This window comes from Streptomyces sp. NBC_00878 (assembly GCF_026341515.1).
Taxonomy (GTDB): domain Bacteria; phylum Actinomycetota; class Actinomycetes; order Streptomycetales; family Streptomycetaceae; genus Streptomyces.
The window spans coordinates 10,088,175-10,145,709 of sequence record NZ_JAPEOK010000001.1; the positions used below are offsets into that span (position 1 = coordinate 10,088,175).

At 69.7% G+C, this 57,535-nt stretch carries 50 protein-coding genes and 1 pseudogene (2 of these 51 only partly in view); 36 read left to right on the forward strand and 15 right to left on the reverse strand.

The window, feature by feature from the left end; all coding sequences use genetic code 11:
- Positions 1-760 carry the final stretch of a BTAD domain-containing putative transcriptional regulator gene (locus OHA11_RS43990; protein ID WP_266506625.1) on the forward strand. It extends 2,387 nt beyond the left edge of the window, so the window shows 760 of its 3,147 coding nt (coding positions 2,388-3,147); its start codon lies off the left edge, out of view; it ends in the stop codon at positions 758-760.
- Between the two features lie 93 nt (positions 761-853).
- Here the strand turns inward: OHA11_RS43990 and OHA11_RS43995 are convergent, their stop codons facing one another.
- Both OHA11_RS43995 and OHA11_RS44000 read right to left on the reverse strand, forming a co-directional pair.
- A complete protein-coding gene (locus OHA11_RS43995; protein WP_266506627.1) occupies positions 854-1,558 on the reverse strand; it encodes a hypothetical protein in 705 nt (234 codons plus the stop codon).
- Between the two features lie 114 nt (positions 1,559-1,672).
- Positions 1,673-5,026, reverse strand: coding sequence for a BTAD domain-containing putative transcriptional regulator (locus tag OHA11_RS44000; RefSeq protein ID WP_266506629.1), 3,354 nt, complete (start codon positions 5,024-5,026; stop codon positions 1,673-1,675).
- Positions 5,027-5,102: 76 nt separating this feature from the next.
- Between OHA11_RS44000 and OHA11_RS44005 the strand changes: the two genes are divergently transcribed.
- The 17 genes from OHA11_RS44005 (at position 5,103) to OHA11_RS44085 (ending at position 22,560) form a co-directional block, all read left to right on the forward strand.
- Positions 5,103-6,035, forward strand: a complete 933-nt coding sequence (locus tag OHA11_RS44005) for a catalase family peroxidase (protein ID WP_266506631.1) — start codon at positions 5,103-5,105, stop codon at positions 6,033-6,035.
- Positions 6,036-6,244: 209 nt separating this feature from the next.
- Entirely contained in the window at positions 6,245-7,162 is a 918-nt protein-coding gene (locus OHA11_RS44010) for an SGNH/GDSL hydrolase family protein (protein WP_266506633.1), read from the forward strand.
- Positions 7,163-7,348: 186 nt separating this feature from the next.
- The gene (locus OHA11_RS44015) at positions 7,349-8,248 is read left to right on the forward strand and encodes a hypothetical protein (protein ID WP_266506635.1); all 900 of its coding nucleotides are present in this window, start codon (positions 7,349-7,351) and stop codon (positions 8,246-8,248) included.
- Positions 8,249-8,337: 89 nt separating this feature from the next.
- Positions 8,338-9,867 (forward strand): GMC family oxidoreductase, encoded by a 1,530-nt coding sequence (locus OHA11_RS44020; protein ID WP_266506637.1) that lies wholly within the window; start codon positions 8,338-8,340, stop codon positions 9,865-9,867.
- 688 nt (positions 9,868-10,555) lie between these two features.
- Positions 10,556-11,680: a sugar ABC transporter substrate-binding protein gene (locus OHA11_RS44025; protein WP_266506639.1), complete on the forward strand. Its 1,125-nt coding sequence runs from the start codon at positions 10,556-10,558 to the stop codon at positions 11,678-11,680.
- Positions 11,677-12,459 (forward strand): ATP-binding cassette domain-containing protein, encoded by a 783-nt coding sequence (locus tag OHA11_RS44030; protein ID WP_266506641.1) that lies wholly within the window; start codon positions 11,677-11,679, stop codon positions 12,457-12,459. Before OHA11_RS44025 ends, OHA11_RS44030 begins: the two co-directional genes overlap by 4 nt.
- Positions 12,456-13,703 carry a sugar ABC transporter permease gene (locus tag OHA11_RS44035; protein ID WP_266506643.1) on the forward strand — a complete coding sequence of 416 codons (1,248 nt, stop codon included), beginning with the start codon at positions 12,456-12,458 and terminating at the stop codon, positions 13,701-13,703. The genes OHA11_RS44030 and OHA11_RS44035 overlap by 4 nt, the downstream gene beginning before the upstream one ends.
- 40 nt (positions 13,704-13,743) lie before the next feature.
- Positions 13,744-14,862, forward strand: a complete 1,119-nt coding sequence (locus tag OHA11_RS44040) for a LacI family DNA-binding transcriptional regulator (RefSeq protein WP_266506645.1) — start codon at positions 13,744-13,746, stop codon at positions 14,860-14,862.
- On the forward strand, positions 14,859-15,863 hold the full coding sequence (locus OHA11_RS44045) for a sugar phosphate isomerase/epimerase (RefSeq protein WP_266506647.1): 1,005 nt from the start codon (positions 14,859-14,861) through the stop codon (positions 15,861-15,863). The genes OHA11_RS44040 and OHA11_RS44045 overlap by 4 nt, the downstream gene beginning before the upstream one ends.
- A 43-nt stretch (positions 15,864-15,906) precedes the next feature.
- Positions 15,907-16,353: an aldehyde dehydrogenase family protein gene (locus tag OHA11_RS44050; protein ID WP_266506649.1), complete on the forward strand. Its 447-nt coding sequence runs from the start codon at positions 15,907-15,909 to the stop codon at positions 16,351-16,353.
- A complete protein-coding gene (locus OHA11_RS44055; protein WP_266506651.1) occupies positions 16,350-17,150 on the forward strand; it encodes an HpcH/HpaI aldolase/citrate lyase family protein in 801 nt (266 codons plus the stop codon). Before OHA11_RS44050 ends, OHA11_RS44055 begins: the two co-directional genes overlap by 4 nt.
- 19 nt (positions 17,151-17,169) lie before the next feature.
- Positions 17,170-18,429: a Gfo/Idh/MocA family protein gene (locus tag OHA11_RS44060; RefSeq protein WP_266506653.1), complete on the forward strand. Its 1,260-nt coding sequence runs from the start codon at positions 17,170-17,172 to the stop codon at positions 18,427-18,429.
- Entirely contained in the window at positions 18,422-19,417 is a 996-nt protein-coding gene (locus tag OHA11_RS44065) for an NAD(P)-dependent oxidoreductase (protein WP_266506655.1), read from the forward strand. The genes OHA11_RS44060 and OHA11_RS44065 overlap by 8 nt, the downstream gene beginning before the upstream one ends.
- Positions 19,414-20,190: an SDR family oxidoreductase gene (locus tag OHA11_RS44070; protein WP_266506657.1), complete on the forward strand. Its 777-nt coding sequence runs from the start codon at positions 19,414-19,416 to the stop codon at positions 20,188-20,190. The genes OHA11_RS44065 and OHA11_RS44070 overlap by 4 nt, the downstream gene beginning before the upstream one ends.
- Positions 20,191-20,205: 15 nt before the next feature.
- On the forward strand, positions 20,206-21,207 hold the full coding sequence (locus OHA11_RS44075; protein WP_266506659.1) for a Gfo/Idh/MocA family oxidoreductase: 1,002 nt from the start codon (positions 20,206-20,208) through the stop codon (positions 21,205-21,207).
- Entirely contained in the window at positions 21,204-21,422 is a 219-nt protein-coding gene (locus tag OHA11_RS44080) for a hypothetical protein (RefSeq protein ID WP_266506661.1), read from the forward strand. Before OHA11_RS44075 ends, OHA11_RS44080 begins: the two co-directional genes overlap by 4 nt.
- 1 nt (position 21,423) lies before the next feature.
- A complete protein-coding gene (locus tag OHA11_RS44085) occupies positions 21,424-22,560 on the forward strand; it encodes a sugar ABC transporter substrate-binding protein (RefSeq protein WP_266506663.1) in 1,137 nt (378 codons plus the stop codon).
- Positions 22,561-22,659: 99 nt separating this feature from the next.
- Here OHA11_RS44085 and OHA11_RS44090 read toward each other — a convergent pair whose 3' ends face one another.
- From OHA11_RS44090 to OHA11_RS44105, 4 genes are all read right to left on the reverse strand, one after another.
- The gene (locus tag OHA11_RS44090; RefSeq protein WP_266506665.1) at positions 22,660-23,598 is read right to left on the reverse strand and encodes a serine protein kinase RIO; all 939 of its coding nucleotides are present in this window, start codon (positions 23,596-23,598) and stop codon (positions 22,660-22,662) included.
- A gap of 331 nt (positions 23,599-23,929) precedes the next feature.
- Positions 23,930-24,319, reverse strand: a complete 390-nt coding sequence (locus OHA11_RS44095; RefSeq protein WP_266506667.1) for a hypothetical protein — start codon at positions 24,317-24,319, stop codon at positions 23,930-23,932.
- 131 nt (positions 24,320-24,450) lie between these two features.
- Positions 24,451-24,825, reverse strand: coding sequence for a hypothetical protein (locus OHA11_RS44100; protein ID WP_266506669.1), 375 nt, complete (start codon positions 24,823-24,825; stop codon positions 24,451-24,453).
- Between the two features lie 205 nt (positions 24,826-25,030).
- Positions 25,031-26,065: a winged helix-turn-helix domain-containing protein gene (locus OHA11_RS44105; protein ID WP_266506671.1), complete on the reverse strand. Its 1,035-nt coding sequence runs from the start codon at positions 26,063-26,065 to the stop codon at positions 25,031-25,033.
- A gap of 147 nt (positions 26,066-26,212) precedes the next feature.
- Here OHA11_RS44105 and OHA11_RS44110 point away from each other — a divergent pair, with 147 nt between their 5' ends.
- From OHA11_RS44110 to map, 4 genes and pseudogenes are all read left to right on the forward strand, one after another.
- On the forward strand, positions 26,213-27,028 hold the full coding sequence (locus tag OHA11_RS44110; RefSeq protein ID WP_266506673.1) for an SDR family NAD(P)-dependent oxidoreductase: 816 nt from the start codon (positions 26,213-26,215) through the stop codon (positions 27,026-27,028).
- A gap of 101 nt (positions 27,029-27,129) precedes the next feature.
- A complete protein-coding gene (locus OHA11_RS44115) occupies positions 27,130-27,723 on the forward strand; it encodes a TetR/AcrR family transcriptional regulator C-terminal domain-containing protein (RefSeq protein WP_266506675.1) in 594 nt (197 codons plus the stop codon).
- Between the two features lie 25 nt (positions 27,724-27,748).
- A pseudogene (locus OHA11_RS44120) lies at positions 27,749-27,931 on the forward strand (N-acetyltransferase); the annotation flags it as partial.
- 127 nt (positions 27,932-28,058) lie between these two features.
- Positions 28,059-28,826: a type I methionyl aminopeptidase gene (gene map, locus OHA11_RS44125; RefSeq protein ID WP_266506677.1), complete on the forward strand. Its 768-nt coding sequence runs from the start codon at positions 28,059-28,061 to the stop codon at positions 28,824-28,826.
- A 26-nt stretch (positions 28,827-28,852) separates the two neighbouring features.
- Here map and OHA11_RS44130 read toward each other — a convergent pair whose 3' ends face one another.
- Both OHA11_RS44130 and OHA11_RS44135 read right to left on the reverse strand, forming a co-directional pair.
- Positions 28,853-29,638, reverse strand: coding sequence for a DUF5995 family protein (locus OHA11_RS44130; RefSeq protein ID WP_266506679.1), 786 nt, complete (start codon positions 29,636-29,638; stop codon positions 28,853-28,855).
- 232 nt (positions 29,639-29,870) lie between these two features.
- Positions 29,871-30,986, reverse strand: a complete 1,116-nt coding sequence (locus tag OHA11_RS44135) for a Gfo/Idh/MocA family protein (RefSeq protein WP_266506681.1) — start codon at positions 30,984-30,986, stop codon at positions 29,871-29,873.
- 117 nt (positions 30,987-31,103) lie between these two features.
- On the opposite strand from OHA11_RS44135, the gene OHA11_RS44140 reads away from it, so the two are divergent.
- From OHA11_RS44140 to OHA11_RS44180, 9 genes are all read left to right on the forward strand, one after another.
- Positions 31,104-31,457 (forward strand): helix-turn-helix transcriptional regulator, encoded by a 354-nt coding sequence (locus tag OHA11_RS44140; protein ID WP_266506683.1) that lies wholly within the window; start codon positions 31,104-31,106, stop codon positions 31,455-31,457.
- Between the two features lie 87 nt (positions 31,458-31,544).
- Positions 31,545-32,540: a LacI family DNA-binding transcriptional regulator gene (locus OHA11_RS44145; protein WP_266506685.1), complete on the forward strand. Its 996-nt coding sequence runs from the start codon at positions 31,545-31,547 to the stop codon at positions 32,538-32,540.
- A gap of 428 nt (positions 32,541-32,968) precedes the next feature.
- Entirely contained in the window at positions 32,969-34,498 is a 1,530-nt protein-coding gene (locus OHA11_RS44150; RefSeq protein WP_266506687.1) for an ABC transporter substrate-binding protein, read from the forward strand.
- A 102-nt stretch (positions 34,499-34,600) separates the two neighbouring features.
- Positions 34,601-35,542, forward strand: a complete 942-nt coding sequence (locus OHA11_RS44155) for an ABC transporter permease (protein WP_266506689.1) — start codon at positions 34,601-34,603, stop codon at positions 35,540-35,542.
- Positions 35,539-37,410 (forward strand): dipeptide/oligopeptide/nickel ABC transporter permease/ATP-binding protein, encoded by a 1,872-nt coding sequence (locus tag OHA11_RS44160; protein ID WP_266506691.1) that lies wholly within the window; start codon positions 35,539-35,541, stop codon positions 37,408-37,410. The genes OHA11_RS44155 and OHA11_RS44160 overlap by 4 nt, the downstream gene beginning before the upstream one ends.
- Positions 37,407-38,393 carry an ATP-binding cassette domain-containing protein gene (locus OHA11_RS44165; protein WP_266506693.1) on the forward strand — a complete coding sequence of 329 codons (987 nt, stop codon included), beginning with the start codon at positions 37,407-37,409 and terminating at the stop codon, positions 38,391-38,393. Before OHA11_RS44160 ends, OHA11_RS44165 begins: the two co-directional genes overlap by 4 nt.
- The gene (locus OHA11_RS44170; RefSeq protein ID WP_266506695.1) at positions 38,390-39,961 is read left to right on the forward strand and encodes a glycoside hydrolase family 43 protein; all 1,572 of its coding nucleotides are present in this window, start codon (positions 38,390-38,392) and stop codon (positions 39,959-39,961) included. Before OHA11_RS44165 ends, OHA11_RS44170 begins: the two co-directional genes overlap by 4 nt.
- A 57-nt stretch (positions 39,962-40,018) precedes the next feature.
- Positions 40,019-42,199: a beta-galactosidase gene (locus OHA11_RS44175; RefSeq protein WP_266506697.1), complete on the forward strand. Its 2,181-nt coding sequence runs from the start codon at positions 40,019-40,021 to the stop codon at positions 42,197-42,199.
- Positions 42,196-44,748 (forward strand): beta-glucosidase, encoded by a 2,553-nt coding sequence (locus OHA11_RS44180; RefSeq protein ID WP_266506699.1) that lies wholly within the window; start codon positions 42,196-42,198, stop codon positions 44,746-44,748. Before OHA11_RS44175 ends, OHA11_RS44180 begins: the two co-directional genes overlap by 4 nt.
- A 168-nt stretch (positions 44,749-44,916) precedes the next feature.
- Here OHA11_RS44180 and OHA11_RS44185 read toward each other — a convergent pair whose 3' ends face one another.
- The 5 genes from OHA11_RS44185 to OHA11_RS44205 all read right to left on the reverse strand — a co-directional run bounded on the left by OHA11_RS44185 (position 44,917) and on the right by OHA11_RS44205 (position 50,958).
- Complete coding sequence (locus OHA11_RS44185; RefSeq protein WP_266506701.1) at positions 44,917-45,984, reverse strand: GNAT family N-acetyltransferase; 1,068 nt, start codon at positions 45,982-45,984, stop codon at positions 44,917-44,919.
- A gap of 164 nt (positions 45,985-46,148) precedes the next feature.
- Positions 46,149-46,916 carry an NPP1 family protein gene (locus tag OHA11_RS44190; RefSeq protein WP_266506703.1) on the reverse strand — a complete coding sequence of 256 codons (768 nt, stop codon included), beginning with the start codon at positions 46,914-46,916 and terminating at the stop codon, positions 46,149-46,151.
- Between the two features lie 26 nt (positions 46,917-46,942).
- Complete coding sequence (locus tag OHA11_RS44195; protein WP_266506705.1) at positions 46,943-48,058, reverse strand: glycoside hydrolase family 19 protein; 1,116 nt, start codon at positions 48,056-48,058, stop codon at positions 46,943-46,945.
- 283 nt (positions 48,059-48,341) lie between these two features.
- Positions 48,342-50,480 (reverse strand): RICIN domain-containing protein, encoded by a 2,139-nt coding sequence (locus OHA11_RS44200; protein WP_266507858.1) that lies wholly within the window; start codon positions 50,478-50,480, stop codon positions 48,342-48,344.
- Positions 50,481-50,658: 178 nt separating this feature from the next.
- Entirely contained in the window at positions 50,659-50,958 is a 300-nt protein-coding gene (locus OHA11_RS44205) for a hypothetical protein (RefSeq protein ID WP_266506707.1), read from the reverse strand.
- A gap of 363 nt (positions 50,959-51,321) precedes the next feature.
- Here OHA11_RS44205 and OHA11_RS44210 point away from each other — a divergent pair, with 363 nt between their 5' ends.
- The gene (locus OHA11_RS44210; protein WP_266506709.1) at positions 51,322-51,897 is read left to right on the forward strand and encodes an RNA polymerase sigma factor; all 576 of its coding nucleotides are present in this window, start codon (positions 51,322-51,324) and stop codon (positions 51,895-51,897) included.
- On the forward strand, positions 51,894-52,541 hold the full coding sequence (locus tag OHA11_RS44215; RefSeq protein ID WP_266506711.1) for a hypothetical protein: 648 nt from the start codon (positions 51,894-51,896) through the stop codon (positions 52,539-52,541). Before OHA11_RS44210 ends, OHA11_RS44215 begins: the two co-directional genes overlap by 4 nt.
- 164 nt (positions 52,542-52,705) lie before the next feature.
- On the opposite strand, the gene OHA11_RS44220 is transcribed toward OHA11_RS44215, so the two are convergent.
- Together OHA11_RS44220 and OHA11_RS44225 are read right to left on the reverse strand one after the other, a co-directional pair.
- Positions 52,706-54,535 carry a cell wall metabolism sensor histidine kinase WalK gene (locus tag OHA11_RS44220; RefSeq protein ID WP_266506714.1) on the reverse strand — a complete coding sequence of 610 codons (1,830 nt, stop codon included), beginning with the start codon at positions 54,533-54,535 and terminating at the stop codon, positions 52,706-52,708.
- Complete coding sequence (locus OHA11_RS44225; protein WP_266507859.1) at positions 54,528-55,220, reverse strand: response regulator transcription factor; 693 nt, start codon at positions 55,218-55,220, stop codon at positions 54,528-54,530. The genes OHA11_RS44220 and OHA11_RS44225 overlap by 8 nt, the downstream gene beginning before the upstream one ends.
- 127 nt (positions 55,221-55,347) lie before the next feature.
- On the opposite strand from OHA11_RS44225, the gene OHA11_RS44230 reads away from it, so the two are divergent.
- The 3 genes in view from OHA11_RS44230 to OHA11_RS44240 are tightly spaced (each overlapping or abutting the next) and all read left to right on the forward strand, a layout consistent with a single transcriptional unit that may run on beyond the window.
- A complete protein-coding gene (locus OHA11_RS44230; protein ID WP_266506716.1) occupies positions 55,348-55,974 on the forward strand; it encodes a hypothetical protein in 627 nt (208 codons plus the stop codon).
- Positions 55,961-57,118: a peptidoglycan-binding protein gene (locus OHA11_RS44235; protein ID WP_266506718.1), complete on the forward strand. Its 1,158-nt coding sequence runs from the start codon at positions 55,961-55,963 to the stop codon at positions 57,116-57,118. Before OHA11_RS44230 ends, OHA11_RS44235 begins: the two co-directional genes overlap by 14 nt.
- Positions 57,115-57,535, forward strand: partial view of an ABC transporter ATP-binding protein gene (locus OHA11_RS44240; RefSeq protein WP_266506720.1) — the 5' end (the start) only. It continues 443 nt past the right edge of the window; the window shows 421 of its 864 coding nt (coding positions 1-421); the start codon lies at positions 57,115-57,117; its stop codon lies off the right edge, out of view. Before OHA11_RS44235 ends, OHA11_RS44240 begins: the two co-directional genes overlap by 4 nt.

Genomic DNA, 57,535 nt, shown 5'->3' on the forward strand with positions numbered 1-57,535 from the left:
CTTCCAGGTGAACTGGTCGACCCACTGCCTCCAGCACGGGGACGTCGAAGGTGCCCGCAGCCATGGACTGGCCGCCGTCGCGGCAGCGCGCGCCGCCTCCGACGACTTCGCGCGAGCGTTCTCCCTCATTCCCAGCGGCGACGCGGAGGAGAGCGGCGGCCTCCGCGACCGTGCCCGCGAGCACTGGACCGAAGCGGCACGCATTTTTCAGCACATCGGCGCGCGTGCTCTCTACGCGTACACCGCACTGAGGATCACGTGTCTGGACATCGCGGAAGGAGCGTTCGGTACGGCCGGGGAACGGCTGTCGGAGCTGGTTCGGCTCGCGGACGAACTGAGCGCGGACGATCTCCGAGCCGCGACAGCCATCCTGCGCGCGGTGCTCGCGGTCCACGGCGGTCGCCTCTCCGACGCCCGGACGATCTTCAGCGGTGTCTGGAACAGCCCCATGGCGCCGCTCGACCGCAGAGCGGTCTCCGCCGTCGGCCTGGCGGTCGTGGCGACGTTCGGCGGGTCCGTTCCCCCGGCGTCCGACGACGCCCGGGTGTGGCTGGACCGCGCGCATCAGGCCCACGACCGGGTGCTCGAACCGCTGGCCCGCCGTGCGGTGGGCGTTCTGCTGGACAGGCTGGACGCCAGTCACCGGCCCGGTCCGGGCGACGAGACCGGGGCGGACCGGGTCCACGAATGGCTCTCCGGCAACTCTTTCGTCATGGGCTGCTTCAGCGGAGTGCTGAACGGCCCGGGCCGGCACCGGTGATCCGCGGGCGCCGACCGGGGCTGTGAACCCCTTCATGGGTTCGCGAACGTTCTCGTGAGTCCTCGAACATTCCGGATGCCCGCGCGCATCACCTCATGCCGGTGTGAGACCGGGCCAAGCCTCCGCGGCGAACCGCTCGAAACGCGGCAACCAGGTGGAGTGATGGATCCGGGCCACGGACGCGGGGAAGGCGGAGAAGAGACGGTCCGCGTCAGCCACGGACACCCCGTCGCACAGCCACGGCAGGACGAATTCCAGCCTGCCCTGTGCCGCCTGCGCCGCCAGTACGAAGGACTCGACCCGTACCCAGTCGGCGGTGGTGAACGAGTGCTGTGCCCGCGACAGGACCTCCGTCTCCTCCCAGAGGGACAGGGCCGACATCTCGTCGTGGAACCGTCTGAAGGGGAACTGGGCGGACGACGTCAGGCCGTGGGCCCGAAGCGCCTCGGTGAGTCTTCGCCCCGCTTCCGCCTGTGCGACCGCGAGTGACTCGTATCGGGTTTCCATCGATGCGACGACGGAGTCGAACTCCGTCCCCTTCGACAGCAGAAGACTCCAGAACACCTCGCTCATGGCTCGGTGATGTCCGGTCATGACATCGGTGAGGGTGTCCCACCACCGCACCAGTGCCTCGGCGCGGTCACCGGACACCCGCGCGCCGGAGGCGAGCAGCAGCCGAAAGCGGGCCAGCTCCCGCAGATACCGCTTGTTCATCAGCGGCGTGAACACCACGTCGGCCTGTTCCAGCGTCATGCCGACCGTGGGAGGGTGCGGAGGCGGGTCCAAGTGATCGGCCATCAGGGCTCCTTGCGCGGGAACGGGGGCGTCATGGAGGGACCTGGTGTTCCTTCCAAGACACCCAGCCCACCTGGTGTGCCTGTCCTGCGCCTTTCCGGCCGCTGTCCACCTTCCTCAGCAGAAGGCCGCCAGCACGGACGGCGAGACCGACAGCCGCTCGTGGAGGGGATATCTCCGGGCCGGCACAGTGTGTGGCCGCTCCGTGATGTCGGCCAGAAGACAGCTGACCGCGTTCCGGGTGAGCGGCTCCATGACCTGATCGGTCAGGTGCCCGACCGCGAGAAGGATTTCGTGCGGGTCCGCGCCCTCGGCACGCTCCGTGTGCGACGGCGGCACACAGGCGGCGAGTCCAACACCCGCCACCGCCTTGCGGTTGCGAGGAGAGGTCGATGACGACCAGACCTCCCGGAAGACGGTCTCGGCCTCGTCGAAGCGCGACTGGCCGACCAGGACCACACCCCGCAGGTTGGCGACGGCGGCCCCGAGGTCGTACGAGATGAGCTCGGCAGCGACCTTCTCCACTTCGGACAGCCTCCTGTCCGCCGAGTCGATGAGCCCCTCTCCCACATCGAGGAAAGCGAGCCGCAACGCCCGGTAGGCCCACCGCGAACGAGCGCCCATGGACCGGAGGACACCACTCGCCTCGCTCCACAGCGCCCGGGCCGCTTCCCTCCTGCCGACGCTCTCCTCGGCGTCGCCGCAGGCCGTGAGGCAGACCGACAGGGTGATGGGGTCGTCGACGGCCTTGGACACCTCGATGCCGGTCAGCGCGTGCTCCCGTGCTGCATCCGCGTCTCCCGCGTGCAGGCAGTAGGTCGACCAGGCGTAGTGCAGGGCGACCCGGTCCCAGCCGAACTCCGTACCGGCGATCCCCGCGTCCGCTGCCGCGAACCGGGCCTGCCAGCCCTCCTCGGCGGCAAGCCGCGCGTGCAGGGCATCCCAGACAGGACCCACGACGGCCAGATCCGGATTGCTCGCACTCCGCCAGGTGTCCGTGTATCGCTCCTCATACTTCAGTGCCATGTCATGTCGTCCGGAGACATGGTTCAGCCAGGCCTGCCAGACGAAGACATAGCAGAGCGCCCACTCCTCCTCCGGTGTCGGCCTCCGGTGATCGACCGAGGTCCGCATGGCCGCGTCGTAGGCGTCCAGCGTGCGGGTCAGCCTGTCGATTCCCTCTTCTTCGCGGCCGAGGATGTACCAGAAGTATCCGAGAGTCGATTCGAGACGCAGCGCGTCGGTGACCCGCCCTGTGTGCGTCATGAGTTCGGAGGCGACTCTGAGATTGGCGGACTCCGCGGCGACACGGCGGGACCAGTACGCCTGCTCCGGCGACGGCATGCCCTTGTGGCCCTGTCTGACGAACCCCAGCGACCAGGCGATGAAGCGGGCCTGGGCCGGCGGCAGGTTTCCCTCCGCCTCAAGCTTCGCCAGCGCGTACTCGCGTACCGTCTCCAGCATCTGGAAACGGGTCCCGCCGGGGGTGCGCACGGTGAAGATCAGCGACTTGTCCACCAGTTGACCCAGGACGAGAAGAACGTCGGCGGCTTCCTTCGATGCGGATTCCGACTCCGACTCCGGCTCCAACGCCGGCTCCGATTCAGATTCCGAATCAGATGCTGACTGTGGCAGTCCGGCCTTCTCCGCGTCCTCGATGGAGCACCCGGCCACGCGCAGGGCGAGTTCGCCCAGTACGAGTTGCTCGGAGGTGCTGAGCAGTGTGTAGCTCCAGTCGAGAACCGCACGGAGAGTCCGGTGTCGCCGAGGTGCGGTGCGTTCTCCCTTGACCAGCAGGGCGAATCGATCGTTCAGGCGTCGGTCGATTTCCGAGACGGACAGCAATCTCACGTGTGCGGCGGCGAGTTCGACGGCCAGCGGAAGTCCGTCCAGTCGACGGCACAGTTCGATGACCTCGTGGTCCTCTGCCGCGCTCCGGTCGAACGACGGGTTGATCATCGAGGCCCGGAGAGCGAAGAGTTGTGCTGCCTCCTCCGCGGCCATCGGTTCCACCGGGAAGAGCACTTCGCCGGACGTACTCAGCGGTTCTCTGCTGGTGGCCACGATCGTGGTCGAAGGACAGGTGGCGAGTAGCTTCTTCACGAGAAGCGCGGTTTCGTCGAGGAGATGTTCGCAGTTGTCGAACGCCAGGATCGCCGTGCGTTCTTTGAGATAGGAGACGATCCGCTCAAGAGGGTTCAGCGGATGCTGGTCCGCCGTGACCGAACTCTCGGACAGGCCGAGCGCGGCGGCAAGAGCCGACAGCACACCACCCTTTCCGACGGTCACGAGGTCGATCCACCAGACGCCCGCGCCGTTGCCCGGTTGCGACAGAGCCTCCAGTGTGAGCCGAGTCTTGCCCACCCCTCCTGGGCCGACGGCCGTGACGAGACGCTGACGGCCGATTTCCTCCCGAAGGCTCCGCATCATGCCGACGCGTCCCACGAACGCACCAGGCGGAACTGTCAGGTTCCCTTCCGTCGCCCTGGGGGCCTGCGGGCTGCCGGACACCTCGCCGGGTCCCTTCAGAGCCGGATCCTGCGAAAGAATCGCCATGTGCAGCGCGCCCAGCTCGGGAGACGGGGCGAGTCCGAGCTCGGAGTCCAGGAGATTCCGACCGTTGTGGAAGACGTCGAGTGCCTCGGCCTGCCGTCCGCACCGATACAGCGCCAGCATCAGCTGACTACGCGGCCTTTCCCGCAGGGGATGCGCGGCGACCAACTGCGACAGTTCCGCGACGAGTTCCTCGGCCTTTCCCCATTCCATTCCGGCGGTGACGGCATCCTCATGGGCGGTGAGCCGGAGTTCCTCCAGCCGGGCGCGCGCCGCGTCGAAGAAAAGACCGCTCATGTCCTCTAGAGCGGGACCCCGCCACAGTGCCAGTGCGTCCCGCAGCAGTTCTTCGGCTTCCGAGTAATTCCGTTCCCTGAGTTTTTCCCGGCCGCGGCGGATGCGATCCTCGAATTCGGCGACATCGTTGCGGTCGTGTTCCGAAAGGATCAGCTGATAGCCGCCTGCCTGCGTGACCAGCCGCCCTTCTTCGCCTCGGGCGGCGAAGGAAGTACGCAGTTTTGTCATCTGCACCTGGAGGGCGTTGGCGGGATTTCTGGCCGCCCGCTCGCCCCACAGTTCATCGATGAGAGTCTCGCTCTGGACCGGACGCCCCTCGGCCAGGATCAGCCTCGCGGTGATGGCACGCCCCAGGGGACCAGAGAAATCAATCGGGGACCCGTCGGACGCGATCACTTCAAGGTGCCCGAGCAATCGAAAATGCATGTGCTTTTTTAGCACGGCCGTACGAGCTGCAGCGCCACTGCCCCGACCGAACCGGTTCCTGGGATGAGTGAACCCGGTCCGGGAGCGGCCCGTACCGGCAATGTGACGAGTCCGGTGCATGGCTCGTCCGAGGGCGGTCCGCCCATCCATGCCTTGTGTCCGTCCGCTCGTCAGCGGCGCGCCGACCTGACCCATGTCCGGCGGAGAGCATCCGCGTGACGCGGTCACCCAGGCCAAGGCTCCGTAAGTGTTTCGTCTTCGGAGGAATGACATGCCGAGCAGTTCCGCAGAGCAGACCCTGGCCGTCCAGGTGGTCGACAGCATGGAGCGTATGAGCGGGAAATACCCGGGACACCGCCGGTCCAGTGCCCGGGGGGCCTGCTTCCGGGCCATGTTCACGCCCACCGGGGCCGCGGCGGCCCTGACCACTGCCGCACATCTGCAGGAGCAGCCGGTTCCGGCCACCGTACGGTTCTCGAACTCCGAGGGAAATCCGCACACCCCCGACACCGCCGCGGTCACCCGCGGCATGGCCACCCGCTTTCACCTGCCCGACGGCGGTGACACCGACCTCATCGCCCTCACCGTCGCCCGATTCGTCGCCTCGACCCCCCAGGAGTTCCTCGAACTCACCGAGGCCCTGCGCCCCGACCCCGTCACCCAACGGCCCGACCTGGACCAGGTGTACGCGTTCGTCGAGGCCCACCCCCACCTGGCCGAGGCCGCCGCGCAGCAGCCGCCGATCCCCGTCAGCTACGCCACCGCCGCCTACTGGGCCATCCATGCCTTCATCTGGGTCGACGCGGACGGCGCCAGGCAGGCCGTGCGGTATCGCTGGGAACCGGCGGCCGGACGCATCGACCTGACCGCCCGTGATGCGGCCACCCGCACCGACCACTACCTGACCGACGAACTCCACCAGCGCCTGGAGCAGGCACCGGTGGCGTTCAACCTGCGGATCCAGCTCGCGGAACCCGACGACCCCACCCACAATCCCACCATCGTCTGGCCCGACCAGCGCAAGGAGATCACCGCCGGGCGACTGGAGATCACCGCACCCGCCGACGACCAGGATCTCCGGGACACGCCGGCCTTCAACCCCACCCGTGTCACCACCGGCATCCAGCTCTCCGACGATCCCATCCTCGCTTTCCGCGCCCACGCCTACGCCGAATCCCACCTCCGGCGCAGTCACAACCAATAGAGCTCAGCTGGAACGGGACCGTTCGCCGTTCGCCGACGCGGGCGACGCGCAGCAGCCGGGCCGCACCGATGTGTGAACCTTCTTGGTACATCCGACGTTTGATGTGACGTCAGCACATACCGCGCCCCCACCTGACAAATGTTGTCGGAGTGACTCGACGAGCGCTCCGGGGGCCCGACGAATGGATGGACTTGAACCAGCAGATTCGGATGGACTCGAACAAACAGGTCACGAGATCACCCGGCCGGCGAGGACTGGTGCGAGGCGCCATGGTGGCGTCCTGCGCGGTGGCCCTGGCCACCGCGGGGGCGGTACCGGCAAGCGCCTCGGCACCCGCATCGCGCACCGTGAACTACGTCGCGCTGGGCGACTCGTACGCTGCCGGCCCCGGTATCCCGACCCAGGTCGACACCACATGCGCGAGGTCCGACCAGAACTACCCGTCCCTCCTCGCGACAGCGAAGAGCTGGCAGCTGACCGACGTCACCTGTTCGGGGGCCACGACGACGGCCCTGGCCGGACCCCAGGGCTCGAAGCCCCCGCAGCTGGACGCGCTCGGCGCGGACACGGACGTGGTCACCCTGACCATCGGCGGCAACGACATCGGGTTCTCCAGCAACCTGGCCACCTGTGCCCGGCTGACGTCCAGCGACCCGACGGGCAACCCGTGCAAGACCTTCTTCACGAGCGGCGGCACCGACCAACTGGAGCAGCGCGTCAACGACACCGCTCCCAAGATCGCCGCGGCGGTGGACGCCATCAAGCAGAAGGCTCCGCGGGCCAAGGTCCTCGTGGTCGGCTATCCCGACCTGTTCCCGGAGGACGGTGTCGGCTGCACCAGTTCCGCGATGCCGCTGGCCGCCGGTGACTTCGCGTATCTGCGGGACACCGAGAAGAAGCTCAACGCGATGCTCGCGAGCCAGGCGTCGGCGAACGGCGCGGGCTATGTCGACACCTACACCCCGACGATCGGGCACGACATGTGCAAGCCCGCCGGGGAGCGCTGGATAGAACCCCTGGTCGCGCCGGCCCCGGCCGCGTCGGCCCACCCCAACGCCCAGGGCCAGCAGGCCATGGCCACCGCGGTGGAGCATGCCATCCACTGCGTTCCGTACCGCCGCCGCTGACCTGAACCGAAGGGGGGCGCGCCAGCTGTCCCGGTGAGAGCCCGCGCCCCCATTCCCCCCGGTCGACCGGTTGTGAATTCCTGCGAATCCTTGTGAACCCCTCCATGTGTCTGTACGTAGCCAGTGCAGTGCCTGTGGCGATGCCGCGGGCCCACGGTTCGTCGACACGTCGAATGGATGGACTCAATGATCAGATCAAGGACCGCGGTTCGACTCCCGCTCGGCGGTCTCGCCCGCTCTCTCACGAGGCGCGGGCGAGCGCTGGGCGTGGCGCTGGCCCTCGGCGCGTTACTGGCGTCGGGCACGACAATGACCTTTGCGGGTACGGCAGTTGCCGCGCCCGGTGACATCAGCTGCCCGTCCGCGGCATGTGTGCGGGTGGCGACGGGGCTCGGTGGCGCGGCTTATGCCGTTCCCGACAACGCGGGCTCGGTGTATCTGACGTACGGATCAGGCGAGTTGCGCAAGGTCGACCTGGCCACCGGAGCGGTCAGCACGGTCGCCAGCGGTCTGGGCAACCTCCGGGGAGTCGCCGTCGCGGACGGCAGCGCGTACATCACCAGCTTCGACGGCACTCTTCAGCAAGTCTCTCTCGCCACGGGCAGTCGCCGTACGCTGGCCGCCGGCCTGCGCCCGCTCTTCGGCGTCACCCGCAACGCCGACACCACCTATGTCACCGACGGCGAGGGAGCGATCATCGCCGTCCCGGACGGCGGGACACCGCGCGTGGTGGCCACGGGCATCGGCCACTCCCAGGGCATCGCGTTCGACAAGGCGGGACTCGCCTACACCGCGGACATGATGACCGGCCGCATTCTTCAGACGAACCTGGCCACCGGTACGACGCGGGCGCTGGTCAGCGAGGCCTACGAACCCACGTCGATCTCGGTCGCCGCCGACGGACTGGTCTACTTCCAGGTCGGCGACGGGGTGAAGCGCCTGAACCCCGGCACCGGGGTCCAGTCCCACGTCACCAACATCGCCGGGATCAACTCCTTCGGCTTCTCACTGACGGCGTCCGGGGACGCGTACGCCGTCGATGCCATCGGCGGCCTGTGGAAGATCGCCGGCCTGACGTCGCGATGAGCCGCTAGGCGTTCCGGCGCCGGGCAGTCCGTGAGACCCCGGTCCTCCAGTGACCGGATGAACGTGTACTTGATGACAGGAGAAGGCACATGACAGCTCTGACAAGCGACTACGTCGTCGTCGGAGGCGGCACCGCGGGCTGTGTGCTGGCCGCGCGGTTGTCGCGGGATCCGGGGACGCGTGTGGTGCTCCTCGAGGCCGGCGAGTCGAGCGGCCCGGCGGAGATGTCGTACCCGGATCCCCTGGCAGCCTTCAGCCTGTGGGGTTCCTCCGTGGACTGGGCGTACTCCACGACGGCCCAGCCCGGCACCGAGGACGCCGTGCACCCGTGGCCGCGGGGCAAGGTGCTCGGCGGGTCGAGTGCCATCAACGGCATGGTGCACCACCGCGGGCACCCCGACAGTTACGACGTCTGGGAGAAGCAGGGGGCGACGGACTGGAACTACGACTCCCTGCTGCCGTTCTTCCGGCGGAGTGAGACGGTCGAGGGACGCGACCCATACGTGCGTGGCACCGACGGCCCCATGCGCATCGAGGCGATCCCGGCCCCGAACCCGCTCGCCGAGGCGGCCTTCTGCGCCGCGGCCGAGGCCGGGCACACACCATTGGAAGACGGCAACGGCTGGGTCAGTGAGGGCGTGTCGTGGCGGGAGACGAACGTCGCCGAAGGCCGGCGGCAGAGCGCTGCCGACGCCTATCTGCTCCCTGTCCTCGCCAGGCCCAACCTCACAGTGATCACCGGGGCGCATGCTCGTCGGCTCCTGGTGGAGGGCGGGCGCTGCCGAGGGGTGGAGTACACCGTTGCCGGTGAGGTACGAACCGTTCTGGCGGACCGGGAGACCGTCCTCGCAGCCGGCGCGATCGGGTCCCCGCAGCTGCTCATGCTCTCCGGTATCGGTCCCGCGGATCACCTCCGGGAAACCGGTATCGAGGTCCTGGCCGATCTGCCGGGGGTCGGCGGCAACCTCCACGACCACGTGACCAGTTACGTCGTCCACACCTCCGACCAGCAGCCACCGAGCGGCCCGACCGCCGAGGTGCAGGTGCTCACCCGGAGCTCCGCCGGTGTGGCTCCCGATCTGCTGCTGCTCTTCGCCGGAGCGGCGCTGCGGCCCAGGTGGACGGGGGCGGACCCCGGCGGCCACTCCATCCTGTTCTCCCTCATGGACCCCAGCAGCCGGGGCACCCTGCGCCTGCGGAGTGCGGACCCCGCCGCGCCTCCGCTCATGGATCCGGCCTACCTCAGTGACGACCGCGACCTCGACCGACTCGTCGTCGGTCTGCGCCTCGCGCGCGAACTCGGCGGGACGAAGGCGCTCGCGCCGTGGCGGACGGGCGAGTCCTTCCCGGGTGCGGACGTCCAGGACGACGAATCCTGTCGCGCGTACCTGCGGAGCACGGCGAGCACCTACTTCCATCCCGTGGGGACCTGCCGGATCGGCACGGACGAACTCGCCGTGGTGGACCCGCAGCTGAGGGTGCGGTCCGTCGCGGGACTGCGCATCGCCGATGCCTCGGTCATGCCGTCCATCGCGTCGGCGCCCACGAACGCGACCGTCCTCGCCATCGCCGAACGAGCGGCTCACTTCATGACCGGCTCCCCGGGGCTTGTCCCGTAACGATCTTCGAGCCGCTGGGGGTGAAGCGGTCTGCTTCGTTGCCAGGGCCAAGGCGATGGCATCCACCGGACCAGGCTCGGCATCGCGCGCCTGCCCAACCTCACGGTCACCGGGGCAGATGCCACCACCACCCTTGCCTTCATTGAGAACCAAGGTGATGTACGACCCGGCGGGCCCGCTGGTGCGTTCGGAAAGTTGGTCCGCCGACCGCACCAGCGGGCCCGGCCGCTGATCAGCGAGGACGAGCCGGGATTCGGTGGCCTCGATCAGGCTCCGCCAGTTGCGGACCCTGGTCGGTCTCCGGGCGGAAAGGGACCGACCCGAGCCGGGGTCACCCCGGGCCGACCCCACGCCAACCCGAGCCGGGGCCACCCCGAGCCGACCCCACGCCGAGCTGAGCCCACGCCGAGCCGGGTCCAGCGGCAGGAGGAGCGCCCTCCCGGCATGTGTCCGAATCGAAACATCCGCCCCACGGCCTCCGGAGCGGGAGCGACCGCAGGGGCTACTTGTCGGTAAGTGCCAGCAGTCCTGCACTTCTTCCGCCACGCCACGCGCTGCCATGACGCTCCGTTGTGCAAACGATGTCTCGAAGCCGCCAGCTTCTTTGGCTGAAAGTATTGACCGGGCAGAAACCGCAGTGCAAAGGTTTGCGCACTCTGAAGGCCGGATTCACGAAGGAGTGCCATCCATGCGCCTTTTGTTCTGTTCGAGAAGATCCGCCGTACGTCTGGCCGCCCTGCCCGCGGCGGCCCTTCTGCTCGCCGCCTGTGGCTCCGGCGGGGACAGTGGCACCGCCGATGGCGGCAAGACCGTCTACATGCTCCTGCCCAACACCACGACCGTGCGCTTCACCACTCAGGACGGCCCCGACTTCAAGGCCGCGATGAAGAAGGCCATGCCCGATGTCAAGGTCGTCATCCAGAACGCGGAGAACGACCCGCAGAAGCAGGTCCAGCAGGTCGAGACCGCCGTCTCGGGCGGCGCGTCCGCGATCGTGCTGGTCGCCGCCGACCCCTTCATCGCCGGCGGCGCGCTCCAGAAGGCCTCCACCGCCAAGGTTCCCGTGCTGCTCTACGACCATGACGCCCGTGGTGGCGAGGCGGCGGCGCAGGTCGTCTTCAACTCGCTGTCGGTCGGCCAGAACCAGGGCAAGGACGCCGCCACGGTGCTCGCCGACGGCACGGCCGCCAAGCCCAAGGTCATCGCTCGCATCTACGGCAACCAGGGCGACTACGGCACGGGCCAGTACAAGAAGGGCCAGGACGAGTCCATCAAGCCGCTGGTGTCGGCGGGGAAGGTCAAGGTCGCCTGCGAGACCTACACGCCCAACTGGGATCCGGCCAAGGCGCAGTCCGAGATGGAGCAGTGCCTGACCAAGACCGGCAACAAGATCGACGCCGTGGTGGTGATGAACGACGGCACCGCCGGCGGTGTCATCGCCGCGCTCAAGGCCCAGGGGCTGACCGGCAAGGTACCGGTGATCGGCGGCCAGGACGCCGACCTGCAGGCGGTCCAGTACATCCTGCTCGGCTACCAGTACAGCACCGTCTACAAGCCGTTCAAGCTGCAGGCGTCCAAGGCCGCCGAACTGACGGTGCAACTGCTCAAGGACGGCAAGATCGACAAGAGCGCCATCGACGGCTATGTGGACAACGGCTTCATGAAGCCCGGCGTCCCCGCGGCCTTCCTCCCCGTACAGGACCTGCACGCCGACACCGTCGGAACGCTCGTCAAGGACGGGGTCTGGACCTGGAAGCAGATCTGCACGGGTCCCGCCGCAGCCACGGAGACCTGCAAGAAGGAAATGGGATGAGTGAGGCAACGGCCGCCGTGACCACGGCGGCCCCGCTCCTGGAACTCCGCCAGGTGGTCAAACTCTTCGGCGGCGTACATGCCCTGGAAGGGATCGACCTCACCGTCGGCCACGGCGAGATCGTCGCCGTGGTCGGCGACAACGGAGCAGGCAAGTCGACCCTGATGAAGATCATCTCCGGCCTGCAGCCCGCAGACGGAGGCGAGATCCTCTTCGACGGCAAGCCGGTCGAGCTGCGCCGCCCGGTGGATTCCACGGCGCTCGGCATCGAGACCGTCTACCAGGACCTCGCGCTCTGCGACAACCTCGACACCGTACAGAACCTCTTCCTCGGCCGGGAACAGACCGGCTCCCTGCTGCGAGGCGCGCGACTGCGCCGCGCGGACATGGAGCACCGGGCACAGGAAACCATCCGCCGACTGGGAGCGAAGATCCCCTCCCTGCGCACTCCCGTCGGCCGTCTCTCGGGCGGCCAGCGGCAGTCCATCGCCGTCTGCCGCTCCACCCTCTCCGACCCGCGGCTCGTCCTGATGGACGAACCGACGGCGGCGCTCGGCGTCGAGCAGCGGACCGGCGTGCTCGACCTGATCCGACGGCTGCGCGCCGAGCACGGTTGCGGAATCGTGCTGATCTCGCACGCCCTGCGCGATGTCCTCGATATCGCCGACCGCATTGTCGTACTGCGCCTGGGCAACAAGGTCGCCGAGTTCGACAACCGTGAGGGGACCACCAACTCGGACCAGCTCGTCGCCGCCATCACAGGAATCTCGGCACCATGACCACATCGAACAAGTCGCCCGCGGAGGCCCCTTCCTCCCCGCCGCCGCTCGTCGCGCGCGTGGAAGGCCGCCAGTCCCGCCGCCGGATGGCGCTCGAAGCCATCGCCGGACGGTACCGATTCGTGCCCGTCGTCCTCATGCTGGCCGTGATCTGGGCCTTCTTCACCGCCCAGGACAGCGCGTTCCTGGGCAACCGCAACATCACCAACCTGTTGGTGCAGATCGTTGTCACGGCGACGATCGCCCTGGGCATCGTCTTCGTCCTGCTGCTCGCCGAGATCGACCTCTCGGTCGCCGCCAACAGCGGAGCGGCTGCGGCACTCACCGCGATCCTCGTGGTCAACCATGCCTGGCCCACCTGGCTCGGCCTGCTGGTCGGGATCGCGGCCGGGGCGGCGGTCGGGCTGATCCAAGGAGCCATCGTCACCCAGTTCGGGGTGCCGTCCTTCGTCGTCACCCTGGGTGCCCAACTCATGCTGCTCGGCGGGATCCTGGTCCTGCTGCCCGGCGGCACCGGACAGGTCAGCCTCTTCGGCACCGGCATCGCCACGCTGTCCAGCACCTACCTGCCACCCGCCCTGGGGTGGGCACTCATGGCCGCGGGCATCGCCACGTTCGTCCTGCTGCGCCTGCTGTCCCTGGGGGAGTCCCGACGCCGGGGCATCAACACGAGCGTGGTGCGCGATGTCGTCGTCCCCGGCATCCTGGTCGGCGCCGCCAGCATCACGGCCGTGGCGGTGCTCAACAGCTATCTCGGGGTGCCCCTCCCCGTGGTGATCCTCTTCGCGCTGCTCGCCGTGTTCAGCTACATCACCACCCAGACCCGCTTCGGCCTCCACCTCTACGCGGTCGGCGCCAACCCGGACGCCGCCCGCCGGGCGGGCATCCCGGTGGCCCGGGCCAAGATGATCGCCTTCAGCCTGGCGGGTGCGCTGGCCGCGCTCGGCGGCATCCTCGCCGCCTCACGTCTGCTCGGCGTGTCGGCCTCCTCCGGCACGGGCACCGTGCTGCTGGAGTCCATCGCCGCGGCCGTGATCGGCGGGACCAGCCTGTTCGGCGGGCGCGGCAGTGTCTGGGACGCCCTGCTCGGCGCCCTGGTGATCGGTTCCATCTCCAACGGTCTCGACCTGATCGGTGCGGAGACCGTGGTCAAGTACGTCGCCGAGGGATCCATCCTCGTCCTCGCGGCGACTGTGGACTCGATCCTCACCCGTGGCAGTCTCTTTGCCCGAGCGGCCAAGTAGCACCCGCCGGCAGCAGAGACCGCCCTTGTAAGGAGCCCCGATGCCTTCCAGCCAGGACCAGACTTCCGGTCCGGTCGATCCGTCCCGCCGACGCCGTCCCACTCTGACGGACGTCGCCGCGATGGCCGGAGTGTCCGTATCCACGGTCAGCCGGGCGCTGGACGGCAACCCCCGCATCCCGGGGGACACCCAGCAGAAGGTCGTCGAGGCGGCGACCGCGCTGGGCTTCCGGCGCAACATCTCGGCGCGGTCCCTGCGTACCCAGTCGTCCATGCTCATCGGCGTCGTCGTCCCCGACATCGCCATCGCCTTCTACGCCATGGTGCTGAAGGCGGCGCAGAACGTGCTCGAAGCGGCCGGCTACCAGGTCGTCGTGATGAACACCGAACGTGACGCCCAGCACGAGACCGTCGCCCTGCGCACCCTTCAGGACCGCCAGGTCGACGGACTCCTGGTCGCCACCAGCGGCGGCTACGTTCCGGACCGGGGACCGGTCGTCTTCTTCGACCACGTCATCCGGGACACCGGACTGGGCTACGTCAGCCCGGACAACGCCGGAGGCATGACCACCCTCGTGGAACACCTGGCGGTCGTCCACGGCCACACCAAGATCGCTTTTCTGGGCGTGCCGCCCGGTCCGAACGACCGGAGCCAGCGCCTGGAGAACGCACCCGCCACCGAACGGCTGGAAGCCTTCCGCAACGTCATGGGCGGGCGGCGGCTGCCGGTGCCCCCGGAGTACCTGGCCTATGGCGACCACGAGTGGACCGAGGCCAGCGCGCAACAGGCGGTGGCCGGGCTCATGCGGCTGGCCGAGCCGCCGACCGCCATCATCGCGGCAGGCGACACCCTCGCCCTCGGCGCGCTCCGCCAACTGCGCGCCGACCGGCACCAGGTCGGTACGGAGATCGCCCTGGTCTCCTTCGACGACCCGGTCTCCAGCGACCTGCTCGACCCGCCGATGACCGCCCTCGGCCGGCACGACAGCGAACTCGGCGAAATCAGTGCGCGGATGCTGCTGGCCGCACTCGAGGTCCGCAAGTCCGGCGTCGCATCGACGACCGAGCACCCCACCGAGACGCGGGTGCCACTCGACCTGATCGTCCGGCGCAGCTGCGGCTGCGCACCGGAAGCGTCTGAATCGGAGCCTCCACCATGAGCCGACGCCCCGTCACGCTCTTCACCGGCCAATGGGCCGACATGCCGATCGAGGAACTCGCCCGGAAGGCAGGCAAATGGGGCTACGACGGCCTCGAACTCGCCTGCTGGGGCGACCACTTCAACGTTCGTCAAGCCGTCACCGACCCCGGGTACGTCAAGCGGCAGCGCGCACTCCTGGAGCGCCAGGGCCTCAACGTCTGGGCGATCTCCAACCACCTGACCGGCCAGGCCGTCTGCGACGTCCCCCTCGACCACCGGCACCGTGACGTGCTGCCGCCCCACGTGTGGGGCGACGGCGAGCCCGAGGGAGTACGGGCCCGGGCCGCCGCCGAGATGGCCGACACCGCACGTGCCGCCGCCGCACTCGGCGTCACCCGGGTCAACGGCTTCACCGGCTCCAGCATCTGGTACATGCTGGCCGGCTTCCCGCCCGTCTCCGCGGAGACCATCGACGCGGGCTTCGACGACTTCGTGGAGCGCTGGACCCCGATCCTGGACGTCTTCCAGGCCGAGGGCGTCGTCTTCGGCCTGGAGATCCACCCCGCGGAGATCGCCTACGACTACTGGACGACCGAACGCACGCTCGACGCCATGAAGCATCCGGCGTTCGGCATCAACTTCGACCCCAGCCATCTGCACTGGCAGCAGGTCGACCCGGTCGCCTTCCTGGAGGGCCACGGCGACCGCGTGACCCACGTCCACTGCAAGGACGCCACCCGCCGCCTCAACGGCCGCAACGGCATCATCGCCTCCCACCTCCCTTTCGGCGACCCTCGGCGCGGCTGGGACTTCCGCACCGTCGGGCGCGGTGGCATCGACTGGGAGGAGATCATGCGCGCGCTCAACCGCCTCGGCTACGACGGCCCCCTGTCCGTCGAGTGGGAGGACGTCGGCCTTGACCGGGAGACCGCCGCGCCGGAGGCGCTGCGCTTCGTTCGCTCGGTGGCGGCGGAGGCCTCCGACCTGCAGTTCGACGCCGCGTTCAGCACCTCCCGCTGAACCCTCACGTCTCATAAGCAGCGCCTAGGGATTGGTAGTTGTCATGGTGGACACGCTGATCGGCGGTACGTGGACGCCCGCGGACTCGGGCGCCGCCGAGGAAGTGACCTCGCCGTTCGACGGCGCGACAGTGGGTGTCGTACCCGTGGCCGGATCGAAGGAAGTGGAGGCCGCACTGGTGGCGGCCGAGGCGGGCGCGGCCGTCCGGCGCGCCACACCCGCCCACGAGCGGATGCGGACCCTCTTCCGCGCGGCCGAACTCGCCGACCTGAGAGCGGCGCGGACGGCACGGCTGATCAGCGCCGAGACCGGAAAGACGATCACCGAGGCAGCCGGCGAGGCGGGCCGCTCCGGCGACATCATCCGACTGGCCGCCGGCGCGGGCGTCTGTTGGGACGTCGCCCCCGCCGAGGTCGCCGAACAGCCGAACGTGGCCGCACTGCGCACCGAATATGAGGCCGGGCTCGCCGAGCGGAGGTGGTTCGGATGAACTCCTCGCCACTGGACCGCTCGCCACTGGACCACGGCCGCCTGCGCCGACGGCTGGCCGCCGGGGACGCGACCGTGGGCACGTTCGTCGGCGCCGCCGCTCCCGTCGTCGGCGAGGTCTGCGCCGCCGCCGGGGTCGACTGGCTGCTGCTCGACCTGGAGCATGGCGCGGGCGGCGAGGAGCAGGTGCGCGCCCTCGTCCCGGCCGCCGCCGCGTACGGGGTGGCGACCGTCGTGCGCGTCGAGTCCGCGGCGCGCATCCGCATCGGGCGGGTGCTCGACCTGGGCGCGGCCGGCGTGATGCTGCCTCGTCTGGACAGCGCGGACGAAGTCGCCGCCGCGCTGCGGCACCTGCGCTATCCGCCGGACGGCGACCGGGGCGTGGCCACCTATAACCGGGCCTGCCGCTTCGGACTCGACCCCGGAGCGCTGGAACGCGACGAGGATCTTCCCCTCGGTGTGGTGCAGATCGAGTCGGCCGCCGCCCTCGACGACGTAGACAAGATCGCCGCGCTGGACGGCGCCGATGTGCTCTTCGTCGGCCCCCGCGACCTCAGCCACGACCTCGGCGTCCCCGGACAGTTCACCGCGCCCCGCTACACAGCCGCACTGGACACGGTCCGCGCCGCCGCCAAGGCACACGGCAAGGCGTGCGGCCTGCTCGTGAACGACGGAACCGGGGCGGCGGCCCGGATCGCCGAAGGCTGGACCTTCGTCGCCATCGGCTCCGACTCCACGCTGCTCGCCGCAGCCGTCACCGCCCACCTCAACCAGGCACGCACCGCGTCCCGATCCTGAACCCCCCTGGAGCACAACCATGATCAACGGCAAGGACTCCGACGGCTCCGAGGACCCGGCAACGCTCGGTGTGGGCCTGATCAGCGTGGGCTGGATGGGGAGACTGCACACCCGCGCCTACCAGGCCATCCCCGTCGTCTACCCCGAACTCGGCCTGCGGCCGCGACTCGTGCACGCCGCCGACACCGCACCCGATCGAGCGGCCTACGCCCGCGACGTGCTCGGCTACGCCCGATCCTCCGCCGACTACCGCGAGGTCCTCGCCGACCCCGAGGTCGACGTGGTCTCCATCTGCGGGCCCAACCACGTGCACCGCGAGATCGCGGTCGCCGCCGCCGAGGCGGGCAAGCCGTTCTGGATCGAGAAGCCGGTCGGACGGAGCGTCACCGAGACCGCGGCGGTCGCCGCCGCCGCGCGGGCGGCCGGCGTCGAGACCTCGATCGGCTACAACTACCGTGGCGCACCGGCCGTAGAGCGCATCCGCGAACTGGTCGCAGACGGCACCCTCGGCCGGATCACCAATGTCCGCTCCGTCTTCTACTGCGGTTACGCGGCCGAGCCCAAGGGCGCGCTCTCCTGGCGCTTCCGCCGCGAGTTCGCCGGCAGCGGCGCACTCGGCGACCTGCTCAGCCATGTCGTCGACCTCGTCCAGTACGTCGTCGGACCGATCCGCGAGGCCAGCTCGCTGCTCTCCACCGTGTACACCGAGCGGCCCGTCCTGCCCATGGGCTCCGGTACGCACTTCGCCGTCATCGAGGACGGTGAGATGGCGCCGGTCGAGAACGACGACCAGGTTTCCGCGCTGGTCCGCTTCGCCGACGGCCCGTACACCACCGGCGCGGTCGGCACCCTGGAGGCCTCCCGCGTCATCGTCGGCCCGCAGTGCGGACTCGCCATCGAGGTCTACGGCACCGAGGGCTCCGCGTCCTGGAACTTCGAGCAGCTCAACGAGTTGCGGCTCTGCCTCGGGCGCGGCGGACCCAATGTCGGATACACCACGGTCCTCGCCAACGCCTCCATGGGCGACTACGCGCGGTTCCAGCCCGGACCGGCCAACAGCATGGGATTCGACGACCTCAAGGTGATCGAGGCCAAGAAGTTCCTCATCGCGCTGGCCGGCGGCGCACAGCGCAACGCGACCATTTACGACGCCCACCAGGACGCCGAGGTCCTCGCCGCCGTCGCCGCCTCGGCCGAGGACGGACTCTGGCACCCCGTCAGCCCCGTCCCGGACGCCGCCTACGGACGCCGACCACACGTCGAGGCGAGCCATGCCTGATCCCACCGTCGTCGCCCTCGGCAGGGTCGACCCCACGCAGGCACAGGGGCAACTGCGAGGAAAGGCCGCCTTCGTGGCCCACCCGGGGCCGGACGACCTGGCCGCGGCCGTCGGCGCGATCATCCGTGCCGACGCCGTGGTCGACCGGGACGCACTGGACCGGATGCCCAACCGCCGTGTGCCGGCCCGCACCGGGGCCGGCGTGGACCTGGTGGACGTGGCCGAGGCCACCGAGCGCGGCATCGCCGTGGTCGTCACCGCGGACAGCGGCTCCCAAGCGGTCGCCGAGGGCGTCCTGGGCATGGCACTGCACCTGGTCAAACGCTTCGGACCGCTGAACCGGCTGGTACGGGACGGACAGTGGGCGCGGCGCGTCGAGGCCCCCGTCGGCGACCTGCGCGGCGCGGTCATCGGCATCATCGGCTTCGGCCGCTTCGGCCGCTTCGGCCGCTTCGGGCGTATCGGCCGCACCGGGCGCCGGGTCGGCGCGCTCGCGAAGGCCTTCGGGATGCGGGTGCTCGCCCACGACCGGTTCGCCACGCCGCCGGACGCCGTCGACTGCCCCGATCTGAGCGAACCGGCCGCGCACAGCGACGTCATCACCCTGCACGTGCCGCTTTCGGACACCACCCGCCACCTCGTGGACCGCCGGCTCCTGACCGCGGTCACGCTCGGGGCGGTGCTGGTGAACCGCCGTCGTGGGGGACTGGTGGACCTCGACTCCGTACTCGATGCGCTCGCCGCGGGCCGGCTGTCCGGTGTCGGCCTGGATGTCCACGACCCCGAGCCGCCCGTCCACCACCCGCTCTTCGACCACCCCGACGTCCTGCTCACCCCGCACCTGATGGGCACGAGCATCCGCGCCGAAGCCGCGACCTACGCCGACGCGGCCCGAGGCGTCGCCGATGTGCAGGCCGGACGTCGTCCGGCCACGCTTGCCAAGCCCGAGTGGATGCCCACCGGTTGTTCCAAGGAGAGATCGAGATGACACTGCTGGACGACAAGGTCGTGCTGGTCAGCGGGGGCAGCAAGGGAGTCGGCGCCGCGGTCGTCCGAGCCGCGGCCCGGGAAGGCGCGTCGGTGCTCCTCACCGGTCGCCGTGCCGAGCCCGGCGAGGCGCTGGCCGCGGAACTCGTCGCCACGGGAGTTCAAGCCGCCTTCGTCAGGACCGATGTCAGCGACGTGGCGCAGGCGAAGGCGTCGGTGGCCGCCACGGTCAACCGATTCGGGCGGGTGGACTGCCTGGTCAACTGTGCGGGCCTGACCTCACGCGGTTCGCTGCTGGATACCACGCCGGAGCTGTTCGACGAGCACATCGCCGTCAATCTGCGCGCGCCGTTCTTCCTGATGCAGGGCGCCGTCGCCGACATGCTCTCCCGGCAGGCCCCCGGGACGATCGTCAACATTATCTCCACATCCGCGCACTGTGGTCAGCCCTTCCTGGCGCCGTACAGTGCCGCCAAGGCGGGCTTGGCCGGGCTCACCCGTAACGCCGCGCACGCACACCGCTTCGACCGCATCCGTGTCAACGGGCTGAACATCGGATGGACGGACACCGAAGGTGAGGACGCCATCCAGCGAGCCTTCCATGGCGCCGGCGACGACTGGCGCGAACAGGCCGGGAAGAACCTGCCCATGGGTCGTCTGGGCCGGGCGGACGAAATCGCCGAATTCGCCGTCTTCCTGCTCTCGGAGCGTAGCGGAGTGGTTACTGGATCCGTGATCGACTGGGACCAGAACGTGATCGGCGCCATCGACTGAAAGGACGTACGCGGCATGAAAATCGGACTGATCGGGCTGGGGCGGATCGGCGCGTTCCACGCCCAGACGCTCAGCGGCCTGCCGTCGGTGGACACTCTCGTGGTCACGGACGCCGTGCCCGGCCGTGCCGACGACATCGCGGGGAAACTCGATGCCCACGCCGTCGACTCCGTGGCCGACCTGCTGGGCGCCGGCCTGGACGGTGTCGTCATCGCCGCCGCCACCGACGCCCACCCTGCCCTGTTGGAGGCCGCGGTCGAGGCAGGACTGCCCGTCTTCTGCGAGAAGCCCGTTGCCGCGGACACCGCCGAGGCCGCCCGGACGGCCCGCCTGCTCGCCGACCGGGGCGTCCCTGTCCAGATCGGCTACCCGCGCCGCTTCGACGCCGGGTTCGTCGCTGCCCGCGAGGCCCTGCACAGCGGCGCCCTCGGCTGGTTGCACACCATCCGCTCCACCACCCTTGACCCGGCCCCTCCGCCACGCGACTACGCGGCCGTCTCCGGCGGCATCTTCCGCGACTGCAGCGTCCACGACTTCGACGCCGTGCGCTGGGTGACCGGCCGCGAGGTGGTCGAGGTGTACGCCACCGGCGGGAACCGCGGCGAGGAGTGGATCCGCGACCTCGGCGACGTCGACTCGGCGGCCACCGTCCTCACCATGGACGACGGCACCCTCGCCGTCGTCTCCAACACCCGCTACAACGCGCGCGGTTACGACGTCCGCCTGGAACTCCACGGCTCCCGCGACAGCGTCGCCGCCGGGCTGGAGGACAAGCTCCCGCTCCGCTCCGTCGAACCCGGCACCACCTTCCCCGCCGGCGTCCCGCACACCTTCTTCATGGACCGCTTCGCCGACGCCTTCCGCACCGAACTCGCCGCCTTCACCGAGGTCGTCAGCGGCGCTCGCTCGTCCCCCTGCACCCTCACGGACGCGGTCGAATCCAGCTGGGTCGCCGAAGCCGCCACCGCGTCCCTCCGCGAGCACCGCCCGGTCCGCATCGAGGAAGTGCGCGGGTGACGGACAGCGATCGGGCAGGCGAAGGCTCCACTCGATCGCGGAGACAGGCCTCACCGGACATCAAGGACCACTACGTCTCGCCGTACGAACTCGGCCACGGACGCTTCGTCCCGGTCGAGCACGACTTCGCACGGCGGGACGAGCTCAAGGAAGCGGCCGACATGGTGCGCCGCACGAAAGCCCCCCTGCTCCCTTCACACTCGGAAGGCGCCTGACGTGAGCGCTCCAACCCTTCACAGAACCCCCGTACGTCGTGCCGCGATAGCCCTGACCGCCTCCGCGTCGGCTCTCGCCCTCACCGCGTGCGGCGTTGTCGACGGCATCGCCGGAAGCGGCGGCGCCGCATCCCCGACGAAGGGCGACGACATCACGGTGGGGCTGCTCCTGCCCGACAAGGACACCGCGCGCTTCGAGAACTTCGACTACCCGATCATCAAAAAGGGGGTCGCCACCCTCACGCACGGCAAGGGCACGGTCGTCTACGCCAACGCCGAGGCGAGTCAGGAGAAACAGAGCCGGCAGCTCCAGGAGCTGGTGGACCAGAAGGTCGACGTCATCCTGCTGGACGCGCTGGACGCCAAGGCCATCGCCCCGGACGTCCAGAAGGCGAAGGACGCCGGTATCCCCGTCATCGCCTACGACCGGCTCGCGCAGGGCCCGGTCAGCGCGTACGTCTCGCACGACAACGAAGCCGTCGGCGAGATCCAGGCGCGCGCCATCACCGAGGCGCTCGGCAGCAAGTCGGCATCCCGCAAGATCGTCATGATGAACGGCGACCCCGCGGACACGAACTACGCGAAGTACAAGGGGGGAGCCCTCAAAGAATTCGACAACAAGGTCCAGATCGCCAAGGCGTACGACACCGACAAGTGGTCGCCTGCGGTCGCCAAGGCGAACATGAAGAAGGCGATCCAGGCCGTCGGCCTCGACAACATAGCCGCCGTCTACGCGGCCAACGACGGCTTGGCGGGCGCCGTCATCGAGGCGCTGAAGGAGGCGGGCGCCACCAAGATTCCCCCGGTGACCGGCCAGGACGCGAACCTGGACGCGGTGCAGCGGGTCGTCTCGGGCGAGCAGTCCATGACCGTGTACAAGCCGTTCCTGGACGAGGCCACCCACGCCGCGGAGATGGCGGTCTACATGGTCCAGGGCCACGACATCCAGTTCGACGCGCTGACCCAGGACAGGGTCGACAGCCCCACCGAGAAGGAGATCCCTTCGATGCTGGTGCCGGCGGTCTCCCTCACGACGGACAACATCAAGAGCACGGTGATCGCGGACGGCGTCTACACCGTCAAGGACATCTGCACCCCGAAGTACGCGGAGGACTGTGCGGCGATCGGCCTGAAGTAGGTTCATGCGCCCCGTGCCCGCGACAATGATCCGGGCACGGGGCGGTCACATGATCGCCCGGACAGGCTCTGCTGGACAGGTCCCGGCAAGCCGCCCGGCTCAGAAGGCGTGCGCCATCAGCTCCGCGAAGAGCGCGTGCTCGTCGACATCGAGGCCCCGCGAGCGGAACCAGCCGCAGATGTTGGCGCAGTCGCGCTGGAGGAAGGTCATCCCGTTCAGGTTGCCTACCAGGTCGACGATCTGTGGCAGGTCGATGATGACCAGCCGCTCGCCCGCCGCCAGGATGTTGTACGCCGAGAGGTCGCCGTGCACGACGCCGTTCTGCACCATCGTCGCGAGCGCATCGGTGAGCTGCTCGAAGTACGCCGCCAGCAGCTCGGGTGAGGGTCGGGTCTGGGCGAGCCGGGGCGCGGTCTGGACGGCGCCGTCCTCGTCGACGACGGTGATCCACTCCATCAGGATCTCGGTGCCGTCGATCTGGACCGGGTAGGGAACCGGTAGTCCGAGGTCCCAGAGCCGCACCAGCGCACCCCACTCGGACACCGCCCACTCGCCGGCCGCGACCTGCCGGCCGAAGGTGCTCTTCCGCTTGAGGGCCCGCTCGTCACGTGAGCGTTTCATCGAACGGCCCTCGGTGTAGGACGCGGAGCGGTGGAAGGTCCGGTGCTCGGGAGAGCGGTACCGCTTGGCCGCCATGACCACCCCGGTGGCAGGGTCGAGCGGGTCGGCGCGCTCGACGAGGTGGACGTCGGCCTCCTTGCCGGTCTTGAGGACGCCGAGCTCGGTGTCGATCGCGCCCTGCGAGGTCACCACCCAGTCCGGGAGGGGCTCGGGGCCTCGGCAGAGGGGTTCGACACTGAGCCAGGTCGACCAGCGCCGGCCGTCCTCGAGGTCGTCGTAGGAATGGAAGTCGAAGACGAACCGGTCGTCGACGTCGCCCAGGTCGTCCGGCGGCGGGACGTGGCGGTAGGTGTCGGTGATGAAGTCGTCAGGAAATGCCGGGTGCTGAGGGTGCTGCGAGAGATCGTCGTGAGACATCGCTGGAGGTGCTCCATGAGGCGAGAGGGAGGCGGTCTGCGGGCAGGCCGAAGACAGTTGTGGTCACGGTCGTGCCTCCTCTCGTGGAGCACCGGGCAGCTCCCGGTGTTTCGCCCATGGTGAGGGGCGGACACAGGGAGCTGCAACCGAATAAAGACGGCCCGCGTCGAACGGCCCCAGCGGTGCCGTAGGTTCCCGGTGTGATCCTCCGTACCGGGCTCGTCCCGGCCCTGTTCGGGCTGACGTCGGCCGGGTCGTTGCTGTCAGCCGGTCGTGACGACAGCCCGTCGCGCGGGCGGTCGTGACGACAGCCCGTCGCGCGGCTGTGGTGTCAGCAGGGCTGGGGAATGCCGTTGCCGATGGTGTCCGGCAGGGGGTTGGTCTCGCTGTAGATGTCGGTGTCCTTCATGTAGCCCCACTGGCCGTTGTCGGCCTGCGTCCACAGCCACCGGTACGGGTGCGGGCCGCCGACGTAGGCGCCGTGGTCGGTGCGGCACTCGAACCAGCTCGGGTTCGAGTACATCTTGCCGACCGCACGATTCGTGTTGGGGCCGGCGTAGACGGTGGCCCCCACGACGTTGTTGCAGTACATGTGCATTCCGCCGTCGCCCCACCAGCACGGTGTGGCCGCCTCGGCCGTGCCGGAGAAGACGGTGCCCAGCGCGGCCAGCGACACGCCGGTCGTGAGAAGAGCCGAGAACTTGCGAGTGGATGCCTTCATGGTGATCCCCCTGTGATGGTGCGATGGTGTCGTTTCGGTGGGGCCGCGCGGATTCCCACGCCACGCGAGCGGTAGTGGTGGTGCTGCGTCGCGCGGCCGCTCTTGAGTGCGTGAGGCGGGACCGGCACGGTTCAGCAGGAACGCACCGGGTTGGTCTCGCTGGAGATCGAGGTGTCCTTCATGTAGCCCCACTGGCCGTTGTCCGCCTTGGTGAACAGCCAGCGGTTCGGGTGCGGGCCGCCCACGTAGGGCCCGTCGTCGCGGCGGCAGTGGAACCAGCTGTGGGTGCTGTTCATGTAGCCGACGATCCGGTCGGGGATCGGGTAGCCGTCGGTTTCCCGGGAGTCGTAGACCGGCGCGCCTCGCACGTTGTAGCACCAGTAGTAGCCGTTGCCGTCCGGACCGGTGCAGCCGCTCGCCGCCGCGGCGGTTCCCGCACCCGCCAGTCCTGTGCCCGCCGTCACGGCCGCCACCATCGTGGCAGCCAAAATCCCCCGTACGCGCATGGAGCGCTCCTTCGCGGTGATCGTGTTCTCGTCTCCGAGTGAGGTGCGCGGCCGCGTACCTCGACCGCCGGAGCCCGGTGGTCGTCGGCAAGCCTGCCCCAGCCGCTTCGTCCGCGCACGGCGGTTCGGGCTCAGCCGAAAGACCTGCCCGGCACGGGTGAAATATTTGACATCAAAGGTCTGTTCGGAGCTGGACCGCGATCACTCACGGGACGCGGTGGTCGGCCTCGGTGGGTCGTGGCCGATGCGCACAGGGGGACCGGAGCGTCCGGGCGTCGCCGTCGAGGACGGCCCGGCCGAGCGGGGTCGGCATGTGCAACACCGTGTTGGCGGTCCGGTGGCTGACGACGAGACCGGCCTGCCGCAGCACGGTGGCGTGTTCGCTCGCCGAGGCGGGCGAGATGCGCAGGCGCCGGACGATGTCCGCGCCCGTGATGCCCCCGGCCGCCGCGATCTCCTCCAGAACGGCGGCGCGCGTGGCCCCGAGCAGCCGCGCCACGCAGTCGCCGTCGGACTTGTCGGCGGGCTCCACCAGGCGCTGCAGACCGCGGTTGGCCGGATAGACCAGCACCGGGTCCAGCCGCGTATCGCGCAGCGTGATGGGGCGGGCCCAGCAGAAATACGACGGGACGAGCAGCAGCCCCCGACCGCCCAGGTGGAGTTCCCTTCGGACGGGATAGGCCACCGAGAGGACCGGTGCCTCCCAACGGATCTGCGGATGCAGGCTGTTCAGCATGCGCTCCACGCCCCCGTCCAGCAGGTCGGCCGCACGCGCTGCCCGCTCGGCCGCCACCACGGTGTGTATGCGGTCCCAGGCAGGGGCCAGGACACGTTGGTGGTAGCGGCGCATCGCGGTGCCCACGCGCCGTAGGGCTCCGGTGTCGGCGTCGGCCAGCGACCGCATCCAGGTGGCTGTGCCGCGTTGTCCGGCCAGGATCGTGAGGTCCGTGCGCAACCTGTCCCGAGCCGTTCGCTGCACGGTGTCCATGGCCGACTCGATATCGCTGTCGGCGGGCGTGAGGAAGTCCGGGGAGTAGCCCCTCGGCGGAGCGAGAGGCAGCAACAGACGTGCGGACGGATCCAGCGTACCGAGAGCCTTGGCGCGCCACGGCCCGAACACACCGTGGTCGGCCGGCCCGCGCAGAGCGTGCAGGCTCAGCAGCATCTCCCAGGCCGGCACCGGTCCGGCGGCGATACGGATTCGCCCGACGTCCTCGCTGGTGAGGTGGATCCGCAGCACTTGAGCTCCCCCGATGAACAAGTGGTCTCAGGATACGACGCTCCGGGACGGCTGGTCGGTTCGCCCACGGTTGACTTTTGGTCGCTGACCAACTCTACTGGAGAGAGAACTTGGTCAAAGACCAAGAATAGAACACAGGAGTACGACATGACTGCGAAGACATGGTTCATCACCGGCGCGTCCAAGGGGTTCGGCAGGCAGTGGACCGAGGCCGCGCTGGAACGGGGCGACCGGGTCGCCGCGACAAGCCGGGCCCCCGGCGCCTTCGACGACCTGATCAAGATCCATGGCGGCAACCTGCTGCCGCTCCAGCTCGAAGTCACCGACCGCGCGGCCGTCGATGCCGCTGTGCGTCAGGCCGCCGACCACTTCGGCCGCCTCGACGTCGTGGTCAACAATGCCGGTTACGGCCTGTTCGGCACGGTCGAGGAGATCAGCGAGGAGCAGGCCCGGGCGCAGATCGAGGTGAATCTGTTCGGTCCCCTGTGGGTCACGCAGGCCGCGCTGCCCCACCTGCGCGCCCAGGGCGGCGGGCACATCATCCAGGTCTCCTCGATCGCGGGCGTCTTCTCGCTGCCGGGCCTCGGCGTCTACCACGCCTCGAAGTACGGCCTGGAGGGATTCACCGCGAGCCTCGCCAAGGAGGTCAAGGACTTCGGCATCAAGGTCACCCTGGTCGAACCCGCCGGATACGCCACCGAGTGGGCGGGACCGTCCGCCGTCCACGCCGAACGCCTCGCCGCCTACGACGACTTCCGCGCCGGCATGCAGCGGCCGGCCGGAGTGCGCGGCGAGCCGAGCGCCACCCGCGCGGCGATCCTCGCGGTCGTCGACGCCGACGAGCCGCCGCTGCGGATCTTCTTCGGCAAGGGGGCGCTCGACGTGATCCGGGCGGAGTACGCGTCCCGCATCGAGGAGTGGGAGCGCTGGGACGCGGTGTCCCAGGCGGCATTCGGTGTCTGAGCGGGTCCCTGGAATGACCATGAAAGGGGCTGTGAACAGCCCGCTTGTACCATGACCAAGAAATCGCCGGTGGGTGACGGAGAACGGAACGGGACACGAGGATGCGCTGGACACTGGACGACGTGATCGAGGCGGCGTTCACCACGCTGGAGGCCGAAGGCCTCGACAAGCTGACGCTGCGCGGGGTCGCCCGCACCCTCGGCTCCCACCTCAACTCGGTGAGCTGGTACGTGAAGACGAAGCAGACCCTCATCGAGACGATGGCCGACCACATCGTCGGCACCGTTGACGTCACCCACCTGCCGGACGAACCGGTCGAACGAGTCCGCACGGTCGCCATCCGCTACCGGGACGCCCTGCTCGCACACCGCGACGGCGGCCGCCTGGTCGCGGGCACCTTCAACGGCACGGGCAAGACGCTGCGCGTCGGCGACACGATCGTCGGTGCCCTGCTGGACGCCGGATACGGCGAGACGGACGCGGCCCGCCTGTGCTGGTCGATCGTCTACTTCACGCTCGGCCTGACCCAGGAACAGCAGACCCCGTCCGACAATCCCCGCGGCTCGTTCCACGAACTCGTCGCCACCGGCAGCTACCCGGCCCTCGCCAGGGTCGGCGAGCAGCTCATGGTCGCGGACTCCTTCGACGACCGTTTCCACTACGGCCTGTCGAGACTGCTGCCCCCGAGGGCGTGAAGACACCTCGGCGACGCGGCCCCGCAGCACGGTGCGCCCGCCGACGGACGAGACACGTACGGCCACCGTCATCGCCCGCGTGCTCGCGGCGCACCGTGGGCGGGGATTCGGGGAGGAACTCTTCGCGCGGAAGCGCGGGTTCGTCGAGACCGAGCGATACCTCCTGCCGGGGGACACCATTCCCTGGACCGACTTGCGACTCTCCTGAACCAGACAGACCTTTCCATTGCCGCCGGCCGGGTCGGCCAAGGAACTCTCGCCATGACCGTGATACTAATACCGGTATAAGTATTGGGAAGCGCCGTATGGCGTCGCACGGCAGGGAGTCATGACACATGGTGGAGATCAAGACCGACACGGCACTTGAAGCGATGCGAGAAGCCGGACGTGTCGTGGCCCACGCACTCGCGGCCGCCCGTGCGGCGGCAGGCGTGGGAGTCCGACTGCGCGAGCTCGACGAAGCCGCCCGCACCGTTCTCACCAAGGCCGGAGCACGTTCTCCGTTCTTGGGCTACCAGCCCTCCTTCGCTCCGGTCCCGTTCCCCGCCGTGATCTGCGCCTCCGTGAACGACGCCGTCTCGCACGGCATCCCCGACGACTACCGCCTGCGCGACGGCGACCTGGTCAGCATCGACTGCGGGGCCGAACTCGACGGCTGGACCGGCGACGCCGCGATCAGCTTCACCGTCGGCACCCCTCGCCCCGCCGACCTCGAACTCATCGCCGCCACCCAGCAGGCCCTGGACGCGGGCATCGACGCCGCCACCGTCGGCCATCGGATCGGCGACATCTCTCATGCCATCGGCACGGTCGCCCGCAGGGCCGGCTGTGGAATGCCGGCCGACTTCGGCGGCCACGGCATCGGCCGCCAGATGCACGAGGACCCCCACGTACCCAACCACGGACGACCCGGCCGCGGCTTCCCCCTGCGCCACGGCCTCGCCCTCGCCCTCGAACCCATGCTCATGGCCGGAGGGCGCAACGAGTACCACACCGACCCCGACGGATGGACCCTGCGCACGGTCGACGGCAGCCGAGCCGCCCACATCGAACACACCATCGCCATCACCGAGGACGGCCCCCGCATCCTCACCCTGCCGTGACCGAATGGCATGTCGATCCACGGGCCTCACCCCGTCCGCAGCCGGGCGGAGGGTTGCTCCATGGCGTTGTCCAGATGAGTGATGACGGCCGGTACGTCATCGCTCTCGGTACTCTCGATCAGCTTCAGGGCCGGCCGGACGAGGACACCCGGTCGCGCTATCAATCGTGCGAGCACGGCGGCCCGGATGTCGAGCCGCTTGATGGTGGCCTCGCGCTCCTGTTCGTTCTGGCCGGCCAGCAGGACGGCGTTGTACCACGCCTCCTCGCGGGACTGACGGACACTGAAGTCGAGGATCTGCTCGTCGGTACGGCCTCCTACCTGATCCAGCAGCGACATGAGCGGCGACAGGGCACCCAGCGAGTCCTGCAGCACCAACACCACCCGCGCAAGGATGTCGTTGATCAGCAGAAAGTCGTGCCGTAGCGCGTGGATGTCCTCGCCCGGACTGGTCCGCGCGGCGGCGATGGCCAGGTCGAGGTTGATGTGCGCGTTCACGCCGAGTATCAGGTGCTGGACGATGATGGTGTCGGCGTCGTCGAGCAGCCCGAACGTCTCGCGCCAACAACGCGGCCCGCTCCGGTCACGATGCCAGGCGTCGTACGCCTCGAAGTAGCGGTTGCCGAAGTGCGTGTCGAAACGGTCCATTCGGACGCCGTCGTCGAACAGCCCACCGTGAATGGCCGTGCGGACCTCGACGGTCACCTGGCGGTACAGCGCCGCGAAGTACCCGACCCGGTCACCGGCGCGGCCGGCCTCCCGCACGATCGCGGCAAGCCCGTCCACGACATCGTCGATGTTCTCTGCTCTCATGCCCAACTCCCTCTCACAGTCCCCATGTTCGGCCCGCACTCTGACGACTGCTGTCCGCAGCGCCGATTGCAGCCCCCGTCCTACCACCGCACACCGGGGAACGGGACTGAGAGAGCAGCGCCGGCGATATCGCCGGCGGTATCGGTCGACTACCGAGGCGCTGTCCGAGTTCACCGAGAGCCGACCCATTCGATCTTCGAGACGTGGCGCTCGATCTCGCCCTGGTCGAGCGTCAGTTGCGCTTGGCGGCGTTCTCGATGCGGTCGAAGAGCTGCTGGCGGCGGTGGGCGTGGGTGAAGTCGGCGACTCGGTGGGTGCCTTGGTGCAGGTCTTCGCGGATGCCGGCGTAGGCGTGGCCGACGGCGTAGGCCACGCTGGTCCGGGCGTCGGCGAGGGCGGGCAGCTCGTAGGCGGCGGGCAGGGGCAGTTCGGCCAGTTCGCTGTTCTCGCCGCGGGCGCCGCGGAGGCTGATCGGTCCGACCTGGAGATGACCGTTGGGCGCGGTGACCTGGATGTCGCCCTCGGTGCCGTTGATCTCCCACAGGAAGTTCGTGCCCCGGCTCAGTCCACCGCGGTAGTGGGCGGAGACGACAGTGCCGGACTCCAGGACACCCTGGACGGCGATCTGGTCGGGCGAGCGCACCGCCACCTCCTCGCCGGTCTGCGTGACGCGGGCAGTGGCGCGGCGGGTGACGGTGATCGCGTCGAGGTCGGCGAACTCCCCGAGCACCATGGTCAGCGCGTCGATGGTGTGGCCGAAGGGGATGGTCAGCATCGTCGCGCCGTTCGCGGGGTCGAGCAGATAGAGGGTGCTCTGGTCGATGGTGTCGCCGAAGGCGAATCCGGAGCCGACCAGAGTCGTGGACAGTACGTCGCCCACGTAGCCGTCCGCGATGAGGTCGCGCAGGTACTGGATGTGCGGTGCGGTGCGGGCCTGGAGACCGACGAACGTACGGATGCCCTTGGCCTGAGCGGTCTCCGCCAGCTCCTTCGTCTCGGTCGCGTTCTTGCCCAGCGGCCATTCGCTGAGCACCATCTTCCCGGCGTTCAGCGCGGCCATGACATTCACGTAGTGATCGGGAGCCTTGACGCTGACCACGACCAGGTCGACGTCCGGGCTCTCGGCCAATTCCTTGGCGCTGCCGAAGGCGAGTGGCACTCCGTACTGCTCGCCCGCCCTGCGGGCGGAGTCGGGGTTGGACGTGCTCAGTGCGCGTACGTCGAACCCGTCGAGGGCCCGCAGCGCGGGCAGGTGGGAGGCGGCCGCCCAGCCGCCGGAGGTGCTGAGGCCGATGATTCCCACGCCGATGGAAGATCCGGACGCAACCGAGGAAGGGGCCAAGGACATAGATATCTCCTACGAGTTGAGGAGCGGGGGGCATAGATCACCTCCGCCGCCTCACCGTAGTCCATGTACACATTCTTGCGAACATAGCCGTGGTGGCCGGCCCGGTACCCTTGCGCCATGGCCAGCCGCACGTCCTCCCCGCTCACCCACCCCGCCACGGAGGACTTCGACCTCTTCCAGATCATGAGAGCCCTGGCCGACCCCACCCGGCTGGCCATCGTGGTGACGCTCGCTTCCCGACCCGGCCTGGCATGCAAGGGCTTCTATCCGGTCGTCGCGAAATCGGCCCTCACCCGCCACCTCCGCATCCTGCGCGAGGCCGGTCTCATCCGGCAGCACGACGCCGGCACTCTGCGCGTCAACACCCTGCGCAAGGACGACCTCGACCAGCGCTTTCCCCACCTGATGGCACTGGTCACCAAGGAAGGCGCCGGTCGCCGGATCCTGGTGGCCGACACCGAAGGCGTGTGACGCATCTTCACTGTTACGATTCAGTGAATCTCGCCGTTCGGGCGGGCGCGTCGTACAGGCTTGTCCGAGATGTCCCAGGAGGCTCCCATGGCGGGCAGGGCCGGCCGCGTGACGGCGACCGACGTCGCCAAGGAGGCAGGGGTCTCACAGACGACGGTCAGCTATGTACTGAATGACGTGCCGCACCAGAAGATCTCCGAGCAGACCCGGCGCAAAGTGCTGGATGCGGTGGCGAAACTGGGCTACAAGCCGTCGGCCGCCGCACGCGCGCTCCGCCTGGGCCGCAGCGATCTGGTGGTGATGTTCCTTCCGGACGTTCCTGTCGGCGGCACTCTGACCTCCCTGGTCGAGCTCCTCGGCGACGAACTGGAGCGGCACGGCCTGAACCTCGTCACACGGCGCGAGCGGCACGCCCCGCTCGAATCGCTGTGGCGGGAACTCATGCCGGCGGCCGTGATGACGACCTTCGACGTCTCCCCCGAGGACGCGGCCAGCATGCGGGCGGCCGGAATCCACGTGGTCAGCGCCGGGATGGGCCCTACGGTCGATCCGGGCGTCCTGACCATTCCCCAGCGTCTCATCGGCACGATGCAGGTCGAGCGGCTGGCGGCGACGGGGCACACCCGTACCGGCTATGCCGCTCCCGGGGATCCCCGGCTCCAGGAGTTCTTCGCCCTGCGGCTCGACGGCGCCCGTGCCGCCTGCGCGGAACTCGGCCTTGAACTCCCAGTCGTGCTTGATGTGCCCCTCGACATCTCGGCCGCCGCCGCGGCGGCCGAGCACTGGCACTCGGCCGTCCCGGCCGTCACGGGAGTGTGCGCCTACAACGACGAGACGGCATTCGCCCTCCTCGCGGGCATGCGCAGGGTGGGTCTCTCCGCCCCCGGTGACCTGGCCGTGATCGGTGTCGACAACGACAAGCTGGCGCCTTTCGCGATGCCACCGCTGACGACGATCGACAACAACCTCGATGTCGTCGTGGGCCGCGCGGCCCGGATGATCGTCAGTGGCGTGACCGGCCGATCGCTGCCGACGCCGCCCCAGGTGACTCCGCTGAGCCTGGTCGTACGCGAGTCGGCCTGACGCGAGCCGACCGGACGGCGGTCGGCCTGACGCAACGGTCGGCTTGACGCCAACGGTCGGCTTGACGCCAACCGGCCTCGCTCAAGCCGGCCCCACTCGCTTCGGCCCGGCCGGCCCGGCCGGGGCGCCCGCGGGCGTGCCTCGGCGCCACTCCTCCGAATTCCGGCTTTCCGGAAAACACTGACGCAAGGGTCTTGTGGCCCGCCAAGGGGTGGGCTTACGTTACGCATACGTTTCACTTGTACGTATCAGTGGCTGGTTCGCATCCATCGAAAACGGTGGAGCTCACACCCATTCGGCCAGGAACGGCTGACCGCCAAGAGCGGTCCAGGCCGCGTCAGGACCTGGTTCCCCCACTACCTCCGAGGCCCTTCAGGGCGGCTTGATGCCCGCCGCCGCCCGGTCATCCACTCACCAGCGGAGTACCCATGCGAAGAATCGCGCTGACGGCCGTATCGGCTGTCCTGATGTTGTCCGTGGCCGCGTGCGGCTCGGGCTCAGGTTCCGGTTCGGGTAACGCGGCCACCGGCGGCACGCTCACCCTGGCGCCCGTGATCGCGGCGCAGCCATGGGATCTGGCCGACGCCGGTCTCGGCAACAACGCGCAGTACTACCAGCCCGTCTACGACCCGCTGCTGCGGTTGTCCCCGACGGCCGAGGTCAAGCCCAACCTGGCGACCAAGTGGTCGTACGACGCGGCCCGCACGGTACTCACGCTGACCTTGCGCAGCGGCGTCAAGTTCACCGACGGCACCGCCCTGGACGCGGCGGCGGTCAAGGCCAATCTGCTGCACACCAAGGGAGGCAGCAGCGAGGCGGCGGGCCAGCTCACGAGCATCAGCGGCGTCGACGTGGTCAACGCCACCACGGTCGCGATCAAGCTCTCGGCCCCCGACCCCTCGCTGGTGCCGAACCTCGGAAACGTGGCCGGAATGATGGCCAGCCCCAAGGCCATCACCGCGGGGACCCTCAAGACGGCCCCGGTGGGCTCCGGCCCGTACGCCATGGACAAGTCCGCCACCACGGCGGGCAGCACGTACACCTTCGTACGCAATCCGGATTACTGGAACAAGGCCGCCTTCCCCTTCGACAAGATCGTCCTCAAGCCGCTGACCGACCCGACCGCCGTGCTCAACGCGCTGCGCTCGGGACAGATCAACGGTGCGCTGCTGGCCAGCGCCAAGAACGTCGCGCCGGCCAGGAGCAGCGGGCTGAACGTCACCAAGTACACCTCCGGTGACGTCGAGGGCGTGTACATCTGGGACCGCGAAGGAAAGATCGTCAAGGCGCTCGGCGACGTCCGGGTCCGCCAGGCCCTGAACTACGCCTTCGACCGTTCCACGATCGTCAAGACGGCGAAGCAGGGACTCGGCAAGGCGACGACCCAGATCTTCAACCCGGCGGGCTCCGCCTTCGACAGCTCGCTGGACTCCAAGTACCCCTACGACCCGACGAAGGCCAAGCAACTGCTGGCCGAGGCGGGCTATCCGCAAGGCTTCTCGGTCACCGTCCCGGATGTCTCGTCCGTCTTCCCGGACCAACAGGCGGCCATGGTCCAGCAGTTGGAGGACATCGGGATCAAGGTCAAGGTCGACAAGATCCCGCCCACCCAGCTCATCAGCGCCCTCCTCGCGGGCAAGTACCCCCTGTCCTACATGACCCTGGCCTCCTTCCGACCCTGGGACACCATCCAGATCGAGGTGGCCAAGAGCGCTCTGTGGAATCCGCTGCACAGCGAGGACCCCAAGGTCACCGACCTCATCACCAAGGCCCAGTCGGCGACCGGAGCCACCCAGGACGCACTGTTCAAGGAGCTCAACACCTACCTCGTCGACCAGGCGTGGAACGCGCCCTGGGACTCCGTGGAGAGCAACTACGCGACGACCAAGGGCGTCACCTTCACGCCGCAGGCGTTCGCCGCCGTACCGCCGATCTACAACTTCAAGCCCGCTGGCTGACCCGGGCGACGGGCCGGGCGGGAGTGGTGGCACCCAGTGGTGGCAGCGCTCCCGCCCGGCCTCCGACGAACACGGTCAGGGAGAGGCAAGGTGGAGAGACAGATGATCGTTTTCTTGGTCCGGCGCATCGCCGCCGGGCTGGTCCTGGTCCTGGTGATCGCGACCACGACCTTCGCACTGATGGGCCTCACCGGCTCCGATCCGGTGCGCCAGATCGTGGGGCAGACCGCCACCCAGCAGCAGGTGGCGGCCAAGTCCGCCGAACTCGGACTCGACCAGCCCATGGTGGTCCGCTACGGGCACTGGCTCGCGGACGCGGTCCACGGCGACCTCGGCATCTCGTGGTTCAGCAGTGAGTCCGTGACCACCTCACTCGCCAACAAACTGCCGGTCACACTGTCGATCGTGCTGGCGGCGCTGCTGCTGTCGGCGGTACTGAGCACGGTGCTGGGAGTGGCCGCCGCGGTCCGCCGGGGTGTGCTGGACCAGTTGGTGCAGTTCCTCGCGGTCCTCGGGTTCGCCGTGCCCAGCTTCCTGGTCGCCCTGGTGTTCGCCGTGGTGATCGGCGTCCACCTTGGCTGGCTGCCCGCGACCGGCTACGTTCCGCTGGCGGACTCGGCCGGTGGCTGGCTGAAGTCGATCACCCTCCCGGCGTTGTCGCTCGCCGTCGGAGCGATCGCCGCCACCGCGCAGCAGGTGCGCGGCTCCATGGTCGACGTACTGCGCGCGGACTACATACGTACCCTCCGCAGCCGTGGCATCAGCGAGCGGAGCCTGCTGTTCCGGCATGCGCTGCGCAATGCGGCCCCGGCTGCTCTGACCGTGCTGGCCCTGCAGTTCATCGGCCTGGTCGGCGGCGCGGTGGTCGTCGAGAAGGTCTTCGGCCTCAACGGGATCGGCAGCCAGGCGACCAGCGCCGGATCCCAGGGCGACACCCCGGTGGTCATGGGCGTCGTCGTGGTCATGGTCGCCATCGTCGTGGTGGTCAACATCCTGATGGACCTCGCGTACGGCTGGCTCAACCCGAAGGTGCGTGTCGGATGACGCTGCCTCAGTCCGAAGAAACGGCGGTGTCAGCGGCCGTCGCCGCCAGAGGCCGCTCGGGACTCCTGCGTCGGCTCCTGCGCAGCCCGGTGGCCGTGACCTGTCTGGTGCTCCTCGCTCTCATCTCGCTGGCCGGCCTGTTCGCCCCGCTCCTGACCAGTCAGGACCCGGCCCACACCTCGCTCACCGACAGCCTGGCCCCGATGAGCGGCACACACCCCCTGGGCGGTGACGGTGTCGGCCGTGACGTCCTGGCCCGACTGCTCTACGGCGGTCGTACGAGCCTGCTGGGAGCCCTGCTCGCGGTGGCCGTCGCCCTGGTGATCGGTGTTCCCGCCGGCCTGGTGGCCGGGTACTACCGCAAGTGGTTCGACGCCGTGAGCAGTTGGCTGGCCAACCTGCTGATGGCCGTACCGGCGATCATCGTGCTGCTGGTCGTGATGTCCGCGGTGGGCCAGAACACGTACGTCGCCATGGCGGTCTTCGGCGTGCTGATGTCGCCGGGAGTCTTCCGGCTGATCCGCGCCTCGGTGATCTCCGTACGCGAGGAGCTGTACGTGGACGCGGCCCGGGTGTCCGGTCTGGCGGATCCCCGGATCATCCGCCGGCACATCCTGCCCGTCGTGCAGGCGCCGACCATCATCCAGGCCGCCCAGATGCTCGGTCTCGGCATCGTCATCCAGTCCGGGCTCGAGTTCCTCGGCCTGGGCTCGGCGACCCAGGCGAGCTGGGGCTCCATGCTCAACGACGCCTTCGCCAACATCTACACCAAGCCGGTCCTGCTGGTCTGGCCCGGAGTGGCGCTCGCGGTGACCGTCGCCGTGTTCGGCCTGCTGGGCAATGCTCTGCGGGACGCGCTGGACGCGAGCGCGGCGAGTGGGCGGAAGCCGCGCGGCGCAGCCGCCGCCGGCAAGCAGGCCGTGGCGAGGAAGGCGCAGTCCGTGGCCTCCGCGTCGTCCGGCACGAGCGGAACGTCCGAGGCGGGGGAGGCGGACGACACCCTGCTCGTCCTCGAAGACCTGAAGGTCTCCTATCCGACGGCCGAGGGCGAGAAGACCGTTGTCGACGGCGTCTCCCTGACGGTGCGTCGGGGCGAAGTCCTCGGACTCGTGGGGGAGTCGGGCTCCGGCAAGAGCCAGACCGCCTTCGCCGTCCTCGGTCTGCTGCCCCGGGAGGCCCGGGTCTCCCGCGGCCGACTGGTGTTCGACGGCAAGGAGTTGGGAGGTCTCGGCCGCGCGGAGATGAACCGGTACCGCGGTCGCCGGATCGCCTACGTGCCGCAGGAGCCGATGTCCAACCTCGACCCCTCCTTCCGTATCGGCGCCCAGCTGGTCGAGCCGGTTCGCCGGCACCTCGGGTTGTCGGCGGCCGAGGCGAAGGCGAAGACCCTCGCTCTGCTGGAGCGGGTCGGTATCGCCGACCCGGAGCGGGTCTTCACCTCCTATCCGCACCAGATCTCCGGCGGTATGGCGCAGCGTGTCCTCATCGCCGGCGCGGTGTCCTGCGAGCCGGACCTGCTGATCGCCGACGAGCCGACCACGGCGCTCGACGTGACCGTGCAGGCCGAGGTGCTCGACCTGGTGCGGTCACTTCAGCGCGAGCGGAACATGGGCGTGATCCTGGTGACCCACGACTTCGGTGTGGTGGCCGACATCTGCGACCGCGTGACGGTGCTGCAGACCGGCAGGGTGGTGGAGTCCGCACCCGTACGGCAGTTGTTCGCCGATCCGCGGCACCCGTACACCCGCATGCTCCTGGCGTCCACGTTGGAGGACGCCGAGCCGAGGTCCGCGCTGAGTCCGAGTCGCACCGCGCCGGCGAGCGTCGCGGCCGTCACGAACACCGCACGTCAGGAGGGTCCGGCATGACCGGGACACTGGAAAGGGAGCTCCCGGCGGAGCTCCCGGCGGAACCCCTGCTGGTCGCCGACGACGTGGTCGTGGAGTACCCGTCGAAGGGCTGGCGCAAGCCGCCGTTCCGGGTGCTGAAGGGAGTGTCGATCACCATCGGCGCGGGGGAGACCCTGGGGCTGGTCGGTGAGTCGGGATCGGGCAAGACCACCCTGGGCCGGGCCGTCCTCGGCCTGGCTCCGGTCGCCTCCGGAGCCGTCCGGTACCGCGGCAAGGTCATCTCGGGCCTGGGCCGAAAGGAACGCCGGGCGCTCAGCGACGACATCCAGGTGGTGTTCCAGGACCCGTACACCTCGCTCAATCCGGCGATGACGGTGACCGACATCCTCAGCGAGCCGCTGAGAGTCGCGGGAACCTCCCGGACCGAAGCCGAGAGGCGGGTGCGGGATCTGCTCGACCAGGTCCGGCTGCCCGCCGACGCGGGGGAGCGGCTGCCAAGGGAGTTCTCCGGCGGTCAGCGCCAACGCATCGCCATCGCGCGGGCGTTGTCCCGGGACCCACGGGTCATCGTCTGCGACGAACCGGTCAGCGCACTGGACCTGTCGACCCAGGCCCGGGTACTGGACCTGTTCGTCGAGATCCAGGAACGCACCGGCGTCGCCTATCTCTTCGTCACCCACGACCTGTCCGTGGTTCGGCACATCAGCCACCGGGTGGCGGTCATGTGTGAGGGGGAGATCGTCGAGACCGGGGACGCGGCGAGGATCACCACGACACCCGAACACCCCTACACACAGCGGCTGTTGCTCGCCGCGCCCGTGCCGGACCCCGGGCGGCAGGCCGAGCGCCGGGCCGAGCGGCAACGTCTGGCGGCGGCCATGGCGGCCGATGCCTCCGCAGGCGTTTCCGCAGCCGTTTCGGCGAACGCCTCCACAAAGGACTCCACGAACGCCTCCACGAACGCCTCCACCATCGCCTCCACGTCGGGAGACCGAGCATGACCCTGCCCAACCCCATTGTCCCCGGCTTCCACCCGGACCCCAGCATCACCCGCGTCGGCGACGACTACTACCTCGCCTGTTCGAGCTTCGAGTACCTCCCCGGCCTGCCGGTGTTCCACAGCCGCGACCTGGTGCACTGGGAGCAGATCGGCAATGTGGTGACCCGCCCGGGGCAGCTCGCGGTGGAGAAGGTCCCCACGCTCGGCGGTGCCTGGGCGCCGACCATCCGGTTCCACGACGGCCGCTTCTGGCTGGTCGTCACCGACGCGATGGGGCGCGGCAGCCTGATCTTCACCGCCGACCGGGCCGAGGGGCCCTGGTCCGACGGCGTCGTCATGCAGGGGGTGCCCGGTATCGACCCGGACCTCGCCTGGGACTCCGACGGCACGTGCTTCGTCACCTACTCGGGTCTGCAGCTCGATGGTGACCGCGCCGGCGAACATCTCGGCATCCAGCAGGTCCGTATGGACCTGGAGACCGGCCAAGCCCTCGAAGAACCCCGGTCGTTGTGGTCGGGCACGGGCCTGATGTTCCCCGAGGCACCGCATCTGTACGAGATCGACGGCACCTGGTACCTCCTGATCGCAGAGGGCGGCACCGAGCGCGGGCATGCCGTGAGCATCGCCCGTGGGGCCCGTCCGGACGGGCCGTTCGAGGGCTGCCCGGCCAATCCGGTGCTCAGCGCCCGCAGCACCGACCGCCCGGTCCAGAACACCGGCCACGCCGACCTGGTGCGCACCCCCGACGGCGGCTGGGCGCTGTTCCTGCTGGGTATGCGGCCGCGCGGCCTGACCAGGGCTTTCTCTCCCATGGGCCGGGAGACGTTCAGCACCGCGCTGGAGTGGGTCGATGGCTGGCCGGTGGTGCAGCCGGTCGAGCTGACCGCGCCCACCGGACCGGTCGTCCGCCACGACGACTTCAGCGGCACCGAACTCGGCCTGCAATGGCTCTCGATACGTACGCCGGCCGCTGACTGGTCCTCGCTCACCGAGCGCCCGGGCCGCCTCGTCGTGCATGCCGACGGCTCCACCATGGACGACCCGCTGCCACGTTTCGTCGGCCGCCGCCAGCAGCACGAGTCGGCCGTCTTCTCGGTCCGGGTGGACAGCACCGACGGGGTCGGCGGGCTGAGCCTGCGGATCGACGAACGCCACCACTACGACATCGAGGTGGGCGCCGGCATCGCCCGTGCCCGCGCCCGGGTGGGCGGGCTCTGCCAGACCTGGGAGCAGCCAATTCCCCCGGGACCGGTGACCGTACAGATCAAGACCGAGCCGGTCAGCGGCATGGGCCTCGACGCCCTCGGCCCGGACCTGGTCCGACTGTCCGTCGATTCCGGCACCGGCACCGGCACCGGCACCGGCACCGACTCCGGCTCCGGCTCCGGCACCGGCTCCGGCTCCGGCTCCGGCACCGGCTCCGGCACCGGACCGGTCGAGCTCGCGGTGCTCGACGGCCGCTATGTCTCCGCCGAGACCTCCGCGTCCTTCACGGGCCGCGTCGTCGGCATGTACGCCGCCGAAGGGACCGTCGCCTTCGACCGGTTCGGCTACCGGGGCGAGGACTGACGCTTCATCCCGTCCGAGACACCCGACCGGCACCCGACAGAAAGTCACCAGGACCGCATGGGCACCTTCTTCCCGCGCATGCTCTTCGGAGCCGCCTACTACACCGAGTACCAGCCCTACGAGCGGCTCGCCCAGGACCTCGATCTGATGGCCGAGGCCGGGTTCAGCGTCATCCGGGTCGGCGAGTCGGTCTGGTCGACCTGGGAACCCCGCGAGGGCCACTTCGAACTCGACTGGCTGCAACCGGTGCTCGACGCCGCCCACGACCGAGGCATCAAGGCGATCGTGGGCACCCCGACCTACGCCGTCCCGCCGTGGCTGCGCCGCAAGTACCCGGAGACGGCGGCCCGTTCCGGCACCGGGCAGCCCATCCCGTACGGCATGCGGCAGGACGCGGACTACTCGCACCCCGCCTTCCGGCATCTCGCCGAGCGGCTGGTCCGCAACATCGTGGGGCGCTACGCCGACCACCCGGCGGTCATCGGCTGGCAGGTCGACAACGAGCCCGGCCTGCGGATCTTCCACAACGACTCGGTGTTCCAGGGCTTCCTGGACCACCTCCGCGAACGCTACGGCGACGTCGAGACCCTCAACCGCCGCTGGGGGCTGACCTATTGGTCCCACCGGTTGCAGGACTGGGCGGACCTGTGGACCCCCGACGGCAACACCACCCCGTCGTACGACCTCGCCTGGCGCCGCTACCAGTCCCGGCTGACCCAGGAGTACATCACCTGGCACGCCGACCTGGTCCGCGGCCTCGTACCGGAGCACCACTTCATCACCACCTGCGTCGCCCTCGGCCAACAGGGCCTCGACATCTCGGCGATCGGCAGACCCCTCGACGTCGCCGGGGCGAACATCTACTACGCCACCCAGGAAGGACTGGCCCTGCCGGGTCCCGACGAGCCAGTCGACGGACTGCATCCGTTCTTCGTCCCCTGGTCCGGCCCCGCCTGGCTCTACCTCCAGAACGACATGGCGCGCGGCATCCGCCAGGAACCCTTCCTCGTCATGGAGACCAACGCCACCTCCATCGGTGGCTCCGCGGACAACTTCCCCCTCTATAAGGGCCAGGCCCGCCAGGCCGTGTGGAGCATGGTCGCGCGCGGCGCCAGGATGATCGAGTACTGGCACTGGCACTCCCTGCACTACGGCGCCGAGACCTACTGGGGCGGCATCCTCGGCCACAGCCTGGAGCCCGGCCGGACGTACCAGGAACTCTCCGAGATCGCCCGGGAGTTGCCGCAGGCCGGCCTGGCGATCGACGGCCTGCGGCCCCGCAGCGACATCGCGATGCTGCTGTCCGCCGACAGCCGCTGGGCGATGGAGTTCATGGCGCCGCTCCGGGGGAACGCCCCTGCCTGGTTCGGCGACCCGCAGTCCTACGACCGCATCGTCGCCGCGTTCTACCGTGGGCTGTTCGACGCCGGGCTGTCTGTCGATGTCGTCTCCCCGGAGCAACTTCCCTCCAGCCCACAGGAGTTGGTCGACCGCTGGCCGGTGCTGGTCGTCCCGGCGCTGTACATCGCGGACGACGCGACACTCGATCTGCTGCGCCGGTACGCCGAAGCCGGCGGCCATCTCGTCCTCACTCCTCGCACCGGGTACGCCGACGAGGAGGCCGTCGCCCGGCACACGGTCATGCCCGGAGTGCTGCGCCCCGCCGCGGGCGCGTCCTACCAGGAGTTCACCAACGTGCTGACCCCGGTCACGATCACCGAGGGGGACGGGACGTCGAACGGCCCCGCCCTGCACGGGCACGCGACCGCATGGGCCGACGGACTGATCCCGGACGGTGCCGCTGTCCTCGCCGGGTACGACCATCCGCACCTCGGCCAGTTCGCCGCCGCCACCACCCATGAGTACGGGGGCGGCCGGGTGACGTACGTCGGCACCGTCCCGGACCGCGAGCTCTCGCACAGCCTTGCCGAGTGGGTCGCCGCGGTCTCGCTTCCGTCCGACGCCTGGCGCGAGGACCGGCCCGCGTCCGTCACCTGTACGTCGGCCGTCACCGCCGACGGCGCCGTCCTGCGCTTCGTCCACAACTGGGCCTGGGATCCGGTCGATTACCGCCTGCCAGGGGAGGTCCGAGACCTGTTCACCGGTGCGCGCTTCGCTGCCGGAAGCGCGCTCGCGCTCGGGCCCTGGGACGTCCGGGTGCTCATCGAGCGCACAGGCGATACCCCCGTGACGCCCCCTTCCCCCACCGACCCCACTTCTTCGAGGAGGACGCCATGACCTGGCAGCCCACCCCCACCGACACCCCCACCGACACCCCCTCCGCGGCCGACGAAGAGGAGTTCGCCCGGCGCCTCGGCGCGCTCACCCTGGAGCAGAAGGTGAGACTGCTGACCGGCGCGGACTTCTGGTCCCTCCATCCCGAACCTGCCGTAGGACTGCGTCGGCTTGTCGTCTCGGACGGACCCGCCGGAGTCCGCGGTGAGTTGTGGGACGAGCGCAGCCCCGCCGCCAACGTGCCCTCGCCCACGGCACTGGCCGCCACCTGGGACGAGCCGCTGATCGAGCGGCTGGGCGGGCTGCTCGCCCACGAGGCGCGCGGCAAGGGCGTGGACGTCCTCCTCGCCCCCACCGTGAACCTGCACCGAACCCCCTACGGCGGACGGCACTTCGAGTGCTTCAGCGAGGACCCGCTGCTCACCGCGCGGATCGGGGTCGCCTATGTCCGAGGCGTCCAGGACGGCGGCGTGGCGGCCACCGTGAAGCACTTCGTCGGCAACGACTCGGAGACCGAGCGGATGACGGTCGACGCGCGGATCGGCGAACGCGCCCTGCGGGAGCTGTACCTGGCGCCGTTCGAGGCCATCGTCGGCGAGGGCCGCGTCTGGGCTGTCATGGCCGCCTACAACGGGGTCAACGGGCACCCGATGACCGAGAGCCCGCTGCTGCGCGAGGTCCTGCACGACGACTGGGGCTTCGACGGGCTGGTGATGTCGGACTGGTTCGCCGCCCGCACCACCGAGCAGTCCGCACGCGCCGCGCTCGACCTGGTGATGCCCGGCCCGATCGGCCCGTGGGGCGATGCGCTGGTCGCCGCCGTACGCAAGGGCAAGGTCGACGAGGCGGTCGTGGACGACAAGGTGCTGAGAGTGCTGCGCCTCGCCGCCCGGGTCGGCGCGCTGAGCGATATGCCTACCACCGCCTGGCCGCCCGAGCACGACGCGGCCTCGGTGACGGCCCGGCTGCGCGAGACCGCCGCCGCAGGGTTCGTACTGGCTCGCAACGAGGACGCCGTACTGCCGCTGGACCGCTCGGCCCTTAGCCGGATCGCCGTCCTGGGCCCCAACGCCGCCGTGGCCCGGACTCTCGGCGGAGGCAGCGCCACCGTCTTCCCGCCGTACACCGTCTCACCGCTCGACGGCATCCGCGCCGCGCTGGGGGACGACGTCGAGGTCACCCACGGAATCGGTGTCACCCCGCAGAACCGCACACCCGTGGCGGCCGTGTCCTACCTGCGCCACCCCGACGGCTCGGGCGAGGGCGCGGAGGTGCGCTTCCTCGCCGCGGACGGAACCCTGCTCGGCTCCGAGCGCCGCGCCGGGGCCGCCTATACCTGGATGGGGTCCTACGGCCCGGGTGTGCCCGTCGGTCGGGTCGCCCGGGTGGAGGTGCACACCGTCGTCCGCGCGACCGAGGCCGGACGGTACGCGATCGGCGGCTCGGGCATCGGACGCTTCCGGATGTCCGTCGCGGGGGCGGAGGTGTTCGACGTACGCCTCCAACTCCCGCCGGGCGCCGACCTGGTGGAGGGGCTGATGACTCCGCCGCAGCGGCTGCACACCGTCGATCTGGCGGAAGGCGAGGAGACCGAGATCGTCCTCACCCACGACATCGACTCCGTTTCCGCTCCCGCGTCCGCTTCCGCGGGCGACGCCGTGGGTGACGCGGTCACCATGTTCCAGCTCAACCTCCAGCCGCCGCACGGCAGCGACGACGAGGAGATCGAGCGGGCTGTGGCACTCGCCCGCGCGGCCGATGTCGCCGTGGTCGTGGTCGGCACCACCGAGGAGGTCGAGAGCGAGGGCTTCGACCGCGACAGCCTGGCCCTGCCCGGCCGGCAGGACGAACTCGTCCGCCGGGTCGCCGAGGCCAACCCCCGAACCGTCGTCGTGGTCAACTCCGGGGCCCCGGTGCTGCTCCCGTGGGCCGAGGAGGTGGCGGCGGTGCTGCTCGCCTGGTTCCCCGGGCAGGAGTTCGGCAACGCGCTCGCCGATGTCCTGCTGGGTGTCGCGGAGCCGGGCGGACGGCTGCCTACGGTCTGGCCCGCGTCCGAGCGGGGGCTGCCCGCCACCGAGCCGGTCGAGGGCGTCCTCGCCTACGACGAGGGGTTGTTCATCGGCTACCGGGGCGACAGTCGTGCCGGATGGCAGCCGCCCCGCTACGGCTTCGGCCACGGACTCGGGTACACCACCTGGGAGTACGTCTCGATCGACGTCCCCGGTGAGGAGCGGCCCGACGCCGACTTCACGGCAGAAGTACGCATACGCAACAGCGGAGCGCGGCACGGCAAGGAGGTCGTGCAGGTGTACGCCGGCCGTCCGGGCGGTGGCGTGGAGCGCCCGCTCCGCTGGCTCGCCGGGTTCGCCGTGGTCGAGGCGGCGGCGGGTGCGGAGGCCGTCGCGACGGTGACGGTGGACGCGCGGGCGCTGCGGCACTGGGACACCGAGGCGGGCCAATGGGCCGTCGAGCCGGGAACCTTCAGGCTGGAAGCCGGCCCGTCGTCCACGACCCTGCCGCTCACCGCCGACATCGCCGTCGGCCGGGAGTGAGTCGGCCAAGAGCGGTACGCGAACCACAACGGAGACGGAGGTAGAACGGGTGGCCGCCCCCTCCCCGGCAGACACTGCCGGGGAGCCCGTGCCCGACGAGGGTGGTGCCCCACGGATGTACATCTGCCGCGACCCGAGCCGGAGTTGATCCCCGTGCGTGTCAGCGCGTCAGAACGGCAGGCCTCGCAGGTCCACGCCGACGGTGGGACGAGGCAGGTTGGCCAGGTCGTAGATCATGGTGCTCAGTGGCGAGGTCCGCGCGCCGTCGGGCTGCCGGAAGGTGACGGGCACGGAGAGCCGGCTCCATCCCAACTGCGCGTAGAACGGCACCAGGTCCGGGCGGCAGAGCAGCGTCATGGTCTCGGCGCCGGCTGCTCGTGCGTGTTCGACCACCACGCTGATCATCGTCCGGGCGACGCCCTGGCCTCGATGAGCGGGGTGCACCAGCACACCGCCCAGCCCCGCGGTGCGGCGCCGCGAGCCGTCGAAGGCCATGTCCCGCAGCAGCCATCCCGCGGAGGCCACCGGCCGGTCTTCGGAGACAGCCGTGAGGGTGTGCTGCTTGTCGGCCCACACCAGGCCGAGTCCGTTCACCCCGGAGGGGTCGGGCACGCCGTCGCGGAGTACGGCTCTGTCATCCGGGGAACCGGGGCCCGGCGCATGGGTCAGCTGGAAGTCCGGATCACCGTCGTGCACCACATGCTGCCCGGCGGCCGTGGCGGCGGCCTCGAACCGGTAGCGCAGGCAATGCAGGCCGCTGGACCGGACAGTCCCGTCCGTCTGGGCGCCCAGGCTGCGCAGTAGTGCGATCGAGGCCGCATTGTCGGGCAGGACGAACGCGAAGACGGCAGGGAGCCCGAGGCGGCGAAACGCCAGGTCCAGGCATGCACGGCCTGCCTCGCCGGCGACCCCGCGGCCCTGCGCCCGTGGGTGTAGGGCGAAACCCAGGTCGACTCCGTACTGAGCCCGATTGCGCAGTCCCACCCGGCCGAGAAACGCGTGCGTCGCGGCATCCCTGACCGCGAAGTCGCCGTAGCCGTGTCTGGTCCAGTGGGAGACGTGGTCGTCGCACATGGCCTCGGCCGCGGACCGGCTGTCCGCCCGGCCGGTCGCCAGCCATCGCATGACGCTGTCCTGACTGACCACAGCCTCAAAGAGATCGTCGCTGTCCTCGCGGCGGATCGGCTCCATCACAAGCCGCTGGGTACGCAGAGCGAGTCCACTTAACCGGGCCATTCAGCAACTCCTTTCGACCAAGGACTGGAGGAGCGTACCCGGCGGCCCTTCGGAACGATCGGGAGGCAACCGGTGCACCTCTACCGCCGAAATGGAGGGCCCCCGCGGGCAGGAGCCTGCGGGGGCCTTTCGACGGACAGTTGCCGACCTCGGTGGGCCGAGTGTCAGGCGTACGGGTCGAAGGGGATTCCGGCCGGGCTCGTGTAGTCGAGAGCCCACTGGAAGTCGCCGTCGTCGATCTTGAAGGTGGCCGAGCCGAAGTCGGCGCCGCTGAGCTTGTCGCGGTAACCGGCCGGGTAACCGTCCCAGCCGACGAGCCGCGGGTAGAACCAGTTGCCCGTGGCGTTCTCCGCCGGCTCGTCGTTGCCGTTGGCGAAGCGGAAGCAGTGACTTGAGACGCCGTCCTTGTGGTACACGATCTTCGGGTGGGTGCCGTCGAAGCGGATCTCCGACCGTGCGAGCGTCTGGTAGCTGCTGTGCTGGGACACCGACACGTACTGAACCTGGTTGTTGTTGATCCACACGATGATGTGTTCCCAGTCATGGGTGTGCCCGATGGCCCCCGGGCCGAGGGTCACCTGGTCCTTCTCGAAGTAGCTGGCGTACATCACCGCGCACCAGCCGTTGTTGCACTTCTCGCGCGAGTAGGTGTTGGCGTTGTTCAGCTGGGCGGGGTCGTGGCACTTGCCGTTGACGTCGCCGCCCAGCTTCAGGCCGGGGTTGATGGTGCCGTCGGCGCCGATGGCGGCGGTGGCGTAGCAGCCGTCACTGTCGTAGTCGTAGGCGGGGGAGTAGGTCTGCTCCAGGCCGTTCGCGTTCTGCGGCAGCAGGGTCAGGACGTTCGCGTGGGCGGTCGCCGGGACCGCGACGACGAGCGTCATCGCGCCGAGTGTGCCGAGCAGGACGTTGGCGAGGGATCTCAACTTGCGCATGGGGACTCCTTGTTGAGCGGCCGGCGTCAGCAGTAGAGGTTGCTGCCTGGCGAGACGCCGAGGATCGAGGTGAAGCGGTTGTAGGCGTCCACGCGGCTCTGCACCTGCGCCGGGTTCTTGCCGTCGCACTCCAGGGAGCCGTTGATGGAGCGGATCGTCTGGCCGAAGCCGGCCTGGTTGACCATGGCGTTGTGCGGGGTCATCGTGCCGGGGCCGTTCTGCGTGTTCCAGTACCAAAGGCCCGTCTTCCACGCGACGGCGGAGTCGTTCTGTACGAGCCAGGGGTTGTTGAGGAGGTCGATGCCGAGCGCGTCGCCCGCGGCCTTGTAGTTGAAGTTCCAGCTGAGCTGGATCGGTCCGCGGCCGTAGTAGGCGGCCTGGCCGGCCGGGCAGCCGTACGGCTGGCTCCAGTCGCAGTAGTGGGGGTAGTTGGCGGTGTTCTGCTCCACGATGTAGACGAGACCGCCGGTCTCGTGATTGACGTTGGCGAGGAAGGCGGCTGCCTCCTGCTTCTTCACGGTGTCGCTGCCGGTGTTCGCGAAGCCGGGGTAGGCGCTGAGCGCGGCCGTCAGCCCGCTGTACGTGTAGAAGGAATTCCGGTTCGGGAACATCTGGTTGAACTGCGCCTCGCTCACGACGAAGCCGGACGGAGTGCCGCCGCCACCGCTCGCGGGCGCGTTCCACTTCTGGTTCGCGCCGCCCGAGCAGGTCCAGATCTGCAGCCGGGTGCCGTTGGCGCTGTTGTTCCCGGTGACGTCCAGGCACTTGTTCGCGGCCGGGTTGACGATGTCCTTCGCGCCGCTGACCACCCACTGCTGGTTGGTGCCGCCGGAGCAGTCCCACAGCTGGACCGCCGCGCCGTCCGCGGTGCCGCGGTCGACGATGTCCAGACACTTGCCGAGCGCACGCAGGGTGCCGTCACCCGGGTTGGACCAGGTCTGGGCGCCCGTCCCGTTGCAGTCGTAGAGCTGTACGGCGGTGCCGTTGGCGCTGCTGGCTCCCGCGACGTCGACGCACTTGCCGGCGAGCCCGGTGATCGAGCCGTCGGCGGCCTGGGCGGGCGTCACGGTGAACAGGGCGGTGAGGACCGCGGAGAGAACGGCGAAGACCGTGAACCGGCCTAGGAAACGGGGTCTTTGCATGGTTGGGGACGCTCCTTGGGTGTAGGGGGTGGAACGGCCGTCCCTAGAGCGCGGGGACGGCCGTCGGCGGAGCTGGTGCGCTGAGGTCGTGTCCGCAAAGTCCCGCCTGCCCGGCGACGCCTGGCACGCCCTCTCGCCGCACCGGGCGAAGCCCCACGTACAACCAGTACGAGGGACTCCGCCCGGCACTCCCCCAGCCTCCGGCCGGGGGGACCCCCAGAGCACGCACCAGACGCCGCCGGGCCCGCCCTACGGGCGGACGACGGGACTTTGCGGACACGACCTAGGGGTAGCTGTTCAGATTGGCCACGTTCGTCGTGGAGTTGGACGGGCCGCCCGTGCCGTTGACGACGTGCCGGATGGTGCCCACTCCGCCGAGAGAGACGGTCACCATGCTGGTGAAGCGCACATTGGAGTTGTTCGGCGCCTCGATGGCCCGTTCGGCGGCCACGCCCGGGTTGACGTTGAAGTAGCAGTAGCTGCCGAAGCCGTAGACCTGGTGGCTGGTCACGGAGTCGGCGACCTTGTAGGCGGCGTAGCCCTGCGTGGAGCCGTTCATCCAGGCCGCCTGGTTCGGCGGGTCGTACGGCATCTCGTTCTGGTAGAAGTACGTCCGCCCGCCGTTGCCGTTCCAGATCGTCTGGTACTTCTGGTAGTGCTCGACGAACAGGCCGTACATGGTGACGTTGTCGCCGTTGACGATCAGGCCCGTGTCCCCGGTGTTGGTGTTCCAGCCGATGCCGGTGCCGTGGTCGCCGCGCCAGATCCAGGTGTGGTCGCCGATGACGTTGTCGCTGTTGACGACGAGGCTGGTGGTCGCCTTGCCGACGGCGGCGCCGCCGACGCGGAAGTACACGTCGTGCAGGGACGTCGGGTTCGCGGCGTGCGAGGCGGCGGAGTTGCTCGGGCCGAGCTCGACCAGGGTGCTGGAGTTGGTGGTGCCGGCGTCGAAGAGCACACCGGCGATCTTGACGCCGTCGACGTCGGCCACCTTCATGGCGGTGACACCGTTGTCCGGGATGAACGTGGCGAGGCCGAGGCCCAGGACGACCGTGTCGGCGCGGTTCACCTGCAGCGTCTGGTCCAGGTGGTAGACGCCCGGGGTGACCAGGAGGTTCTTGCCGGCCGCGAGGGCGGCGTTGATCTGCGCTGCGGTCGCGCCCGGCTTCACCACGTAGAAGGTGTCCAGGGACAGCGAACTGCCGCTCGGGGTGCCCGCCCAGCTGATTCCCGTGGAGTTGGACCGCAGGGACGGCGCGTACACCTTGTAGGAGCCGTCGGCGTCGACGTAGAGGAACGGCTTCTCCCGGCTGACCGGGGTCTGTGCGACCGTGGTGTACGGCGGGCTGGGGAAGCTGGTTGCCGGGACGCCCTGGCTGCCGACGAAGACCATGTTCCAGTTGGAGCCGGTCCAGCTGCCGAGCTGGGAGTTGCGGGTCAGCCACTGCTGCTGGCTGCCGGAGTTGACCTGTCCGTCGATCTTGGTGTCGGCGAGCAGACCGCCGCTGGACCAGCCGCTGTCGTCGAGGGCGATGTTGCCGCGCAGGTGCATCCGGCGGTACGAGGCTGCCTGCGAGACCGCCCAACGGTCGGTGCCGCCGGTCGGGTTGACCGACAGGTTCTCGGCGCCGCGCCAGAAGTTCTGCGTCGCGTTGCCCTGGAACCAGTCGGCCTCGGCATGCACCGCGCCGTTGATCGTGACCGCGTCCGGGGTCAGACCCAGACCCGCGACCTGGGTGTAGAAGCCGACGTTGGCGTCGGCGTTGTAGGAGCCCGGCTTGAACAGGACGGCGTAGCGCTGGGAGCCGAACTGGTTCGTCTCCTGCTGCTGGAAGATCGAGTTCAGCCTGGTCTGGATCGTCGACGACGACATCGACGGGTCGAAGACGACGACGTTCGGGCCGAGGTCCGGATTCGTGCCGGACTGGGCCACGGGGACCACCTGGAAGCGCTGGGCGGAGCTGCCGTTGCAGGTGTACTGCACGAACTGCACGCTGTCCGCGGTCGAGGCGCCGGGGTCGTCAAGGCACTTGCCGCTGTTGCGGTTCACGAAGTGGTAGGCGCCGCCGCCCTCGTCGACCGGCAGCCACTGCTGGTTGGTGCCGCCGCCGTACGCCCACAGATGGACGGGCGCGCTGTCGGCCGTGGACAGGTCGGCGACGTCCACGACCTGGCCGGTGTTGTTGCCGTTGTTGATACGGACGTAGCCGTCGCTGGTGGCGGTGAAGCTCCACTGCTGGGCCGTCGAGCTGTTGCACGCGTACTGCTGTACGACGGTGCCGTTGGCGGTGGCGGCGGACCTGGCGTCCAGACATCTGCCGCTCGCGGCGTTCATGACGCCGGCGAAGCCGGTGGGCAGCGCGGCGACCGCGCTCGCCGCCGCGCTCGCGGGCGCGGAGGTGAGCAGGGAGGCGACGGCCACGGTGACCAGTGCGGCGGCAGTGGATCTGCGGCGGCGCTTGAGCGCGGCGGGGAAGTGGGTGAACACGGATTCTCCTTGCCGAAGGATTCGGCGACTGGTGGGGGGTGGGGCTTGATCAGCCGGCTGGATCAGCCGGTGTACGCGGCGAAGACGCGGGTGTGGTCCCAGTCGGACCGACTCACACCGGAGCAGTTGTCGGCGGGGCCGCGCCGGTGCACGGACGGTCGCGGTTGACGGACCTGCCGAGGGCGCGGACGGGGCCGTCGCTGCCGACCGTCCGCTGCTGGGCGGCGGTGTCGTCGCCGTCGTAGAGCTGGACGGCCGTGCCGTCGGCGGAGCTCGCCCCGGCGGCGTCCAGCGGCTTTCCGGCGAGGCTGGTCATGGCGCCGGTGGCAGCCTGCGCGGGGGACGCGGTGAGCGGGCCGGTGGCAGGGGAGCCAGCGGCGAGGGAGACAACTGCGGAGAGAGGTCTGGGCATGGGCGCAGCGGGCCCTTCGTGGGGGGACGAGCAACGAGGCAGCGTTCACGTCATGAACGGTGGATGTGTCACACGGTGCGATGCTGAGCCGTGAACCTAAAGGTCTGGACCGCTTTCGTCAAGACGTGAAGTAAGCGGTGAGGGAAGCGAGTTGCAGCTTCCGGCCAGGCTCCGTTCGGCCGCGGGAGTACGCATGCGCGGCGTTCGTCCCGCGTTGGGTACTCCCGCAATTCAGTGACCCTGCGTGTGCACGGAACAGCCACCTGAGCTACCTCCGTCGCACAGCCCCACGTGGTACTTCTTCCGGATGCGGCTGTGGTGAAAGGAAGCGGCAGGTGCTGGACACGACTGGTTGTGGAATCCATGACGGAACAGGAGATGCGCCGTGGTCGGCAGGCGCGCTTCGAAGGACTGGCGCATGTGGTGGCGGAACCGCTGCACCGGTATCTGCTACGACGGACCAGCCCCGACCTGGTCGATGACGTCTTGTCGGACACGCTGCTGGTGCTGTGGCGTCGCCTCGACGACGTTCCCGGCCTCGGAACCGGTTGCGCACCCGGTCCCGATGATGTGCTTCCGTGGTGCTACGGAGTGGCGCGGGGCTGCCTGGCGAACGCCCACCGCGCCGACGGGCGCAGGCTCCGCCTGCTGGAGCGGCTGATCCGGACACAGCAGCACCCTCCGGCAACGGCCGTCGATCACAGCGACCTGCATGCCGCGCTCGACCGTCTCGGGGAACTGGATCGCGAGGTGGTGCGACTGTGGGCGTGGGAGGGCCTGGCACCGCGTCAGATCGCGGAGGCGACCGGGCTCACCTCCAACGCCGTCAGTCTGCGGCTGCACCGGGTGAAAAAGAAGCTCGCCACACAGTTGGGGCCGACGCGAAAGAACGCCGATCGGGCCGGACACAAGCCGGATGAAGGAAGGAGCAGTCAGTGAATGACGACGAGCTGCTGGCCCGGCTCAGGGCCGCGGACCCGGCACTGACCTCAAGTGCTCCGCCGCCCGACATCAACCGCCTTGTGGAGGCTGCCGTGAACACCGAGACCGCACCCCAGTCCGAGAAGACCACCGACGGCATCACCAACCACCCTGCGAAGGCCACCGCAGGACGGAGCCGCCGCGGTCTCCTCACACTCGCGGCAACCGCCGCTCTGCTGCTCCTCGGAGGCGGCATCGCCGGAGGAATCATGCTGAACGACGACAACGGTCACCCGTCCCCGTCCGCGTCCAAGTCCGCGTCCGCTCCGCTGTCTCTGACCCTCGCGAGCGATGCGGGCAGGGGCAAGTGCATGGAACCCACCCCCGACACGCTGCGCGGGTACCCGACGCTCTTCGAGGGAACCGTCACCTCGGTTGAGGGGTCCTCGGTCATCTTCCAGGTCGATCTCTGGTTGCGCGGTGGCGACTCGGAGACGGTACGGCTCCAGAGCGGCGACCCGGACATCTCGGAGACCCTGACGTTCCTGGCCGGAGAGCACTACATCGTGGCCGCCACCAAAGACGGCACCGTCCCGATGTGCGGGGCGAACGGGGCCTCGGACGAAACCATCAAACAGTTCCGTCAGGCATTCGGAAAGTGACGACCCGGCACCGGCCGTCTGCCGCGCCGGTCGTGGGTTCCTCGAAAACGCTTCCCGCCGGGCATCACGGCACACCTCAGTCATGACAGCGGCCTTCGGTTGATCCCGTACCTCTGTGACGGAGCACAGGCTCAACGGAGTACAGGATCAATCGAAGGCCGCCCCTACGTCGGCAGCCGCAGCGTGAAGACGGTGCCGGCGTCCACCTCGCTGCGCACCGCCACCGAGCCCCCGTGTGCTTCCACCAGCTTGCGGGCGATCGCCAGTCCCAGCCCGCTGCCGCCGGTGCGACGGCTGCGGGACTTCTCCGCGCGCCAGAACCGGTCGAAGACCCGCGGCAGGTCCTCTGCCGCGATCCCTGTCCCGGTGTCCGCCACCTCGATCAGCGTGGCGTCCCCGGTGGCCGTGACCCGCAGTTCCACCGAGCCTCCGGCCGGGGTGTGCCGGACCGCGTTGGAGACCAGGTTGCCCACAGCCTGCCGCAGCCGGACCGGGTCGCCGTCGATCCAGTGGTCCGGCGGCGCCTTGGTGGTGACGCGGACACCGGTGGTCTCGGCCCGGGCCCGGTAGGCGGCGCCGACCTGGCCGACGAGTTCGCCGACCTCGACCCTTTCCCGGTGCAGGTGCAGCGCTCCCGCGTCTGCCGCGGCGAGGTCCTGGAGGTCGTCGATGACGTGCTGGAGCAGGACGGCCTCCTCGTGCAGCGAGGTGAGGAATTCCTGGTCGGCGGGTACATGGCGGTCCTGTGCGGCCTCCAGCCAGCCGCGGATGTTGCTCAGCGGGGTGCGCAGTTCGTGAGCGACGTCGCCGACCATGGCCCGGCGCTGCTCCTCCAGCCGGGCCCGGTGGGCGGTCATGTCGTTGAACGTCTCCGTGAGCCGTCCGATCTCGTCGTCGGTGGTGACCGGGACCAGCGCGGTACCGTCCCCGTCCCGCATCCGCTGGGCGGCGTCCGTCAGCGCGTGCAGCGGCCGGACCAGCCGGACGGCGGCGAGCGCGGTGACGCCGAGGGCGAGGGCGAAGACCAGGCCCGCGGCGCCCGCGACACGGGCGATGTTGGCGCCGGAAAGGCGGAAGCCCTGCGAGACGCTCTCTCCGGAGTCGACGAAGAGCCTTGCGGACGGCGCCACATAGGACTTCAGCAGCGTCTTGCGTCCCTCGGTGATGCACGGCGGGATCTGCCGCTCCGCACCCTCCCTGAGCGGCGCTGACACCCCCGCGCCCAGCCGCCAGGAGAAGTCGGGCTGTACCCTCACCGCGCTCAGCCCGGTGTTCGCCAGACAGTCGGCGACCAGCGGGTCGAGCCGGCGTAGCGCTGCGCGTTCGGTGGCTGTCGGCCGGCCCAGCCGCGCGCTGTCGCAGCCCTTGGCCCGCTGATCGCCGGACCCGGTGAAGGTGCGTATCGTGGGCCGGCCGCTCGGAGCGTGCACCACGGTGGCCTCCACCCCCTGCCCGCGCAGGCATTCGACCTGCTGGAGGGCGTAGCCGTCCATGGTTCGGCGTTCGGCACCGGTCAGCTTGAACGGGCCGGTGGCGCGCCGGTCGATGGGATCCGCGCCGTTGACGGCCAGCGGGTCGACGACGGCCCAGGCCCGGCCGGGCAGTCCGCCGGAGTGCGGCGCGGTGTCGGCGAGTGAGACGCCGTCCTGGGTGACGAGGGCGATCCGGCGGCCGGTTCGACGGGCCAGGTCACGGACCACGGGGCTGACGCCGTCCCAACTCGTGTGCGTGGCGGCGTACCCGGTGAGGGTGTCGAGCAGCAGTGTGTCGTCCGCGAGGATCCGGCCCTGCTGCTTCTTGATCGCGCCGGAGGTGGTCTGGACGGCGATCCAGACGGAGGCCGCGACCGAGCAGGCGGCGACCAGCGCGGAGACGGCCAGCAGGCGCACGATCAGGCTCCGGCGGACCGGGGGCCTCGCGGCTCGTCTCCGCCCATCCGTGGCCGCGGGCCCGGGCCCGGCTCCGGTGCCGTCCTTGCCGGGGCCGTCAGTCATGGCCCGGCCCAGCGGTGAGCTTGTAGCCCACGCCGTACACGGTGATCAGCCGGGACGGGCGTCCCGGGGATGTCTCGATCTTCTTGCGCAGGTTCATGATGTGCACGTCCACGGTCCGTGAGGTGACGAACCGGTCGATGCCGTGCAGCACTTCCAGTATTTGCTGTCGGCCGAAGACCTGGTCCGGCTGGGCGGCCAGCGCGGCCAACAGCCGGAACTCCCCCGGGGTGCAGTCCACCGGCCGCCCCTCGACAGTGACCAGATGACGGACGGGGTCGACGGTGACCGCACCGACGGCGAGCACCGGATCGGCGGCGCCAGGGCTCTGCCGGCGGGAGGTGCGGCGCAGCAGCGTACGGACCCGGGCCATCAGCTCGCGCGGGCTGTAGGGCTTGGTGAGGTAGTCGTCGGCGCCGAGGTCCAGACCGAGCAGCAGGTCGTCCTCGGCGGACCGCGCGGTGAGCATGAGGACCGGCAGTTCCTCGTCCGAGGCGCGCAGGATGCGGACCACGTCCAGGCCGTCGACGCGAGGCATCATCACGTCGAGGACGAGCAGGTCGGGCGCGGCGCGCCGGATGTGGTCCAGGGCGTCGCGGCCGTCCCGGACGATCACGACGTGGTGGCCCTCGCTCTCCAGGTAGATCCGAGCGAGCCGGGCATGTTTCTCGTCGTCCTCGGCAACCATCACATGTGCGCACACCCTGCCGAGAATAGGCAGACGTCTGCCGGTGCGAAGACAGAATGTGGGGACGCACACGGGTCACTGACCCTGGCCTGACAAGTTCCTCATGATCCTGCGCGAGCTTGCGGCCATGGCGAAATTCTCATTGCGGCCCCGGCTGCCGCTGGTCCCGGCCGTACTGCTTCTGTCGGCCGTCCTCACCGGATGCGGGAGTGGTGGAGGCGGTGGCAGCGACACGGGCGACGCCGCGGACAAGGGCGACGTGGCTTCGATCGACAAGTCCGGATCCGGAACGGCAGCCGGCAAGAAGAGCGGTGCCGCGTCCTCCGACGCCGGCCGTCCCCAGTGGCGGCTGGACTCTTCCAGCGAGGAGGTGACCGCGCTCTGGTCCCGTTACTACAGCTGCCTCAAGGAGCACGGCGTCCGCTTTGTCCCGGCGAACGAGGCTCAACACACGGGTCCCGCCGGCACCGGCGAGGTCATCGCCGACCCTGACAGCCGCGAGCCCAGGGCCGCGTACGACACCTGTCAGATCAAGATGCCGCTGATCCCCGACGAGCTCGACCCGGACAAGAACCCCAAGTACAAGGAGCAACTCGCGGCCTCGGTCGCCTGCATGAACGACAAGGGCGTCGGGACCGTGGTCGCCGCGAACGGCGTGGACTGGAACTACACGGGTGAGTCGTCCCTCACCGAGGCACAGACTCGCAAGATCGTGGACGACTGTGAGCTGGAGGCCTTCAGTGGCAGGAGCTGAGCCGGAGGAGGGCACCGAGCCGGATCGCCGGCGGACGGGACGGCGGCAGTTGCTCGCGGTGGTCGCGGTCCTCGTCGTCGCCGGGGCAGCGGGCGGTGTCGTGGTCTCCCGGACGGACAACGGCGAAAGGTCCGCTGCCGCCGCCAAGCGGGTGAAGGTCGAGACCGCCCTCGTCGCCCGGGCCGACCTCGCCGACACCCAGGAGATGAACGGCACGCTGGGCTTCGGCACCGAGCGGCCGTTCACCGGCGCCAAGGCCGGGACGGTCACCTGGCTGCCGGCGAGCGGCGACACGATCACCCGCGGCCGGACCCTGTACAAGGTCGACGACCGCCCGGTGCCCGTGTTCTTCGGCGCGACCCCGCTCTTCCGTACGCTCGACAAGCCGGGGCAGACCGGCAGCGACGTCGTGGTCGTCGCGCAGAACCTACGGGCGCTCGGCTACGACATCGACCGTATCCCCGGCGCCGACAGCCCCCTGATCGACGACGGCGCCGACCGCGGCCGGTTCACCACCATGCTCGCCGCGGCCCTCAAACGCTGGCAGAAGCAGGTCGGCATGAAGCCCACCGGACGACTGGAGGCGGGCGACGTGGCCGTGCTGCCGGGCCAGGTACGCGTCGGCGCGCTCTCCGCACAGCTCGGCGCCGACGCCAAGGCCGCGCTGATGACGCTCACCTCGACGGCAAAGGCCGTCACCGTGCCCGTGGCCGCGACCGAGATCGGCACCGTCAGGAAGGGCACGCGGGTCACCGTCGTCCTGCCCGACGGCAAGCAGACGAAGGGCCGCGTCGAGCGGATCAGCCGGATCGCGGTCGGGGGCGGCCAGGACGACGGCGGCCAGGGCGGCGGCCTCCAGGACGGCGGCGCGCCGAAGCTGGACGTGACTGTCCTGCTCAGCGACACGGTGGACGTACGCGCGCTGGACTCGGCGGCAGTGCGAGTCCGGTTCACGACCCAGACCCGGAAAGGCGTGCTGACCGTGCCCGTCGGGGCACTCGTCGCGCTGAGCGAGGGCGGGTACGCGCTCCAGCGGCCGGACGGGCGGCTGATCGCCGTCGAGACCGGCATGTTCGCGCGCGGGCTGGTCGAGGTGCGAGGCGAGGGGCTGACGTCCGGCACCCGGGTCGTGGTCGCCTCGTGAACCCCCACACCGCCCCGGGCAGTACCCGGGACGCCCGTACGGAGGACGCCGCCCACGCCACGCAGGGGGACCGGACGGACAGTCCCCGTCCGCACGGAACCGACGCCGCCGAAGCCGCCCCCGTCCTCGCCGTCGCCCACGCCTCCCGCAGCTACCCCGGCGGCGTCACCGCCCTCAACGACGTCTCCCTCACCATTGGCCCCGGCGAACTCCTCGCCATCACCGGCCCGTCCGGCTCCGGCAAGTCCACCCTGCTCAACCTGATGGGCACCCTGGACCGGCCGACCAGCGGCACGGTGAGCATCGACGGGCAGGACGTCGCCGTGCTGCACGACCGGCAGTTGTCCGCACTGCGCGGGCGCAGTCTGGGCTTCGTCTTCCAGCAGTTCCATCTCACCGACGGGCTCAGCGCCGCGG

Coding starts and splice junctions, on each gene's coding strand:
- OHA11_RS44135 (WP_266506681.1), bottom strand. CDS start 30,986: ATGTCCTTGGCCCCTTCCTCGGTTGCGTCCGGATCTTCCATCGGCGTG.
- OHA11_RS44180 (WP_266506699.1), top strand. CDS start 42,196: ATGACCTGGCAGCCCACCCCCACCGACACCCCCACCGACACCCCCTCC.
- OHA11_RS44070 (WP_266506657.1), top strand. CDS start 19,414: ATGACACTGCTGGACGACAAGGTCGTGCTGGTCAGCGGGGGCAGCAAG.
- OHA11_RS44225 (WP_266507859.1), bottom strand. CDS start 55,220: ATGGTTGCCGAGGACGACGAGAAACATGCCCGGCTCGCTCGGATCTAC.
- OHA11_RS44160 (WP_266506691.1), top strand. CDS start 35,539: ATGACGCTGCCTCAGTCCGAAGAAACGGCGGTGTCAGCGGCCGTCGCC.
- OHA11_RS44075 (WP_266506659.1), top strand. CDS start 20,206: ATGAAAATCGGACTGATCGGGCTGGGGCGGATCGGCGCGTTCCACGCC.
- OHA11_RS44185 (WP_266506701.1), bottom strand. CDS start 45,984: ATGGCCCGGTTAAGTGGACTCGCTCTGCGTACCCAGCGGCTTGTGATG.
- OHA11_RS44050 (WP_266506649.1), top strand. CDS start 15,907: ATGGTGGACACGCTGATCGGCGGTACGTGGACGCCCGCGGACTCGGGC.
- OHA11_RS44000 (WP_266506629.1), bottom strand. CDS start 5,026: ATGGGTCAGGTCGGCGCGCCGCTGACGAGCGGACGGACACAAGGCATG.
- OHA11_RS44205 (WP_266506707.1), bottom strand. CDS start 50,958: ATGCCCAGACCTCTCTCCGCAGTTGTCTCCCTCGCCGCTGGCTCCCCT.
- OHA11_RS44210 (WP_266506709.1), top strand. CDS start 51,322: ATGACGGAACAGGAGATGCGCCGTGGTCGGCAGGCGCGCTTCGAAGGA.
- OHA11_RS44045 (WP_266506647.1), top strand. CDS start 14,859: ATGAGCCGACGCCCCGTCACGCTCTTCACCGGCCAATGGGCCGACATG.
- OHA11_RS44100 (WP_266506669.1), bottom strand. CDS start 24,825: ATGCGCGTACGGGGGATTTTGGCTGCCACGATGGTGGCGGCCGTGACG.
- OHA11_RS44090 (WP_266506665.1), bottom strand. CDS start 23,598: ATGTCTCACGACGATCTCTCGCAGCACCCTCAGCACCCGGCATTTCCT.
- OHA11_RS44220 (WP_266506714.1), bottom strand. CDS start 54,535: ATGACTGACGGCCCCGGCAAGGACGGCACCGGAGCCGGGCCCGGGCCC.
- OHA11_RS44055 (WP_266506651.1), top strand. CDS start 16,350: ATGAACTCCTCGCCACTGGACCGCTCGCCACTGGACCACGGCCGCCTG.
- OHA11_RS43995 (WP_266506627.1), bottom strand. CDS start 1,558: ATGGCCGATCACTTGGACCCGCCTCCGCACCCTCCCACGGTCGGCATG.
- OHA11_RS44175 (WP_266506697.1), top strand. CDS start 40,019: ATGGGCACCTTCTTCCCGCGCATGCTCTTCGGAGCCGCCTACTACACC.
- OHA11_RS44230 (WP_266506716.1), top strand. CDS start 55,348: ATGGCGAAATTCTCATTGCGGCCCCGGCTGCCGCTGGTCCCGGCCGTA.
- OHA11_RS44195 (WP_266506705.1), bottom strand. CDS start 48,058: ATGCAAAGACCCCGTTTCCTAGGCCGGTTCACGGTCTTCGCCGTTCTC.
- OHA11_RS44150 (WP_266506687.1), top strand. CDS start 32,969: ATGCGAAGAATCGCGCTGACGGCCGTATCGGCTGTCCTGATGTTGTCC.
- OHA11_RS44190 (WP_266506703.1), bottom strand. CDS start 46,916: ATGCGCAAGTTGAGATCCCTCGCCAACGTCCTGCTCGGCACACTCGGC.
- map (WP_266506677.1), top strand. CDS start 28,059: ATGGTGGAGATCAAGACCGACACGGCACTTGAAGCGATGCGAGAAGCC.
- OHA11_RS44040 (WP_266506645.1), top strand. CDS start 13,744: ATGCCTTCCAGCCAGGACCAGACTTCCGGTCCGGTCGATCCGTCCCGC.
- OHA11_RS44025 (WP_266506639.1), top strand. CDS start 10,556: ATGCGCCTTTTGTTCTGTTCGAGAAGATCCGCCGTACGTCTGGCCGCC.
- OHA11_RS44065 (WP_266506655.1), top strand. CDS start 18,422: ATGCCTGATCCCACCGTCGTCGCCCTCGGCAGGGTCGACCCCACGCAG.
- OHA11_RS44110 (WP_266506673.1), top strand. CDS start 26,213: ATGACTGCGAAGACATGGTTCATCACCGGCGCGTCCAAGGGGTTCGGC.
- OHA11_RS44115 (WP_266506675.1), top strand. CDS start 27,130: ATGCGCTGGACACTGGACGACGTGATCGAGGCGGCGTTCACCACGCTG.
- OHA11_RS44015 (WP_266506635.1), top strand. CDS start 7,349: ATGATCAGATCAAGGACCGCGGTTCGACTCCCGCTCGGCGGTCTCGCC.
- OHA11_RS44155 (WP_266506689.1), top strand. CDS start 34,601: ATGATCGTTTTCTTGGTCCGGCGCATCGCCGCCGGGCTGGTCCTGGTC.
- OHA11_RS44030 (WP_266506641.1), top strand. CDS start 11,677: ATGAGTGAGGCAACGGCCGCCGTGACCACGGCGGCCCCGCTCCTGGAA.
- OHA11_RS44035 (WP_266506643.1), top strand. CDS start 12,456: ATGACCACATCGAACAAGTCGCCCGCGGAGGCCCCTTCCTCCCCGCCG.
- OHA11_RS44165 (WP_266506693.1), top strand. CDS start 37,407: ATGACCGGGACACTGGAAAGGGAGCTCCCGGCGGAGCTCCCGGCGGAA.
- OHA11_RS44020 (WP_266506637.1), top strand. CDS start 8,338: ATGACAGCTCTGACAAGCGACTACGTCGTCGTCGGAGGCGGCACCGCG.
- OHA11_RS44010 (WP_266506633.1), top strand. CDS start 6,245: ATGGACTCGAACAAACAGGTCACGAGATCACCCGGCCGGCGAGGACTG.
- OHA11_RS44145 (WP_266506685.1), top strand. CDS start 31,545: ATGGCGGGCAGGGCCGGCCGCGTGACGGCGACCGACGTCGCCAAGGAG.
- OHA11_RS44130 (WP_266506679.1), bottom strand. CDS start 29,638: ATGAGAGCAGAGAACATCGACGATGTCGTGGACGGGCTTGCCGCGATC.
- OHA11_RS44060 (WP_266506653.1), top strand. CDS start 17,170: ATGATCAACGGCAAGGACTCCGACGGCTCCGAGGACCCGGCAACGCTC.
- OHA11_RS44170 (WP_266506695.1), top strand. CDS start 38,390: ATGACCCTGCCCAACCCCATTGTCCCCGGCTTCCACCCGGACCCCAGC.
- OHA11_RS44005 (WP_266506631.1), top strand. CDS start 5,103: ATGCCGAGCAGTTCCGCAGAGCAGACCCTGGCCGTCCAGGTGGTCGAC.
- OHA11_RS44140 (WP_266506683.1), top strand. CDS start 31,104: ATGGCCAGCCGCACGTCCTCCCCGCTCACCCACCCCGCCACGGAGGAC.
- OHA11_RS44095 (WP_266506667.1), bottom strand. CDS start 24,319: ATGAAGGCATCCACTCGCAAGTTCTCGGCTCTTCTCACGACCGGCGTG.